The following is a 42,400-nucleotide window of genomic DNA, read 5'->3' as shown; positions in this document are numbered from 1 at the left end:
CACCTTGACGGTAAAACTTGCCAAAGACATAGCGATTGACAGCGTTACAGCGGGCAATAGCAAGTTGGATACAACTGGCTTAACAGTGGGTACTGTTGGTGATCAAACTGTGATCACCAAAGATGGCATTACCACAGACAAAGTGACGGTAGGTAATGTTGTTGTTGACAGTACGACCAACAAGATCAGTGGATTGACAGCAGGTTCATTGGCTGCTGGATCAACAGATGCGATTACTGGCGGGCAGTTACATAAAGGCCTTGAAGCTGTTAAAGACATTCTTGGTGGTAATGCAACAAACAACTCAAGTGATCCAACAGCACGCAATATAACAATGACCAACATTGGTGGTACAGGTAAGGACAATATTCATGATGCAATTCAGTCTGTATTAAGCAATGGTGTTCAATACGACAAGAATGTTGACGGTAGTACCAACTACAACAGCATTACCGCAGGTAACGGCAACGGTACAGCAGCGAATAGCACGAAAGATGCAACAACAGGTAAGATTACTACAACAGGTGGTACGAGCTTAAGCAATGTTGCAAGTGCGGGTGATTACACCAATGTTGCAAATGCATCTAAAGCGGTAAATGCAGGTGATTTGAATAATGCAGTTTCAGATGCAACCAATGCAGCGACTACCAAAGGCTTTGCATTACAAGCAGCTGATGGCAATAAAGTACAGAAAAACTTAGGTGAGGCTGTAGAAGTTGTTGGTGCAGATAGCAACATCACCACCAAAGTTAGTGGCGGTAAAGTTGCGATCGAGTTGAACAAGAACTTGAACAACTTGACAGGTATTACAGTAAACAATGGTACAGATGGTAGCACTGGTTCAACTGTAATTGGTAAAGATGGTATTTCAGTTCAAGACAACACAGGCAAAATTATTGCTGGTGTGGATAACACTGCTCTGACTGTGAAAGATAGCAGTGGTAATGCTGAAACCAGTATTAACCAAGCGATCAATACACTAAACGCAGCACAAGGAACTTTAGACAATTATGCTGTGAAGTATGATGACAAATCAGGTGCACCAAATAAAGACAGTGTAACTTTTGCAGGTACACCGTCTAGCAGCACAAAAGATGCAACAACTGGCAAGATCACCACAACAGGTGGTACGAGCTTGAGCAATGTTGCAAGTGCGGGTGATTACACCAATGTTGCAAATGCATCTAAAGCGGTGAATGCGGGAGACTTGAACAATGCTGTTGTGGATGCTACTGGAAGTATTGTTAATAAAGGCTTTGCGTTAACTGCGCAAGATGGACAAACTGTACAGAAAAAACTGGGTGAGTCTGTTGAAGTTGTTGGTGATGACAAAAACATTTCAACTGAAGTGAAGAATGGTAAGGTTGCCGTTAAACTTGCAGATAACTTGAATGTTAACTCGCTGACTACAGGTGATACTGTTATTAAGAATGGTGGCGTAACAGTTGGTTCGAATGTCACTCTAGGTAATACTGGATTGATCATTACCAATGGCCCAAGTGTAACGACAGCAGGTATTAGTGCAGGTAATAAAACCATTACCAATGTATCAAATGGTGTGAATGCAACAGATGCAGTCAATAAAGGACAGTTAGATACAGCGATCACTGATGTTCAAAACAAAGTTGATCAAGTTGCGAACAATGCTGTTCAATATGACAATGCAAATAAAGATTCAGTGACATTATCGAATAACAATGGCAATGGCACAAAATTGAATAATGTCGCAGATGGTACGGTTGCACAAGGTTCTAAAGATGCGGTGAATGGCGGTCAATTGTGGAATGTTCAACAGCAAGTTGATAAGAACACAACAGATATCACCAATATTCAACAGAATATTAATGATGGTAAAGTTGGTTTAGTACAGCAAACTGACAAATCTGCGCCAATTACTGTCGGTAAAGACACAGGTGGTACCTCAGTAAGTGTAGCGGGTACGGACGGTAATCGTGTGGTTACTGGTGTTAAAGATGGTGCGGTAAATACCACATCGAAAGATGCAGTGAATGGTAGTCAGTTGAATAAGACCAACCAAACAATTGTTGACTATCTTGGTGGTGGAGCTGGTTACGACAATATCACAGGTAGCTTCACGACTGCTCCAAGCTACAATGTGGGAGGCAGCAGCTATAACAATGTTGGTAGTGCAATTGATGCATTGAATCAAGCGGATCAAACATTAAACAGTAAAATTGATAATGTGGACAATAAGCTTGATAACGCATTCCGTGTTACCAACAACCGTATCGATGATGTTGAGAAAAAAGCCAATGCAGGTATTGCAGCTGCATTAGCAATGGAATCGGCACCTTATGTTCCTGGTAAATACACTTATGCAGCAGGTGCGGCATACCATGGTGGTGAAAACGCTGTAGGTGTGACACTACGTAAAACAGCAGATAACGGTCGTTGGTCGATCACGGGTGGTGTTGCAGCAGCATCTGAAGGTGATCCAAGCGTACGTATCGGTATCAGTGGCGTAATTGACTAATTCACTAGACAAGGAAGGTTTACGAACCTTCCTTTTTCTTCCCTAATTTTAGAGAGATAAAGAATGAAAGCATTCAACAAAAAAATTCTGTTAAGTGTAATCAGTGGTCTAGTGATGTCTTTAAGTCATGCTGCTGAGATAGAAACACAAACGGCTCAAGAAATTCACTTTCCTGAACTGAAAGACAGTTATTTAAAACAAGTGCCGCGTTATGAATATGACAATGTTGCACGATTAGATACAGGTCTGAGTAAAGATCAAATCCGCCATATTTTAGGAAATCCACAATTTTCTGAAGGCTTATTTGCAGTTAAAACTTGGAATTACGTGCTTGATATCAGAGAACCTGATTCAACGCAGTATAAGCGTTGCCAGTTACGCATAGATTTTGACAAAGACTATTTATCTAAAAACTTGTATTGGAAAGGCGAAGCGTGCCAAGGTCTAATGGCATGGGGAGTCAATAATCAATCTGATACTGAACAAAGTACAATTTCTCCTTCTACGCAATCAGCAACAGTTTTATTCTATTATGATCGTGCAGATAAAAAGGGCATTAAAAACCCAGAAGTGATTGGAAAAATTGTTGAAGAAATTAAACAAACTAATGGTAAAACGGTACAGGTTTCTGGTTATACAGATCGTTTAGGATCATTTCAATATAATCAAAATTTATCTGAAGCAAGAACCAACACTGTCACACAACTTTTAGTTCAGCAAGGTGTCAGTGTTGAGCAAATTCAATTTGAAGCAAAAAACAAAACAGATGCTTATCAACAATGTTCTGGTGTAAATAGAAAAATTCAATTAATAGAATGCCTAGCACCGAATCGCCGCGTTAATGTTTCATGGTAAAAGTGATAGAGTTAAATAGGACAGGGAATTGGATAACAGCATGAAAAAAAGCCTCGTTGTATTCAGCTTATTGATGGGTTTCGCTGGCGTAAGCAAAGCAGAAACACCCTCTGTAATTCAGGTTTTACAAAAAACACCACAATGGGGTTTAGTGCAAGCGGGTACTGCATGTATTGAAAAATATCGCTTTTTACCATCAGGTGAGGTTTTGATTGAAAGTAATCAAGAGCGAGTTTCGGGAAGCTATAGTTTTATTACCAAAGACAACCGTTTTGAATTACCTGCTGTGGTGATCGGTTTCCAAACCGATAATCAAAAACCTGATTGTACTGGTAGCCAAGAAAATCAGGTAGGATCATCTACCACGAACTTTTTAAAGCAAGAATCGGATCAAAAAATCTATTTTTGTATCGATTCTTTTGGAAAGAACTGCCCAGTTTATCTTCGTCCAGAACATTAATTTAAATACTTTGAGAAACATGAAATGAAGAAAATAGTATTCGCGGCACTTGGTTTAGGCTTGGCTATGCAAGCACAAGCTTTTGATAAATCACAGGTCAATTTAGCCAATGATTTTTGGGGAACTTGGTCGATTTATAATGCCAAGACTCAATGTACAGAAACCTATCAATTCACTAAGCCACAACAGTTTACCTATACGACCAAACAGAAAAGAATGACAGGTGATTTTTCTGTACTTAGAAGTAATGATGCCAAAGCTTTAGATATTTTGGCTATGAAAGTGAAAGTGGATAATAAAAAGGCAGGCTGTGGCGGACAACCTGTAGACTATACCAATGCTGATATTCGATTGAGTCTGCGTTGGATGTCTGCAAAAACTGCTGAGCTTTGTACAGATCGTGAAGGCAAACAATGTACAGGTTTATATTTAATTAAACAAAAGTAATTGAAATTGGATTATTTAGGCTTCTTCGGAAGCCTTTTTCATCTATGAATTTTATATAATTCATTTAAATTTATTACTTTAATTTATGTTTTTTTGAAAAATTATTCATATAAGTTTTGTATTGTATTCTTAAATATCGGTTTATATTAGTGTTGAGAATACTTGATTGACTAATCATCATTGAACTCGTGATAAATCACGATGCTATAAAAATGATCCTGCGTTTGATCATCTGTTACACAACATCTTATAGTATGATGTATATATATTTCGACTGATTATCAGTTTTATTCCGCCAAAATGAATGATTGAATTCATTTCAGCTCAAATAATGTTGGAAGTACAAATGCCTGACTATCGCTCAAAAACATCGACACATGGAAGAAATATGGCTGGCGCACGTGGCTTATGGCGTGCGACAGGAATGAAAGATGAAGATTTTGGTAAACCGATTATTGCGGTGGTCAACTCATTTACGCAATTTGTACCTGGCCATGTGCATTTAAAAGATCTAGGACAGCTGGTTGCAGAACAAATCCAAGCAGCGGGTGGTGTGGCGAAAGAGTTCAACACCATTGCTGTTGATGATGGTATTGCGATGGGGCATGATGGCATGCTTTATTCATTGCCTTCTCGTGATTTGATTGCAGACTCTGTTGAATACATGGTCAATGCACACTGCGCCGATGCGATGGTGTGTATTTCTAACTGTGACAAAATCACACCAGGAATGTTGATGGCCGCTATGCGCTTAAACATTCCTGTGGTTTTTGTGTCTGGCGGACCAATGGAGGCGGGTAAAGTAAAAATCCGTGGTAATGAGCATGCGATTGACCTTGTCGATGCCATGGTTGTTGCAGCAGATGACAGTTTTAGCGATGAAGAAGTCGCAGAATATGAGCGTTCAGCATGTCCAACCTGTGGTTCATGTTCAGGCATGTTTACAGCAAACTCAATGAATTGCTTAACTGAAGCTTTGGGTCTTTCTTTACCGGGGAATGGTTCAACTTTAGCGACACATGCCAACCGTAAAAAATTATTCGAAAAAGCAGGTCAATTGATTGTTGAGCTTGCAAAACGCCATTATGAACAAGAAGATTACAGTATTCTTCCTCGCTCAATTGCAACAAAAGCATCGTATGAAAATGCCATGACTTTAGACATCGCAATGGGTGGTTCGACCAATACGGTTCTTCACTTGTTGGCGGCTGCGCACGAAGCAGAAGTTGATTTCACTATGGATGATATTGATCGTTTATCGCGTAAAGTGCCAGTACTGTGTAAAGTTGCACCTGCAAAGCAAGACGTTCATATGGAAGATGTGCATCGTGCTGGCGGTATCATGTCAATTCTTGGTGAATTAGACCGTGCAGGTTTATTGGATACATCTGTACCCACCGTACATGAAAAAACTTTAAAAGACGCTTTAGATAAGTGGGATATTATTCGTACTGAAGACGAAGACGTATATCACTTCTTTAAATCTGCACCGGGTGGTGTACCAACGCAAACAGCATTTTCGCAAGATCGTTACTACTCGCGTTTAGATGGTGACCGTGAAAATGGTGTGATTCGTAATGCAGAACATGCATTCTCTAAAGATGGTGGTTTGGCTGTCCTTTACGGCAACATTGCACTTGAAGGTTGTATTGTTAAAACAGCAGGCGTTGATGACTCAATCTTGAAATTTAACGGTACAGCACGTGTATTTGAAAGCCAAGATGCAGCAGTAGATGCCATTCTTGGTGGAAAAATTACAGCAGGTGATGTGGTTGTGATTCGTTATGAAGGTCCACGTGGTGGTCCAGGTATGCAAGAAATGCTATACCCAACCAGCTATTTAAAATCTAAAGGCTTAGGCAAAGATTGTGCACTCTTAACAGATGGCCGTTTCTCTGGTGGTTCTTCAGGTCTTTCAATTGGTCACGTTTCTCCTGAAGCCGCTGAAGGTGGTGCGATCGCATTAGTTGAAGATGGTGACCGTATTGAAATTGATATTCCAAACCGTACCATTCACTTGGCAGTTGATGATGCAACATTGGCGCATCGTCATACAAGACAAGAAGCAAAAGGTTGGAAACCTGCGGAAGAGCGTCCGCGTAAAGTCTCTAAAGCCTTGAAAGCTTATGCAATGCATACGACAAGTGCTTCGAAAGGCGCTGTTCGAGAAATCTAAACTATCGAATTAAATATCATCATGATATTGAAAAGATTTGAAAAGCACTCACTGGTTGAGTGCTTTTTCTATGGTATTGACCTAAATGCATTCATTCATTTGAGGTTTAAGATATTGATCATTTCTAAGTGAATTGTTATAAAATTTTGAGCTATTCATTCATATTGATTTTTTTCAGCATCTGAGCAGAATGGATGATATGCTTGGACGAGTTTCAATCAAATCCTATTTATATTAAGCGCTTATTTCGAGGCCCTAGACATGTCATTGCTACGCCGTTGGTTTGATCCAATCCGATCGAGTTGGTTTTATCAAAAGCCAACCCGTCAAGAGGTGTTATCCACGGAGCATGGTCTGAGTGTTTATTTACGTTTAGATGACGTTTATAGTTACCTTGCTGTACAGCAATTGCCACAGCTTGAAGAGATACTTCGCGATGATCTCAAACCATTAAAAGTCATCATTTCCAATACTTCTGCAGAACCCCCCAATGCGATGACTATAGAAGAATGGCGCACATATACTTTAAATGATGCCAAAATTCTTGCAACGCAACATCGTTTTAGCTATGACAATGAAAAACCCGAACAACCGACACAAGAAGCATTACAACAAGCGGAAGTTATTCTAAAAAATACACCATTAACAGGTCAAAATTTTCTCTATTTACTTGAAGATGTGTTCCATATGTTATGGCAACAGCAGTATGGTAAATTACGCACTTTATTCATTATGGCGAGTAAGCATCAAAAACCGCAAAACTTTCCAGAACGTGTTTTTAACCATACCCCTGTTTTAGAAAGTTATTTTGAATTTGGTGGGCGAAAATATCATGCTGTAGATGATTTATTGCGCTTAACACGTCGCTTAAAACAGCAAAAATTATTGATTGATAATCCAATTTTTTTAATTAATCACATCGAATGGCGTGAACATTTGATGAGTGATGCAGAAGAATTAACTGAAATTCAAGCGATGCATCCTGAGTTGGATTTATACATTGCTTTAGAAGATCCGATCAGTTGGTTATTGCTGGCTTATATTAAAGAAGAACTGGCAAATTATTATAATATTCAATTGAATTTATTCCCTTTAAGTTATCATGGGCGTGACTTTTTTGATTGGAGCTTAGCGACTCGCTTATCAAAACGTACCGAAGTCAAATTCACTCCATTTTGTAGACCGACAAAGGACAGTATTCTCAATATGGCGCAACTTTATTACAGTGTGCCAGAAGAACAACGTATCGATGCGATGTATGAGATTTTACAGGCGGTTTGGACACGTGGTCAGGATTTATCGTTCCAACCACATTTTCAAAAATTACAACATGATTTAAATATTGAAAAGTTGATTGATTTCGATGTTGAAGCACTATTAGAAAACAACGATCGACAATGTGCTGAAAAGCATCAGCCTGATTTTCCTGTGTTAGAGTTAAGAATTGAAGGAAAGCGTTACGTATTTAATAGCCTATATCGTGTTTGGATGATTGAAAGTATTTTTAGTAATGTGTTAGAACAGAAGTATAAAGCAGAGAATGAGCTGGAACGTGCTCAACAAGAAGCAGAAGAACAGGATTTAGATGGATCAAATGATGAAAAAAGAGAAATGTGAATCTTTAGAGCAAGTTCGTGAAAATATTGATCAAATTGATCAGCAACTAATTGATTTAATTGCAACTCGACAATTTTATGTCGATCAAGCAGTGCGTTTTAAACGAACCAAAGAAGATGCTCAATCTCCTGAACGTGTACAACAGGTGATTGATAAAGTACGTCAAAAAGCGTTTGAGGTCGGGACAGATCCTGATTTGGTTGAAAGCATTTATAGAGAAATGATTCAGCATTTTATTCAACGAGAATTAAAAGAAATTAGACCTTAAAACCATAATTTCATACTTTTAGTGATGCGCAAAAAATCACGATCACAGCCATAGCAAATTAAGCCTCAACTTTTGATTGAGGCTGTCTTCCAAAATGAATGATTTTACCGCCGTTATTGATGTTTTAGCATTGCTTTTGAAAAATGAGGTGATGCGAAATGATCGGTTTTGTTGTTGGTGTATTTGCTATTGCGGGAATGATTAAAGGCACAATTGGACTAGGACTGCCAGCTGTTTCTATGGGCTTATTGAGCTTGGTGATTAGTCCTTTTCAAGCAGCAACATTATTGATTATTCCCTCGATGGTCACGAACTTTTGGCAGTTATTTGCAGAAGGTCATGTTTGGCGTTTGGTGTGCCGTTTTTACCCATTATTGATTGGTATTGTTGTTGGTTCAATTTGGAGTATTTTTCCAACATTGGGACATGCAAATTCAAGTTTCCATACCGAAGCGCTATTGGGCGGAATGTTGGCTTTGTATGGTCTATACGGTCTCTTTTCAAAAAGTATGCCCAATCTTGCAACACATGAAAAATGGTTATCTCCAATCGTTGGTTATTTGGGTGGTGCTTTAACGGTTGCTACTGGGGTTGTGGTGATTCCAGTGGTGCCATATTTGCAATCTTTGCAGTTAAAGCGAGATGATTTAGTACAGTCATTAGGCTTAGCTTTTACTGTTTCAACCCTTTGTTTGGCAGTATTTCTGCATTTAAATCCCGTTGAAAATACGCCAATTGACTATAAATTATCATTGATCGCTTTAATTCCTGCACTCATGGGGATGTGGATGGGCACAAAGATTCGTTATCGTATTCCAGAGCAAAAATTTCGCAAAGTGTTCTTTTGTGGATTGGTGATTTTTGGAATATACGCTGTTTTGCATCAGCTTGGAGTGATTTAAGTTTAAGCTTTTCAGTCCTCATCCAAAATCAATTTAGCTTTTTGCGAAAGTAAAAACTGGACAAAGTGTTGGTAAGTTGTTGGAAGTTCATCAAAATTCTGTGCAGCCAAAAGTAGTTGACGCTTTGCCCATTCACCTGTTAACTCAATTTGATGAAATGCATATTGTGAACTTAACCGCTGTGCTGCCCGTTTAGGCATAATTGCAATCCCTACGCCGTTGGCAACCACTTGAGCAATCGCGGTAAAATTAGGAAGTCTTAAACGGTATTGAATGGCACAATTGAGTAACTTAGCCTGAGTTTCTATAGACTGCTGTAAAGAATGATATTGCATGAGCCCCACAAAAGGATAATTCAAACTGTCGATGAGTTTGAGTTCAGTATGTATTTTTAATGGGTGATCCGTGGGGCAAATTAAAATCAATGGATCATCAAAAAAGTCCAAAGTTTGAAGCTGTTGTGAGTTAAAAAAACTGGAAATTAATCCCAATTTTGCAGAGCCTTTTTCAATTGCTTGAATAATATCATTGCTTTCAGCTTCTTTTAGATCGATGTGTACATGCGGATTTTCCACCAAATATTGTGGCAAGAGTGTAGGTAAATATTCACTTTGAGCAGATGAATTACACCATAAGCTCATTTGTGCTGTTAAGCCTTCAGCATAGGGAGACATTGCCTGTTCGAGTTGTTTTCTTTGTTGAGCTAATAGCAAAGCTTGTTCTGCAAAGGTTTGCCCTGCAATAGTCAGTTTAACTCCAGCAGCATGACGGATAAAAAGAGTGGTTGCATAGTGTTGTTCGAGTTTTTTGATACGTTCACTGGCTGCTTGCAATGAGATGGATGAACGTTCAGCACCCTTGGTGAGGCTTCCAGTGTCCACAATATTGAGGAAGAGTTGTAGATCAAAGAAATCTAAGCGCATGGGTTTGAATAGTGTAATGACTTGATCGGATTATAGCTGAGTTATTAATCGGATGATGATGTAACTAAAATGTACCAAGTTGAGGTTTAATTTTTGTAAAGCATATATCAATCAACAGTTGTTTAAAAAAAGATCGTTCAGAATAATTTTATAATATAATAAGTCTCAATTGAGATACAAAATCAGAAGGTTATATTATGACTTCACAGACATCTATGTTGCATGTGCGAATTGATGATGAAACCAAGTTGCAAGCACAACAAGCGTTAAAAGCGATGGGGTTGTCTGTTTCCGATGCTGTACGCATTTTTTTGACACGTGTTGTTGCAGAACAAGCTATTCCGTTTGATGTGCGAGTACCTAATGCTGAGACTGTTTCAGCGATGAATGAAGCCGATGATATTATTCAAGCGAAAAAAGCACGTTTTGAGACAGTAGAAGGCTTGTTTAATGACCTCGAAAAAAACGGCTAAAGATAAACGCGCTGTTTTGGCTCGATCATCGGATTATACAAAAGAGTTTTTAGCAGATTGGCAACGGCTTTCTCGTAATGGTCGTTATGACATTAAAAAAACTCAAAACAGTGATGATGTTACTCATTGCAAATGACGAACCTTTAGGAGTTGAATGGAAAGATCATGCTTTGACAGGTAATTGGATCAATTATCGGGAGTTGCATGTAGGAGGAGACTTTCTGCTTATTTATCGTATTGAAGCTTTATCTAAATTCGATATGATTATTTTTGTTCGTGCTGGTACTCATAGTGAGTTGTTTTAAAAACTGATTGATAAAAAAATTGATAAAAATGCCCAACAAAAAAGCTCCCTCAGGAGCTTTTTAAACTGATGAAATTAGATCAATTTTACACCTTGCTGACCCGCAGGGGTGACTTTAAAAATTTCAACTTCAAAAGTAATATTTTTGCCGGCCAATGGATGGTTAAAATCGACTTCAGTGATGTCATCACCAACCGTTTTAACCACACCAAATAGGCTTTGCTTGGCTTTATCTTCAAACTCGATCATATGACCTTCAACAGGACGTTGTTCAAACTTCACAGTATCAAATTTCTGTACGTTTTCAGGATTCCAAGGGCCAAAAGCATCCTCAGGAGGCAAACTCACTGTACGACGATCGCCTGCACGAAGACCAAATAAAGCTTTCTCAAAACCTGGTAACAAACTACCATCACCCATGACTAAACTCACAGGCTCTTCACGGCTACGTGTGTTATCAATCTCTACACCATTTTCAATGGCAACAGAAAAGTGCAGGTCTACTTTTGATCCATCCGCAATACGAGTTTCGTCATTCGGATTAATAATTTGTTCAATCATTTTGCGCTTCCGCATGTTGAATACGATGTTTTTCTAAAAAGAAAGTATCGATTAACAATAAAATCGTACCGAGAGTGATTGCACTATCGGCAATGTTGAATGCTGGAAAGTGGTGGTTTTGGTAAAACACATGAATAAAGTCAACAACATAGCCTAAGCTAACGCGGTCGATTAAATTACCAATTGCTCCACCTAAAATCAATGCGATTGCCATGGGTAAAATCACCGTCGTTTTTGGCATACGTAATAGCCAAAAAATAAAGATGATGGATACGATACCCGCAAGCCCAGTAAACAAATAATGTTGCCAACCGCCTGCATCGGACAAAAAGCTAAAAGCTGCGCCGTAATTATGCAGCAATGTCCAGTTTAAAAAGGGCAGTACAGGTACAGGCTCTGCATAAGTCAGATGTGTACTCGCAATATTTTTCGTCCACTGGTCAAGAATGATGGCAAGGACGGAAAGTCCAAGCCACATTAAATTATGAGGATAAAATTGGAATAAGCCCTTTTTATTTTGCGGATTAGGCATATTTTCTCTCTTCGCCTTGACCTGTAGGAAGGTTGATAATACAACGAGAACACAACCCTGGATGTGCATGATGTGTATTTACATCAGGTAGAACATGCCAACAACGTGCACATTTTTCTCCATCCGCAGCAGATACTTTGACTCGTAGTCCAGCAAGATCCGTCGCTTCACCTTGCGCTTCGTCAAATGCATTTACAACCACTTGAGATGTGATAAGTACGAAACGAAGCTCATCACCTAGCTGGTCTAATATTGCTTTGAGTTCAGCATCTGCCCAAAGTTCCACTTTTGCAGAAAGGTTTGAGCCGATCAATTTCGCATTACGCGCTGCTTCAATTTGCTTATTCACAGCAGATTTAACAGCAATAAGCGTTTGCCAATCTGCTTCAGAAATTAAGTTCGCTGTAGATGCAACAGGAATGTCATACCACTCCGCTGTAAATACATATTTCTCAGATTGTTCAGGAATCAGTGGCCAAGCTTCTTGCGCAGTAAAGCTCAAGATAGGCGCCATCCAGCGAACAAAAGCTTGTACCAAATGATACAGCGCAGTTTGTGCAGAACGACGAGCTTGAGAATCTGCTTTAGTCGTATATTGACGGTCTTTGATGATGTCTAAATAGAAACCACCCAAGTCATTGATACAGAAATTAGTCAAAGCATTGGTGACGATATGAAAGTTCATATCTTCATAAGCTTGCTGAATAGTTTTTTGTACATCCGCAGCACGTTGCAAGATATATTGATCGAGTGCAATCAATTGATCTACAGGCAATGCATCTGTTGATGGTTTGAAACCATTTAAGTTCGCCAACAAGAAACGTAAGGTATTACGAATACGACGATAACCATCCGATGCACGGCTAAAGATTTCTTTACCTGCTGTCATTTCATAACGGTAGTCAGCCGAAGCAATCCAGAAACGTAGACCATCTGCCCCCATATCTTTAATGATGTCTTGAGGTGTGATGATATTTCCGATCGATTTTGACATCTTACGGCCTTTCTCATCGACGACGAAACCATGAGTAAGCAAGCCTTTGTAAGGCGCACGTTTATTGATGGCGATTGACGTTAATAATGAAGATTGGAACCAACCACGATGTTGGTCAGAACCTTCTAAATACAAATCAGCTGGATCAGTCAAATCTTCACGTTCACGCAATACAGCATAGTGTGTTGTACCTGAGTCAAACCACACATCCAAGGTATCACGAACCGCATTGTACTGTTCAGCATCGGTGCCAATAAATTCGCTCGCATCACGGTTATACCAACCGTCAATCCCTTCTTGTTCGATGATTTTTGCAACCTCTTCGATCAGTTCAGGTGTACGCGGGTGCAACTCATGCGTATCTTTATGTACAAAGAATGGGATTGGAACGCCCCAAGTACGTTGACGAGAGATACACCAGTCTGGGCGACCTTCAATCATTGACTGAATACGGTTTTTACCCCAATCTGGAACAAAATTGATATCATTTTCAATGGCATTCAACGCATCTTGGCGTAAACCTTTTGCATCCATGCTGATAAACCATTGTGGTGTCGCACGGAAGATAATCGGTGTTTTATGACGCCAGCAATGTGGGTAGCTATGCGTAATCGCAACATGTGCCCAAAGTTTCCCAGCAGCGCATAAAGCTTCAATAATTTGCGGATTGGCTTTATAGATGTGCTCGCCTGCAAAAATTGGAGCAGTCGGTAAATACACACCATTACCGCCGACTGGATTATCAACGATTAAATTGTATTGTAAGCCAACTTTATAATCGTCCACACCATGACCAGGCGCAGTATGTACCGCACCAGTACCGCTGGTTGCAATAACATGTTCACCTAAAATTACAGGCACTTGGCGTTCTGTGATGAGTGGATGTTGTAATTGTAAATGTTCAAGTTTTGCACCGACAAAATCAGCCAAAACTTTTGGATTTTCAAGTTTATAACGCTCGCAGGCAGATCCAACTAAATCTTTAGCTAAGATTAAGTTATGCGTACCACGATCAGATTGGATTTCAACCAATTGATATTCAATTTCAGCATGAAGGGCAACGGCTTGGTTGGCTGGAAGTGTCCAAGGTGTTGTTGTCCAAATGACGATGTCGGTTGGATTGCTAACGGTGACACCGACTTTTGCAGATAAATCAGCAAGATCGACTACACCAAAACCAACATCGATTGCATCAGATTTTTTATCTTGATAATCAACTTCAGCTTCTGCAAGCGCAGAACCACAGTCTAAACACCAGTTCACTGGTTTAAGACCTGGTTCGATATGTCCTGCTTTGGCAATTTCACCCAATGAACGCACGATATCGGCTTCTTGTTTGAAATTCATGGTGAGATAAGGATTGCTCCAATCCCCAAAAACGCCCATACGTACAAAATCTTTTTTCTGTAATTCGATTTGGGTATTGGCATATTCACGACAAGCTTTACGGAACGTCGATGCATCTACTTTTACGCCAACTTTACCGACTTTTTCTTCAACTTTAAGTTCGATCGGTAGGCCATGACAGTCCCAACCTGGAACATAAGGTGCGTCAAAGCCATCCATCACACGGCTTTTGATAATAATGTCTTTGAGGACCTTATTCACAGCATGACCTAGGTGGATTTGACCATTGGCATATGGAGGGCCGTCATGAAGTACATATTTTTTCTTGCCAATACGCGATGCACGAATCTGCTGATAAATATTGTCGGCATACCACTCTTCTAACCATTTCGCTTCACGTACCGCAAGATTTGCTTTCATTGCAAATTCAGTACCTGGGAGGTTGAGTGTGGCTTTGTAATCCACAGCATTTTCAGGAGTTTGCTTATCGCTCATGCACGTTGTCATCCAATATTATCAGCACGATTGCTGACACGTTTTACAATAAAAATTTGATTAAAAAGGAAACTTGAGGGTGTTTTTGCGAAATTCAAGTAATCGCTCAACATCATCATCAATTCCTGCTTGAAGTGCTTCAAGCGATGGGTAATTTAATTCGCCGTGTAAATAGTCGAGGAAAGTCACCCGCATTAATAGACCATACAGATTAGCAGAAACATGGGGGAAATGTACTTCTAATCGCCACTCTGGATGTTCCTGTTGAATTGCTGGTCGTGTTCCGACATGCCCTGCGCCATATAAAGCATGATCTTGGTAGCCAAGAACACCTGTTTTATTTGGATTTTCAGTTTTGACCTTTTCAGTCAAAGAAGTTGTTTCACAAATAACATCAACAGCATAAATTCCGCTTAAACAAGGTCTATGCCGTCCGACACGAACATTGATGGTTGGAAAATTCAAGGTACGACCAATCTGGTCACCATATTGCACACGACCAATCATGCTATAGGGGCGACCTAATAGCTTGGCTGCAAGTGCTAAGTCGCCTGCTTGTAGTACTTGGCGAATTCGAGTTGAACTGACACGTTCACCATCAAACTCAATGGTATTGAGATTGGTGACCTGAAAGCCATATTGTTTTAAAAATTCGCTATTGCCTTGGCGGTCTTTACCAAAATGGAAATCATCACCGAGCACTAAATTTTGTGCATTCAGTTTATTTTTAAGAATATCCGCAAAGTTTTCTGCACTTAAGCTACGGAATTGATTATCAAATTTAGCAATCGCAATATAGTCCACACCCAGCTCAGTTAAATATTCTACTTTTTCTCTGAGTGAACTAATACGAGGCGGTGCTTCGTAACCTTTAAAAAACTCTAAGGGTTGTGGCTCAAAAATCATCACCAAAGTTTTTAAATTTTTTTCTTGGGCAATCTGTTTGAGCTGTGAAACCATGGCTTGATGTCCCAAATGGACACCATCAAAATTGCCAATCGTCACAGCGGTTTTGGGCAATTGAAAATTCGGTGTTAGAGCATTTAGACGTAACAGCTGCATGATTTCAAAATAAGCTTAAAATTTGAAAGGATATATATTGCCATATTCTCACAGTTTCGTCTTTGTTGTTGTGTTTTTATCCAGAAAATTTTATAAAGAATACTATTATCATCAATTTTACTGATTCATTTAATAAATATAAATCAATTTTATTTATTAATAAGTGTTTTTATAATCAATTTATCTGCTGAAATCAGGATAAAGCGATGCAAAAGCCATTTTACCAACTTGAGAAGCCTAAAGAAGTGATCCGTCAGTTCACACCAAACTGGTTCACTGTGGTCATGGGAACGGGTGTTGTCGCCTTAATTTTACCTGAATTTCCATTTGCACAGGCATTGTTATGGCAATTGGCAGTATTACTTTGGCAATTCACCAGCTTATTATTTGTGACATTTGCAACTTTGTATATTCTGCGTTGGCTGATTTATCCTCAAGAAGCAAAGCAGATCTTTTCGCATCCGAGTATGGCACTGTTTTTAGGCGCAATTCCCATGGGTTTAGCGACTGTACTTAATGGCTTTTTAAAATATGGCGTTGTAATTTATGGCGATACAGCAGTCTATATCGCACAAGTACTGTGGTATGCCGATGTTATTCTCGCTGTAGGCATTGGAATTCTTGTTCCATTTTGCATGTTCAGTAAACAAGATCATCAATTACAAAGCATGACAGCTATGTGGTTATTGCCCATTGTTGCATGTGAAGTTGCAGCGGCTTCAGGCGGTTTATTATTGGCGCATTTGGATATCGGGCAACATGCAGTTGGGATTTTGTTTGCAAGTTATATGTTGTGGGGAATGTCTGTTTTACCTGCTTTTGCTATTTTGAGCATTCTTATGTTGCGTTTAGCGTTACACCAATTGCCGAGTAAAGAGTTAGCCATTACAGGTTGGCTCGCTTTAGGGCCGATTGGTACAGGGGCTTTAGCGCTTTTGGTTTTGGGTAATCAAGCACCACAGGTTTTGGCAATCATTCAATTAGAAAGTTTAGGTCTGTTTTTTCAAAATGCAGGTATTTTAGCCAGCTTTATTTTGCTTGGTTTCGGTATTTGGTGGTTCGCAATTGCTGTGCTGACGACACTTAAACATGCCGCAACAGATTTACCATTTAATTTAGGCTGGTGGGGACTGACCTTTCCATTGGGTGTATTTACTTTGGCAATCCTGAATTTAGGTCGTCAAATTCATGTCACTTTCATTATAGATATTGGTTTAGCTTTCGCTACGATTCTGATATTACTTTGGACGATGGTGATGGCTAAAACTTTACAAGGCATGTATCAAGGTCATTTGTTCTTTTCTCCTTGCTTGAAGGTTTTATTAGAACGTGAACAACAAAGTTAAAAACGAAAGAGAGCAGAACTACCATCTATTTAGATAGAAGCTATAAAAATTCTGATTATATGTTAAGCATTTTATTTCGATCTGTACGCTGTGGCGTACATCAATTTAGGTATTTTACGGCTAGTACAGGTGCTTTGTTTTTTCTATTATAAAACCATAGAGAACAGGATGTTCTAGATAAGAATAAAAAAAGATAGCAACGGAATGAAGGTACGACAGGAGTTATACCACAGGTACAAATACGGAAAAGCCCGACAGGATGTCGGGCTTTTTTATTGGAAAAATTTTCGATTTATTCGGGGAAATAAATATAAAATAATTAAAAAAGCAGCCTTTCGGCTGTTCTAAAGTCATCTTTGTTTTTATTGTGATTTATCGCCGAAACTAAACAACCAATTGAGAATCAATGCTGCAAATGTTGCAGTACCAATACCGCCTAAATTGAAGTTGCCAAATTGCAAAGCAAAATCACCTGTTCCTAAAATAATCGTTACTGCTGCAACCATGAGGTTTTTATTTTTAGAAAAATCGACTTTATTCTCAATCCAAATTTTCGCACCAGCAATGGTAATCAAACCAAATACCACGATTGAAGCACCTGTTAAAATCGCCGTTGGAATAGTATGAATGATTGCACCGAACTTTGGTGAAAAACCTAAGAAAATTGCAAAAATACCTGCAATCACGAAAACAATTGTAGAGTAAACACGGGTAACCGCCATGACGCCAATGTTTTCACCATAAGTAGTCATCCCAGGAGCGCCCACACCACCTGAAAGTGTCGTTGCAATACCATCTGCAACAAAAGCTTTCCCGATTTGTGGATCTAAATTCTCTCCAGTCATTGCACTTACCGCTTTGATATGACCTAAGTTTTCCGCAACTAAGATCAACGCAATTGGTGCAATAATCAACATTGCATTGACATCAAAAACTGGTGAATGGAAGGTTGGAAGACCGAACCAAGCTGCTTCTTGAATCGGTGCAAAATTAATCGGTGTACCATTTCCCATCACGTTTGCAACAATAAAGTAGATGAGATAAGCCAATAATAGACCAACCAATAAGAGTAAGCGTTGTAATAGGCCTTTTGTGTAGACTGCGATGATGCCCATACAGAGTACAGTGACCAAAGCCATCCACATATTAAAGTTATTACCTGCCACACCTTTGATGGTCACTGGCGCAAGGTTTAGACCAATGATCATGACCACAGCACCAGTAACCACTGGTGGCATGAGTTTTTCAATCCATTTGGTTCCCGTTGCCATCACAAGCAAACCAAAAATTGTATACAACACGCCACAGGCCATGATGCCGCCAGCAGCATGCGCAATGTTAATATTGGGTGCGCCTGTACCTGATGCGGCATAACCTGTGGCAGCAATCACAACGCCAATAAATGCAAAACTTGAACCGAGGTAACTTGGAACTCGACCACCTGTAACGATAAAGAACAAGATGGTACAAATCCCTGACATTAAAATGGCAAGGTTTGGATCAAAGCCCATCAAAAATGGTGCTAAAACAGTTGCACCAAACATGGCAAAAGCATGCTGAATGCCAAGAACAATGCTTTGCGCAGGTGGTAGATACTCATTGGTTCCGACAGGTCGTGCATCGATGCTACCTGTATATGGACGCCATTTGGGAAACCAGTTGGACATAAATTAAGCACTTAAAAAACAAATTGCGCACATGATACTCTTTATTGTTTTAAGTTTTAAACACCTTGGTAAAACTAAAGGTTTGCATTTATTAGGAATAACAATTGTTTTATACCGTTTGGTCAAATAAATGAATTGTGTAAGTTTGTAAAATCAAAGTATTAAAAAATCTAAAACGCAGAATTGTTCATAATTAAATATTTTGCAATTGATTAATTTTTTTTATTTATTATTAATGAGAAATATAAAATTGTTGACAGGGTAGACAGTTTTGAATGATGGAGGAAATACAACGGTATTCCTCCATGATTCAAATCAACAGCTTAACCCGTATTACGCAATCCTGCGGCAATCCCTGCAATACTCACCATCAAGGCATGATCAACAGGGGTATGTTCAGCTTGGCGTTCTGCAAGATAAGCACGACGACGCTTCATCAATTCAGCTTGCAATAAGTGTAACGGTAATAAATACGGTTTACGTACTTTCATGGCTTGGTCAAGCACATCATTCGAGCTTAAAAGTTTGGATTCACCTTTCATTGCTAACAAAGTTTGTACTGCATCATGTAGACGTTGGCGTAATTCAGCACCGAGTTCTTTTAAATCTTCATCATTGGTTAAATGTGACTCATAATAAAGTGCAATGTTTGAATCAGCTTTAGACAAGACCATTTCCAACATATCAATTAATGTTTGGAAATACGGCCATTCTGCCAACATTTCATCCAAAATAGCCTTTTGACCTTGATCAATCACTTGGTTAATTGCTGCACCAGTGCCTAACCATGCTGGAAGCATTAAACGAATTTGAGTCCATGCAAATACCCATGGAATCGCACGTAGAGATTCAATTCCTCCACTAACTTTACGTTTTGCAGGGCGTGAACCCAATGGCAACATTTGTAATTCAAGCTCAGGCGTTACTGTACGTAAGTACTTCACAAAATGTGGGTTTTCACGCACAGTCTGACGATACACTTTAACAGATAAATCAGTCATGGTATGCATCAAATCACGCCATTCCTGCTTGGGTGTCGGTGGTGGCAATAGGGTTGCTTCTAATGTCGCAGCGGCGTAAATTTCCAGGTTTTGTAAAGCGATTTCTTCCAAACCAAACTTAAAGCGGATCATTTCTCCTTGTTCGGTCACACGAATGGCGCCAGAAATAGAACCCGGTGGTTGAGAGAATAAAGCTTGTTGGGTTGGCGCACCACCACGACTGATAGAACCACCACGACCGTGGAATAGGGTTAATTGTACGCCATGTTGTTTTGCAATCGCTGTCAATTCTTCCTGTGCACGATATTGTGCCCAATTGGCAGACATGAATCCTGCATCTTTTGCAGAGTCTGAATAACCAATCATGACTTCATGTTTACCTTGGATATGTTGTTTATACCAATGCATATTAAACAAAGTGGTCATGGTACTTGCAGCACCATCTAAGTCTTTCAAGGTTTCAAATAACGGTACGACACGCAGCGGATGTTCAATGCCAGCTTCTTTTTGTAATAACAATACAGCCAGCACGTCACTTGGGTATTCCGCCATAGAAATAATATAAGCCCCTAAGCTTTCTTTTGGCTGTTCTGCCAAAGTTCGCATTGTTGCAAAAACTTCTTGAACATCAGGATGCTCAATCAAGCTGCCTACAGGCTCATTTAAATGTTTTGGTAATAATGGACGTTTACTTTGTAACTCTTGTAGTAAGAAGTTTTGGCGCGCTTGTTCTGTCCAAGTTTCAAAATTACCGAGTCCTAAATATTCTGTAATGGCTGAAATGGCTTGACGATGACGACCAGATTCTTGACGGATATCCAGTTTTAGTAACTCAATGCCAAAACAATTCACACGATAAATAAAGTCGAGTAATTTACCATTGGCGATTTCAGGAAGATTACATGCCATCAATGAGCGATAGCAAAGTAGCAGTGGTTGTAATAATTCATCTTTATTGCGAATAATTAAACTGCGATCAACATCAGAGTGCAAACCACGTAATTTATCTGCCAACCATTGACGAGTGGCTTTTAAGCGTTCACGTGTAGCACGCAAGTACTCACGATAAGGTTCTGGATGTTGATAGCCTAAAGCCTGCACCAATTCATTCGAACTGGCTTCAATAGAAAGTTCCCAGCGTAGATCTTCAATATCACGAACATATAAATCTGTGGCTTTCCAGCGCGATAACCACAACACTTCTTGGGTAATGTTATGTGTTACGTTTGGATTGCCATCACGATCACCGCCCATCCAAGAGGCAAAGCGGATCGGTGAAATATCCAAAGGCAAGGTTTTATTGCAATTGTCTTGTACTAAATCATCCAATTCACGAATGAATTTGGGTACAGCATTCCATAAAGTTTGCTCAATGGTGGTAAAACCCCATTTTGCTTCATCGATAGGGGTTGGACGATGTTGGCGAATTTCATCGGTTTGCCATGCTGAACAGATCAGTTGCTTTAGATCTGTGAGGACTTCCGCACGTTGCTTTGGTGTGAGTTTTTGCTGATCAAAAGTTGAAAGACAATTGTTAATGCCATCATATTTTTGGATCAAGGTACGACGACTGACCTCAGTTGGGTGCGCCGTGAGCACTAACTCAATCTTGAGTTCACAAATTTGCTTATATAAGGTTTCTGCTGAAATTTGTTGATCTTTAAATTTTGAAAATAAATGATCGAGTACATTTGGAGAAGGTGCATTTTCATCACATTCACTTTGGCGGCGACTGCGTACCACATGATATTGCTCAGCAATATTGGCGAAGTTTAAGAAATGTGAAAATGCACGAGTCAGCGGCAAAATTTCATCATCTTTTAAATTTAAAAACAGCTGTTCGAGTTGTTTTTCTGCTTCAACTTGACCATCTCGTGCACCTTTTCCTAAAGCACGAATCTGTTCAATTTGATTAAACAAATCTTGTCCCGCATGTTCTTTTAAGGTTTCACCCAAAAGATTTCCGAGTAAGCGTACGTCTTCGCGCAACGGAGCATCAATTTGTTGAATCATTTTGCCACTCTCCAATTCTTGTTATTTCGACTATAACGTGATTCCTTCACAATCCAAGAGGCTTCCTACAAAAGTAGGTAAATAACTGTGCAAGAAGTCTACAAGACTTGATTTTAATCAAGCTATATCGAGTATGCCTCAAACAAGAAAGGGCTATTATTTAGTTTTTTAATAGTGTGGCTGAGCTTTATACTTCATCATAAATAATTCAATACTTTCTGAAATGATTTGGTGTTTCTCTTCTGGAGTCGGTGGTTGTTGTATACCCAATAGAACTTCATGGTGTCGAATACCCAGCAATAAAGATAAAATTAGATTTATTTGTTTTTCAATTTCATTGGCTTGAATAAATTTTAGCTGTGTTGCTTGCTCGAAAAAGTCTTGCCAAACATTACACATGCGTTGGTGTGAAACATTATAAAACTGCATGGCCAATGGATTTTGTTCAGCAGCCAATTCTAGTAATAAATGTTCAAGTTTAATTGCTTCAGGCAAATTGATGATATACAACGCCAATTCACACACTTGATAAAAATGTGCTTGGAAATCGCTATTTGCATTCAGCCTAATGAGGCTAGCATTGATGGTTTTCTCACATGTTGCTTCGATTGCACAACAAAATAAAGTCTCTTTGTCTTGAAAATGATTATAGACCGTGAGTTTGGTCACGCCTGCTTCTTTGGCGATTTGGTTCATACTTGAACCATGATAGCCAAGCTTAAGAAACAGCTTTTTAGCTGCTTCTAAAATATGTTTACGTTTTTCTAAGTCCTTTGGACGTCCAACAGTTGTTTGCACGATTATTTCCAAAAAAGAAAAAATAAGTCATTTACACAATAGATTGTTCTCAATTAGTGTGCCATGCAGTATATTAATTAAAAATTAGCCCAATTAATATCCCAACGCTATTTTGCCTGAAAAAGTGCATTTGAATAAGAGCTTTGCGTATGCGTATTTTAAAATCAGCTGTAATCAGCTTGCTTATTGTGTCGAGTGTTACCCTGTGGGGGTGTAGTAAACCAGCGCCTGAAACAGAACAAACACCTTTTGTGATGGTGGCTCAACCGACAACATCACTTGAAGATCAAAAAAGTTATGCGGGAGATGTACAAGCTCGACAGCAAACTGCACTTGCATTCCGTGTTGGTGGGCAAATTACTGAACGTTATGTCGATGTCGGTGATCGAGTTAAAGTGGGGCAGATTTTAGCTAAACTTGATGTTAAAGATGCGCAATTACAGTTGAATTCAGCTAGAGCTCAACTCGAAAGTGCTCAATCTGCTGCCAAAGTTGCTGCAGATGAATTCAAACGTTTTCAACAATTGCTACCAATCAATGCAGTCAGTCGTTCGCAATATGATGCAGTTAAAAATCAATACGATTCGGCAAATGCTGCATTAAAACAAGCGCAGTCTAACTATGATGTATCCTCAAACCAAACAGGTTATAACCAGTTGGTTGCCAATAAAAACGGTGTGATCACCCAACGAAATATTGAAGTTGGACAAGTGATTTCAGCAGGGCAGGCAGCCTATCAACTTGCAATTGATGGTGATCGGGAAGTGGTGATTGGTGTCCCTGAACAGGCGATTTCAGACATTAAAGTCGGACAAAGTGCATGGATCACTTTGTGGTCAAAACCACAAGATAAATTTGCAGCTTATGTCAGAGAGATTTCACCTGCGGCAGACCAGTCACGTACTTTTAGTGTCAAAGTGGCTTTAAAAGAAGGTCAATCTGCAATTCAATTGGGACAAAGTGCTCGGGTTTTCTTTAATCAAAATATTCAAAATGTATTGAGTGTGCCTTTATCCAGTGTGTCATCTACAGAAAAACAAGCCTATGTTTGGGTAGTGAATCCTGATCAAAGTATTCGTAAAGTTGCTGTAACTTTGGGTGCTTATGGTCGTGACAGCGTACCTATTTTAAGTGGTTTAAGCGCTGGGCAATGGGTCGTTGTCGGTGGTGTGCATTTGCTTCGAGAAAAGCAAAAAATTAACCCAATTGACCATGAAAATCGTGCTGTGAATGTTTCTGCTACTGCTGTTAAAGCAGGAGGTTAAGCATGAACTTTAACCTTTCAGAATGGGCATTAAAAAATAAAGGCTTGGTTCTTTATTTTATGATTTTAATGGGAATCGTGGGCGCTTATTCCTATTCAAAATTATCACAAAGTGAAGATCCACCATTTACCTTTAAAGTGATGGTGGTTCAGACTTATTGGCCGGGTGCGACAGCACAAGAAGTTTCACTACAAGTGACCGATAAAATTGAAAAAGAGCTGATGAGTACAGGCCAATACGAAAAGATTATGGCCTACTCACGTCCGGGTGAGTCGATGGTCATGTTCATGGCAAAAGACTCATTAAAATCGAGCCAGCTTCCTGATGTTTGGTATCAAGTGCGTAAAAAAATTGGAGATATCAAACAACAATTTCCTTCAGGTGTACAAGGCCCCTTTTTTAATGATGAGTTTGGCGATACCTTCGGTAATATTTATGTATTAACAGGCAATGATTTTGATTACGCCACACTTAAAGAATATGCAGACCGCTTACAGTTACAGCTACAACGCGTCAAAGATGTGAGTAAAGTCAACTTAGTTGGCTTACAAGATCAAAAAATTTGGATTGAACTGTCCAATACCAAAGCCGTACAAATGGGGGTTCCTGTTACGGCAATTCAAGAAGCGTTAGCTAAACAAAACAGTATTACCAGTGCAGGTTTCTTTGAAACAGGTACCGATCGCATCCAAGTTCGAGTGAGTGGTGCGCTACAAAATGTAGATGATTTGAAAAAAATGCCGCTATTGGTTGGTGATAAAACCATTCAATTGGGTGATGTTGCAGAGGTCTATCGCGGTTTTAGTGATCCTGCTCAGCCACGTATGCGTTTTATGGGTGAAAATGGGATTGGACTTGCTGTATCGATGCGTAAAGGTGGTGACATCATTGCGCTTGGAAAAAATTTAGAAACTGAATTCCAAAAATTACAAAAAACCTTACCTTTAGGTATGGAGCTGAAAAAGGTTTCAGATCAGCCTGTTGCAGTACAACGCAGTATTCATGAATTTGTAAAAGTTTTGGCTGAAGCGGTAATTATTGTACTACTTGTGAGCTTTTTCTCTTTAGGTTTCCGTACAGGTTTAGTGGTTGCTTTTTCTATTCCACTGGTTTTGGCCATGACCTTTGCAGGAATGAACTTATTTGATGTGGGCTTACATAAAATTTCATTAGGTGCTTTGATTCTTGCCTTAGGTTTATTGGTGGATGACGCTATTATCGCCGTTGAAATGATGGCGATAAAAATGGAGCAAGGCTATAGCCGAATGCAAGCGGCAGGTTTTGCATGGAAAACCACAGCATTTCCAATGCTGACGGGAACGCTGATTACTGCTGCAGGCTTTTTACCGATTGCGACTGCAGCGTCGAGTACAGGAGAGTATACGCGTTCAATTTTCCAAGTTGTTACGCTTGCCTTGGTTGTGTCATGGATTGCCGCCGTTGTTTTTGTGCCTTATTTGGGAGACAAATTACTGCCAGATTTTACCAAGACTGCACACAAAGCAGCGTGGTATGTCCGTTTATGGGCCAGATTACGTCAACAACCTGAACCACAAGCCGTTATTCATCATGCGGGTGAACACTTCGATCCATACCAAAGTAAGATGTATCAAAGCTTTAGAAAAATGGTCAATTGGTGTGTGACTTATCGTAAAACAGTCATCGCGATCACAGTGGGTATTTTTGTACTGTCTGTAGCAATGTTTAAATTTGTACCTCAACAGTTTTTCCCAGCGTCAAATCGTGCTGAGATTTTGGTTGATTTAAAATTAGAAGAAGGTGCTTCTTTAACAGCAACAGAGAATGCGGTTAAAAAAGTTGAGAAATTTTTATCTCAACAAAAAGGGATTGATAATTATGTGGCTTATGTGGGTACAGGTTCACCACGTTTCTATTTACCTTTAGATCAGCAAATGCCTCAAGCCAGTTTTGCACAATTTGTGGTTTTGGCTTCGTCATTGGATGATCGTGATCAAATTCGTAAATCTTTAGATACACAAATTCGTCAATTATTACCGCAAGTTCGCACACGTGTGTCATTGTTAGAAAATGGTCCACCTGTAGGTTATCCATTGCAGTATCGAGTATCTGGGGAAGATGTGAGCATTGTGCGCCAACAGGCACAGCACGTTGCAAAATTATTGAGTGAAAACCCAAATACCACCAATGTGCATTTGGATTGGGGGGAACAAAGTAAAATTATTTCACTGAATATTGATCAAGATCGTGCACGTCAAATGGGTGTGACGTCTGAAGATTTAGCGAACTTCTTGAATAGCTCTTTGACCGGGGTAATCATTAACCAATATCGTGAAAAACGTGAGTTGATTGATATCCGTATTCGCGGTGATCAAGCTGAACGTGTTGATGTGGCTTCTTTATCCAGTTTAGCCGTGCCAACCAGTAAGGGAAGTACCGTACCGCTCGCGCAAATTGCTCAAATTGAGTATAAATTTGAGGATGGCTTGATTTGGCATCGTAACCGCCTACCAACGATTACAGTACGTGGTGATATTCGAACCAAGTTACAACCTGCAACTGTAGTCAACGAAATGGCTGAAAAGATAGCGCAAATTCGTGAAACATTACCGAGTGGTTATTTGGTGGAAGTCGGAGGAACAGTTGAGGAGTCTGCCAAAGGACAAACTTCAGTTAATGCTGGTATGCCTTTATTCCTTGCAGTTGTATTTACATTATTGATGATTCAACTGAAAAGTATTTCACGTTCATTTATTGTGTTTTTGACAGCGCCATTGGGTTTAATCGGTGTGGTTTTATTCTTACTCATCTTCAATAAACCCTTTGGCTTTGTAGCAATGCTTGGAACGATTGCCTTGTCTGGAATGATTATGCGTAACTCGCTCATCTTAATTGATCAGATTGAGCAGGACATTCAAGCTGGTCATCAGCCGTGGGATGCGATTTTAGATGCGACTGTACGTCGAGCTCGTCCAATTATTCTAACGGCATTGGCTGCTGTGTTAGCTATGATTCCACTCTCACGCAGTATTTTCTTCGGGCCAATGGCTGTGGCAATTATGGGAGGATTGATTATTGCGACACTTTTAACTTTATTTTTCCTACCAGCATTGTACGCAACATGGTTTAAGGTTAAAAAAAGTGTGCATAATCTATAAAATTTTGTGAATATTAGGTGCGAAATATTAAAAATTTTAATATAGTAGCACTTAATCTTTATAGAAATAACATAGGAAATTTCATTGCATTAGAAATAAAGGGATATGCAGTGGATTTGAGGTTAGAAACACCCATGGGGCAAGACAATTTAGAAAAGCAGCGTCGTTATATAACGAGTTCTTATATATTCATGTTTCTTGCATTATTTACGGTGGTTACGGCTGTACTTGCTTACTGGTTAGCCCGAAAAGTAAGCATAGCGAATGATGTAGAAGTATGGATGCACGCTCAAGCATTATGGGTGATGCGTAATGCTGTGATTTTTTTAATGCTTGCACTTTTTGCAGCGCTTTGGTTTATTCCGCTGATCTTTTTTTATTGGGATAGTTTCATTTGGGTTAAAGCATGTACGGTTGCAGGTGTTGTGTTTAGCGCAATTGCATGGTTATTTCTATTGAATGCGTGGCTCAAAGGTTTTACTAAATACTTACAGAAAAAAGCAGTATTTTAAAAAAATCTAAAATTCAAACTTGTAAAAAGAATTAATGCCCCCAATTAAGTTTGCATAGAAATATTGTCAAATTTTGTGGAGCATCGCCAAACATGGCTAAACGTGATTATTATGAGGTTTTAGGTGTTACTAAGACCGCTAGTGATGATGAAATTAAAAAAGCCTACCGTAAGTTGGCGATGAAATATCATCCAGATCGTAACCCAGATAATTCAGAAGCTGAAGAAAAATTCAAAGAAGCTTCGGAAGCTTATGAAATTCTATCTGATGGTGAAAAACGCAGCATGTACGACCGTATGGGGCACAATGCTTTTGAAGGTGGTATGGGTGGTGGTGGCTTCGGTGGAGGATTCAGCGCCGAAGACATTTTTAGCCAGTTTGGTGATATTTTTGGTGGTGCTTTTGGTGGTGGTGGTCGAGGTCAACAACGTGCACGCCGTGGCTCTGACCTACGTTATGTGATGGAATTAAGCCTTGAAGAAGCAGTTAAAGGGGTTAAAAAGACCATTACTTTTACTGCTCCTGCACCGTGTGATGTATGTGATGGTAAAGGTTCAAAAAATCCAAATGATGTAGAAACGTGTAAGACTTGTCATGGCGCAGGTCAAGTGCGTATGCAACAAGGTTTCTTCTCTGTTCAGCAAACATGTAGTACTTGTCGTGGACAAGGCAAAATTATTAAGAACCCATGTACGAAGTGTCATGGTTCAGGTGTAACAGATCGTCAACAAACCCTTGAAGTCACTATTCCTGCTGGTGTGGACAATGGTGATCGCGTTCGTTTAACAGGTAAAGGTGAAGCGATTCGTGATGGTCAATCAGGCGACTTATATGTAGAAGTGGTTGTTCGTGAACACGAAATTTTCCAACGTGATGGCGCTGATTTGTATATGGATGTCCCTGTAAGTATTGCAGATGCTGCTTTGGGTAAAGAACTTGAGATTCCGACTTTAGATGGTCGTGTGAATTTAAAAGTACCTGAAGGGACTCAAACAGGCAAAATGTTCCGTCTGCGTGGTAAAGGTGTGAAACCTGTGCGTAGCAGTATGCAAGGTGATTTACTTTGCCGTATCGTAGTAGAAACGCCAGTACATTTAACTGCACGTCAACGTGAATTATTGAAAGAACTTCAAGTCACGATGGATGGAGAAGACAGTAAGTCGTCACCTAAGAAAAAATCATTCTTTGATCGTTTATTTGACTAAGTAATTGATTGTATAAATTAAAGGGAGATATGTTTCATATCTCCCTTTTTTATTGGTTTATTTATTTTCAACGTTTTCCGCATCTATCAAATCGGTATTGTCTGGAGCAGCATCAATTTCGTCATCATCTTGTGGTGTGGGCTGTGGTATGGTTGCCTTTGTATCTGTTGATGATTTTACTTGCGTATCTTCAGCCCATGAATGATTGAGGTGAATGGCTAGAATAAAACCCAAAGTCATTTTAATTAAACGCATTTAATATCAACCTACAAAAATTAAAGAAAGAATGTAATGATAAAAGCATGTATTGCCCCACATTACATTGAAAAACTTAGATGAATTTGTGTAGGCAATGTTTAACTTTTAATGGATGAGAGATATATCTCCTAAGAGTTACAAAAATCCTTGGTTGGGCGAGAAGTACGTCCTATACCTCCGCGTCGCCTAACGCGATTACAACATTGAATTATATTTGCTTGATAAAAAAAGTAGAAAGTAATTTCATTATATTCAGTTAATTTCAAAAATTGGTGTAGTTTCTTATTTGATATTATTTTTTGAATAAGTATGAGTTTTAATATCTAGGATTTATTTTAATTTTAACTTTATAAAAGAATTAAAGAGATAGCTTAAATATCTCTTTAATTTGTACATGAACTATCGATTATTCCAAAATAGGTGCATCAATATCTTCAATTTTCACTTCTACGGGTGGTTCTGTTGAAGTGTTTGAATCTGTTTGTAGGGTAGTTTTTTCTTCAGTTGGCGCTGGTGTCATTACTGGTGCTGAGTCAGCGGCCCAAGCCTGTGAAAATGCCATTGCTATGCCCATCACTATTACGAAAGCCATTTTATTCGAATGCATATTGATCTCCTTATAATCACTGTTATTTTCATTCGTGGCAGTAGTCTGCTGTGTATTTTTTGCACTTTGATGAAAAAGTGACAAGGTGATGAATTATTATTTCAAAATTTTACCGATGTATTTCAATAAATTAATCTATTTCACCATTCAGCTCAAAATGGCTAAATCATAAGCTATGGTTTTTATTGAAATAAAAAAACTTCATGCGATTTTTAAACATGAAACCTAGTCTTAAAACTGAGTTTTGTTATAGTAGTGGCAATTCTCAAATTTAGTTTTAGGAAAATCTTATGTCAGTCGCTCCACGTATTGGTATTGTAGGCGCAGGTGGTCGTATGGGTCGCACATTGATCCAAGCGGTACAGCAAGCGGGTTATCAACTAGCCGCAGCTGTTGAACGTCCAGAAAGCTCACTCATTGGTGCTGACGCGGGTGAGCTTGCAGGTATTGGTGCTGTTGGTGTTAAAGTTGTTGGACATTTAGAAGACGTATTAAAAGATGTCGATGTGGTAATTGATTTTACTGCGCCTGCAGCGACTGAGAACAATCTAAAATTATGTCGTGCTGCTGGTGTGGCAATGGTGATTGGTACAACAGGCTTTTCAGATGAGCAAAAAGATGTATTAAATCAATCTGCGACTCAAACACCTGTGGTATATGCTGCAAACTATTCAGTGGGTGTAAATGTATCGATTAAACTTTTAGAACTGGCTGCAAAAGTATTTAATGACACGGTGGATATCGAAATTATTGAAGCACATCATCGTCATAAAGTAGATGCACCATCAGGCACTGCATTGATGATGGGTGAGGCAATTGCTGATACTTTGGGTCGCGATTTAAAGAAAGTTGCGGTTTATGGTCGTGAAGGTCATACAGGTCCGCGTGAACGTGAAACCATTGGTTTTGAAACGATTCGTGGTGGTGATATCGTCGGTGAACATACGGTAATGTTTATTGGTGAGGGTGAGCGTGTTGAAGTCACTCATAAAGCGACCAGTCGTATGAATTTTGCTGCGGGTGCAGTTCGTGCAGCAGCTTGGGTTGTGGGCAAAGATGCCAAAAAGTACGATATGAAGGATGTTTTAGGCTTAAATGACATTTAAGTGTAAAGCGTATTTCTATAAAATCAGAATAATGACTCAATTTTTTGAAAATTAAAAAATGAAAAAAATAATGATGTTACTTACTTGTGCAGTTAGTGCTTTGAGCCTAACTGCACAAGCAGCTTTGCCAAGCAATGCTAAATTAAGTCTTAATAAAAATAATATTAAGGTTTGGACATATAAAGATGCCAATAACTCAGTTTTATCGTATAGGGCTGAAACAGTATTTGATGTGCCTATTGAAAAAGCTGTGACTTTAATTTTGGATGTGAATAACACACCCAAATGGGTACCGAATGTTGCCAAGGCTGAAATTTTATCTCGTGATGATAGAAAAGGGGAATTTACGATTTATATGGTGTTAGATTTTCCATTTCCTTTAAAAGACCGAGATATGGTGGTGAAGGGGAAAATGTCTAAAGACGCCAATGGCACCATTAGCATTAAAAATACGGCAATTCAGCAGGGTAAACCACTTAATCCCAATTATATTCGTTTAAAAGATTACTTTGGTGATTGGACCTTTCAAAAGTTAGGTGCGAATCAGGTGAAAGTGTCGACCACTGGGCATGCCAATCCAGAAGGGTCTATTCCAGCCAGTGTGACCAATCTTTTGGTCGAACAACAACCCTATCAAATGTTGCAGCGGATGAAAGTAGAGTTGGCAAAAAAGACGAAAGCACCTGTTTTACCAGATATTTTAAAATAAAATTTAAAAACCCATCTTGGTCAACAAGATGGGTTGGAGAGTAGCGCTTTATATTGGCTATTAATGTGTGATTTCTACAGACTTAACAGTAGTGACAGAGGCTGTAGTGGCTTGAGTCATCTTCATTTGAATTAACACTAAAACCAAACCTAATGCCGTGAGTAGTGAACCTGTGATTGAAACAGCAGCGTAGCTCATGCCCATACTCAATACAGCACCACCTGCTGCTGCACCTACAGCATTACCTAAATTAAATGCACCAATATTGACAGAAGATGCCAATCCAGGCGCTTCATGTGCCACAGACATGACGCGCATTTGAAGCGGTGGAACAACGGCAAAGGCTGCTGCACCCCAAACCAGCAATGCCAAAGCTGCGCCGATTTGAGTTTTTGCTAAAATTGGGAATAGCAGCATCATCACCATTAACAGCACTAAGAATGTTGTGAGTGTTTTGGTGAGTGATAAGTCTGCAAATTTTCCGCCTAAATGATTACCTATAGAGAAACCAATACCAATCAAAACCAACATGAGCGTGATAAATGTCGGGCTTGCATGGGTAATGTTTTGCAAACTTGGAGCAATGTAAGTGTATAGCGTAAACATTGCACCTGCACTCATGACTGTAGTCAACAATGCTAAAACCACGGGCATGCGAGTCAGTACTTTTAACTCGGCTTTTACGTTAGGACGTTGTCCTACAGTACCCTCAGGGAGTGCTTTCCATAGGAATAGCATGGTGATTACACCCAATATCGCAATTGCAGCAAAAGACATACGCCATCCAATGTTTTGTCCAACCCATGTGGCTAAAGGTACGCCTCCAATATTGGCAATAGTTAAGCCCATAAACATCATCGCTACAGCACTGGCTTGTTTGTCTTTGGGTACAACACTGGTTGCAACAATAGAACCGATCCCAAAGAACACGCCATGATTGAGACTGGTAATCATACGCGCGCCCATTAGCCCCCAATAATTGGGTGCAATTGCTGCAAGGATATTACCAATTGTAAAAATACCCATGGCAAGAATCAGTGCTTTACGGCGTGGAAAATGCCCAAACCATAACGTCATAATAGGTGCGCCAATCATGACACCTAAAGCATAGGCAGTAATGAGCATACCTGCTGTAGGAATCGAAATATTTAAGTTTTCAGCAATTTGTGGCAAGAAACCCATCGGTGAAAATTCTGTGGTTCCTATGGCAAACGCACCGATGGCTAAAGCCAATAAAGGAAAGTTAATTTTCATTTTGATTCATCCCAAACAGGCGCTAAGTTTTCAGGATCAACTTCACGTCCATTTCTGTCTAGTTGAGCAATCATCTGCATTTCTTCAGTAGACAGTTGAATGTCTTGAGCTTTGAGATTGGCAATTAGATTTTCACGTTTTGTTGAAGAAGGGATCACTGAAAAACCTTGTTGCAATGCCCATGCCAAAGCAATTTGTGCGGTAGATGCCTGATGATGCTTGGCAATTTCAAACAAAATAGGATCATTTAGTACTTTGCCATAAGCCAAGGTCATATATGAGGTGATATCAATCTGTTGTGATTGTAAGAAATCTACTAACTTAGGGCTTTGCAAATAAGGACTTAATTCAATTTGATTGGTTGCAATATTGTCTAAGCCCACCGCTGCAATAGCTTGTTGGGTTAAATCAATATTGAAATTCGAAATACCAATATGTTCAGTTAAGCCTTGCTGTTTTGCTTCAAGCAGGTTGTGCATCATTTCAGCAACAGAAATTCCAAGTTGTGGTGCTGGCCAATGAATCAAAGTCAGATTCACAGCATCTGTACCGAGTTTTTGTAAGCTATCTTTTAAACTTGGAATCAATTTGTCGGCTTTGTAGTGGTCTGTCCAAATTTTCGTGGTAATGAATAAGTCTTGGCGAGCAACCTTACTTTGTGTAATTGCTTGACCAACCTCTGCTTCATTGCCATAAATTTGAGCAGTGTCCACAGCACGATAACCAACCTCTAAAGCATTTTTAACAGAATCAATGACCGTTTGACCTGTTAAACGGAATGTACCGACACCGAATTGAGGAACAATTTTAGACATGAGTTGTGCTTCATTTTTAAGATTGGGTGTATTTTGCAGGGTTTATTGTTGCTTAAAAATATTGAAATATGCAAAATATTGTTGCGTCTTGGTCAAGAATCAAAAGTGATTAATTCAAATGAAATCAACATTAGAAGAATTACAGGCTTTTATTAGTATTGTGGATAGTGGTTCGATTGTTGCTGCTGCGGAGCATTTGGAGCAGACCACATCTGGGGTAAGTCGAGCTTTGCAACGCCTTGAAACCAAACTCAATGTGACGTTATTAGAACGAACGACACGTAAGTTAAAATTGACGCAAGAAGGGCAATTATTTTTAGAAAAAGCCCGAAAAATTGTCAATGATCTGAATGAAGCAGAAGATGCTTTGCTTAAATCGGACAGTGATACATCAGGTTTAATTCGGGTCGATTCAGCCACACCTTTTGTTCTACATGTGATTACGCCATTGATGATCGAGTTTGTTGAACGCTATCCAAATATTGAAATTGAGCTGAATAGTAATGATCAAATTATTGATTTATTAGAACATAAAACAGATGTTGCGATTCGATTTGGGGAGTTGAATGACTCCAGCTTGCATGCGCGACTGCTCTGCAAAAGTCGTTTATATATTGTGGCAAGTCCAGAGTATTTGGAAAAATATGGCTATCCAAAAACACCGCAAGATATTCTCAATCATTCACAAATTGGTTTTAGTAAGGTGGCACATTTAAATACATGGCCTGTCTATGTGAATGGCGTAAAACTAACAGTCAAACCGAAAATTAAAGCATCGAATGGTGAAACTGTACGTAAGATGGCTTTAGATGGATTGGGTATAACCTGCCTCTCTGCATTCCTTGTGCATCAAGACATTAAACAAAAGCGTTTGGTGGCATTGTTTGAGGAGCAAATTGAAATCTATGAGCAGCGCATCCATGCGGTCTATTATCAACAAGAGCATTTGCCGAAACGTGTCCGTTTATTTATTGAGTTTTTAGCTGAAAAGCTGTCAAAGTATCGATAGTTTTCTGTGATGGCAAGTCTAAACTCAGCAAGATCTGTTTGCTATTTTGCTGTGGATTAACCAATTTAATTTCATAGTGTTGTGCTGAGTTCTGCAGACATTCAAACTGTAGGTTTTGTTGTGCTGGGATGTTCACTTTCATGGTTATGTCACGACTTGCACGATAACTGTATGCTCTTACTGAAGCAGTTTGGTGCAAAGTGGGTTGTAAGTGATCCAGCTGGTATTCACCTAAACGTTGGGTTTTTAAGAAGCCTTCAATCAATGATTTGCAGATAAAATGTTGTTGTTGTGCAGCTCGATTGATTTGTTGTGGCTGACATGCGCTTACACCCAAAACAGCGCTGAGCAAGATGATTGTTCTCATTTATTTTCTCCTTTCAAATCAAATATATTTAAAAAATTGGCTGTGAAAGAAGCATAAATCTGTTAAGTTTGTGGATACAGATACAACAAATATTAAAAAGTGGGTACAGATATGGCTTTTCAATATCAAACACTTGCACAGCAAATTGCGCAAAAGATTTATTGTGGTGAGTTGGTGGTGGGACAACGTTTAAGTTCATTGCGTCAATTTGCAGAACAGCAGAAGATTAGTTTGAATACTGCAAAAAGTTGTTATGAATTGCTGGAGGCACAAGGGCTGATTTATGTTAAGGATAAATCAGGTTATTTTGTGCAATCGCAACAGAAGGTTCAGCAAATCGCTGTACCTGATCACCCCGATTTTAAGTCTAGACCACGTGAAGTATCCAATTTAGAGTTGCAAATCCAAATCCATGAAGCCGCGATCAATAATCGATTGATTCATTTGGGTTCTATTCAATTGTCACCCAACTTAGTGCCTGTGGAAGCTTTGCGCCGTTCGATACAACGTGCTTTAAAGCATTGTAAGCCTGAAGATTTTTTATATAGTGATCGGCAGGGTCATCCACAATTACGAGAAGCACTTTCAGCACATTGGGCCGAAGACGGTTTTTATATTGCCAAAGAAGATATTTACATCAGTAATGGTTGTATGCCTGCTTTATCTGTGGTGATTCAAAGTTTTACCCAAGTCGGAGATAGCATCATTATCCCGACACCAAACTACAACGGTCAGTTGCAGCTTTTGGCATTGCTTAAACGGAAAATCATTGAAATTCCTGCCAATACAGAAGGGTTCGATATTGATCGTTTAGAACAAGTGATGCGGGATTCAGGTGCAAAAGCGTGTTTACTGACTGCAAATTTTCAGAATCCGTTGGGATTTTGTTTAAGTAATCCAGATAAAGAAAAAATTGCACAATTGGCAGCCAAGTATCAGTGTTATGTGATTGAAGATGATATCTATGCCGAATGTAGTTTTAATGCGAAACGCCCTTTACCTATTAAATACTGGGATCAAGCGGGTTATGTGATTTATTGTGGTTCTATTTCTAAATCTTTATCAACATCTTATCGAGTAGGGTGGTTCTGTATTCCTCAACGCTTACAGCACTTACATGCTCAATTGATGACTCAAAATGTGTCAGTGAATACGCCTTTACAATTGGGTCTAGCTGATTTGATTTTTAGTCGAGCGTATAGACAACATTTAACTGAATTACGTCCCCAGTTGATGGCGCAAGTGGAGCAATACCGTCAGTTTATTTACCAAAGCTTTCAAGGGGTAGAGATTCGTTTGAATCAACCACAGGGCAGTTATGCATTGTGGTTACAGTTACCTCAGCAGATTGATAGTTTGGCGATGTATTATTATGCACAGCAACACAGTATTAACATCGTACCCGGCTTAATTTTTGGTGAGGATAAACGCTATAACAATTGTATTCGTTTGAATGCAGGGCATGAATTGTCAGAAGAGATTCGAGACGCGATTGTATTGTTGGGCGATTGGGTTAAAAATCAGCTTCATTTTGCTGATACGACTAAAAACGCTCTTAGGTCTGATCTGACACAAGAGCGTTTATTTGAAGCAAGTTAATTAATCTTGAGCGTCGATACTTTGACCGTTCATATCCAAGCTGTCATCACCCATCAGGTAAAGATAAGCAGGCATGATGGCTTCAGGAGTCGGTAATGTTTTTGGGTCTTCATCAGGATAAGCTTTTGCACGCATTGCCGTACGTGTACCGCCTGGATTGATGCAGTTAAAACGAATATTTGGATAGGTTTTTTCTTTGGCAAAGATTTGGCTGACTGCTTCTATGGCAATTTTAGATACAGAATAAGCACCCCATTCTGCACGTGCTTCACGCCCTACGCCAGAACTCGCAAAAACGACAGATGCATTTTCAGATTTTTGTAATAAAGGAAGCAATTCTTGAGTTAAAACAAAGGGCGCACGTAAATTTACTGCCATTACATCATCCCAAACATCTTCAGGATACTGTGCCAATTCAACGCGTTCACCGAGAATACCCGCATTATGCAAAATGCCATCCAAATGCCCAAATTGCTGCTCTAGCGTATCGTAGAGCAACTCATAGTCTCGAGATGATGCCGTTGACAGCTGTAGTGGAAGAATAGCAGGCTGTGGCGCACCCAGTGACTCAATTTCATCATAAATCACTTCAAGTTTATTCAATGTGCGACCATGTAAAACCACAGTCGCACCATGTAATGCATAGCTCAGTGCAGCCGCACGTCCTATACCGTCTCCCGCACCTGTAATCAGGATAATCTTCCCTTTTAATAAGTCTGGGCGAGGTTGATATTCTGAATATTTCATGGGAGACCTCCTATCATTGTTATTGAGTTATTTATACAAATTGCTTATTAAATTAAGCGGTAATTCGTTTGATATCCACCAGTTTATTGATGATTTGATGTAACTCAGTCACATTATTCACAATACAATCCGCTTGCCATGCATCTAAATTGTCTTTGTGCTCTAAAGGTAAATAGCCATAAGCTGCAAGTATGGTATACATACTGGCATTTCGTCCTGCATCAATATCACGTGGATGATCACCTACATAAATAATCTGTTTTGGATCAATCTGCAAGTGACTTGCTGCAAGATACATCGGTTCAGGGTCTGGTTTGGTATGCGTCACATCTTCAGGGCAAACCAATACTGCACAACGTTCGCTTAAGTTCAATGCTTGCAACAAAGACTCGCTCAGACCACGAGGTTTATTGGTGACGATTCCCCATAGGATATTATGACTTTCTAAATCTTCGATTAAAGGATACATACCTTGAAATAAGTCTGTATCCACAGCAATATCTTCACCGTATAAATCTAAGAAACGCTGACGATGAGCGAGGAAAATAGGATCATCCACAGCCAATTCAGGATAAACCAGCTTGACCATGGCCCGAGCGCCTTCTGACACTTGTGTGCGAATTAAATCGGCATCAACCACCGCATGACCTTCTTCACGGCACATGTGTTGAATAATACGAATAAAATCCGCTGCGGTATCAATCAATGTTCCATCTAAATCAAACAGTACTGCTTGCATTACACACCTTCATTTACCGTATAGACCATATAGTTCACATCCACATTTGGAGCAAGCCAATAATGTTTGGTTAATGGGTTGTAATGTAAGCCTGTCATATCTTTGAGCTTTAGACCTGAATTGCGAATATCATCCGCAAGTTCAGATGGCTTAATGAATTTATGATAATCGTGTGTGCCTTTTTTCAATAAACGTAATACATATTCAGCCCCGATAATGGCGAATAAATACGATTTAGGATTACGGTTAATGGTTGAAAAAAACACATGACCATTCGGTTTAACCAATTTTTGGCAGGCTTGAATGATCGATGCTGGATCTGGAACATGTTCGAGCATTTCCATACAGGTCACAATGTCATATTGTCCAGCTTGCTCTTCTGCAAGTTGCTCAACAGGAACTTGACGATATTCAATATTGTGAACATTTTCCTGTTCTGCATGTAGACGTGCAACATTAAGCGGCGCGAGACCCATATCAATACCCAGAACATCAGCACCACGACGTGCCATGCTTTCTGCCAAGATACCGCCACCACAACCCACATCTAAAATCTTTTTGCCTGCTAAACCACCTGAATGCTCATCGATCCAGTTTAAGCGTAGTGGATTAATTTGATGTAAGGGTCTGAACTCAGAGTGTTGATCCCACCATAAAGCAGCGAGTGCTTCAAATTTTGCAATTTCTTGTGGATCAACATTAAGTTGCGACATGACAGTCACCTCTGAGTAAATTGTTTTAATCAAAAATTAATTCAAGCTATGCTAAGGTTTGTTGGTATTTCATAGAAGAATTATCAACAGACCCTAGTGTAACGTTAATTCTGAAAAAAGCGATGAATCGTGTAAAAAACTTCACAGAAGGAAAACGATTTTCCCATATTTGTTTTATAGTTAGTGCATAAGCTATACAAAACGACTTCGAGGACAATAAAGTCAATGAAAAAATTTATTCTTGGTGGCATGACTGCAATGGTTATGGCATTTTCTGCAAATACCATGGCTGCTGATTTCGTTGCAGGTAAAGACTATACCGTTGTGCAAAATCCTGGAAAGGTCAGTGTTCCAGGTAAGATTGAAGTACGTGAATTTTTTTGGTATGGATGCCCGCACTGTTTTAAATTAGAACCGCATATGCAAACATGGTTGAAGAAAATTCCAAAAGATGTGAATTTTATTCGTACCCCTGCAGCAATGAACCCGCTTTGGGAACAGGGCGCACGTGCTTATTATGTATCTGAAGCCCTCGGTGTGCGTAAGCGTACGCATTTGCCATTATTCCATGCCAATGGAACTGGTCAGCAAATCCTAGATAAAGATGCTTTTGCGAAATTCTATACACGTTATGGCGTGCCTGAGGCCAAATTTAACAGCATGTATAGTTCATTTGCGATCACTGCAAAAGTAGCAGAATCGAACCAATTGGCTGCACAATACCAATTATCAGGTGTTCCAGCCGTGGTTGTGAATGGTAAATATGTGGTACAAGGTGAAGACGGCAAAGTGACTCAAGTCGTTGATTACTTAATCAATAAAGAACGTAAAAGCAAATAAGTCTTTCAGTTGCAAAAACCCGCAAATAATTGCGGGTTTTTTTATTGCTTATCGAGTTTCTATTTTTCGATGAAAGCAATTTGTTCGCGTCTTTTTTACAATGATTGAATTTATTATGATTCAGTTTTTTGAATATCCCAATTTTCAATCCCTTTAAAAATCAGACGAATTTGAGTGACGGCTTGTTTTTGCAGAACCATTTTTTGTAGTTCTAGTTCGATCCCTGTGTAGAGTCGTTGCAAGCTGATCCATGACATTGCCCAAGTAAAAGATAAATTAATCAAGATATTGGTAATCACTTTTAGATCATTTTCATCATGAAAGTTTTGTACGATTTCAAACTTTTTTAGACTATTTGCAAGATCATCATTTAAAAAAACGATCTCACGCGCGATGGCTTTACGTATCGCTTCAGAACCTCCCCAACGCTCAGAAATCATAAAGATCCATTGTTGTGGGTTTTTATCTACCGCTTCAAAAAACAATTGCATACTGGTTTTCGTTCTTGCTTCAGGATGAGCAAAGCCTTTGCCCAACTGATTTAAAACATTTTTTAGATATAAAGCAACTTGATCGACCAGTTCCTGACCAAGCTCATCCATGTCTTGAAAATGTCGATAAAAAGCCGTCGGAACTAAGCCAACCTCTCGTGCCACTTCACGCAAGCTAATGCTCGAAAATGAACGACCTGATGTGCTCAAAGTTAAAGCAGCATCGAGTAAAGCCTGTCGACTTTGCTGTTTACGTTCATCCCGTATCGACATTCTGGTATCCAAAGTTTTTTGTTGTGATGAGTTTATCAAAAAAATAAACAAATTAAACGACGAATGTCAGTGAACAGGTGTTGACTGATTCTAAAAAACAGATATAGTGTACATATGTTCACTAAAAGAACATTTGTTCACTCAATAAATAGCAAGCACAAAGAGGAACTTAATATGAGTAGCTATATGCAGTATCAAACAGCCATGAATCAACAGGATGACTATCGACCAGAAATCATTCGAGAGGATTTTGTCGACTTTATCGCTGAAAAAATTAATCCTGTTTGGGCTTGGAAAAAAGTGAAAGCAACAGTGGTTAAGACACGTGCTTTAAGTCCTGATTTTTATCAAATTCAATTACGTCCGAATCGTAATTTTAAGCATCAACAATTTAAAGCAGGGCAAAGTATTCTTGTCACTGTAGAAATTGCAGGTGTACGCCAACAACGTAGTTATTCTGTGGTGAAATTTCTAGCCAATGGCGACATCATCATCGCGGTCAAACAACAAGGTAAAGTGTCCAACGTGCTGACTCAGCTGACTTTTGGCAATATTGTTGAACTTTCTCAACCGCAGGGCGATTTTGTTCTTAATCAAGATGTTGCACCTATATTATTGATTGCATCGGGTAGTGGAATTACCGCAATTTATTCGCTTTTACTTGAAGCCTTAAAAGTATCAAATCGTTCTATTGATTTAATTTATTTTAGTCGTGATGACGCATTTCATACAGATTTGGAGCAACTTGATCAGCAAAATGCTCAGTTTAAATATCATGCAATTAATACAACGCAAAACAAACAACATGTGACTATAGAACTGTTGGAAGAGTTGGTTCCTGATTTTCAAATACGTCAAAGTTATGCATGTGGTGCATCAGCAATGATGCAAAGTTTGAATCAGATTTTTCAAAATTTAAATATTGAGCAGCAACTGAAACAAGAGTATTTCCAAATTGCAGTTGATGAAAGCTTAGTGGCGCAGCCAGTCGTGTTCTTACGTTCACAACAAGCGTTTGAGGCGAGATCAAGTCTTCTAGAAAGTGCTGAACAAGCAGGTTTGAAGCCTACACATGGTTGTCGTATGGGGATTTGTAATACCTGTACTTGTACTAAAGTGAGTGGCTCAACCAAAAATATGCTGACAGGTGAAATTGACCATGCTTCCAATACTCAAATTAAGTTGTGTATTAGTCAAGCGATTAGTCCTGTGACAATTAACTTGTAATTTCAAGCCCTTATTTTCATTCAAATTTAAAAATTAAAAACTCAGAGTTTTAAGTTTAAAGCTCAGGGGAACGTATATCCAAAATTTAAGGCACAGTTCATAAAAAATGAATGGTGTGGGAGTAAAGTCATGAATATGTCAGTGAGTTTTCCAAACAGTAAGTCAAAACATTTAAGCCCAGAACAAACAGCTGAATTTGGTCGCCGTGTCGATGAAATTCGTCGTGAAGTGATGGATAGCTTAGGCGAACAAGACGCTAAGTACATTTATAAAATCCGAAATTTTGTACGTTATAGCGAAATTGTTTCACGTGGAGCGTTAATGTTTGGTGGTTGGATCCCACCTGTTTGGGTATTCGGTACAGCATTGTTGGGTATTTCCAAAATTGTTGAAAATATGGAATTGGGTCATAACGTGATGCATGGGCAGTTTGACTGGTTGAATGATCCAAGTCTAAATGGTGCAAACTATGACTGGGATACCATGTCTACAGGTGATGATTGGAAATATACCCATAATTATATACACCATACCTATACCAATATTGTCGGTAAAGACCATGATGTCGGTTATGGTTTATTACGTGTGAGTGAATCACAAAAGTGGGAGCCTCGTTTTCTTTTGAATATTCCGCTGGCGATTCAATTAATGGTATTTTTTGAATGGTATGTCGGTGTGCAAAACTTACATTTGGAAGATGCTTTGGTTTATAAAACCAAGACTTGGAAGCAAGTATGGGCGGATGCAACAAAGTTCCGTAAAAAAGCACGCCGTCAGATCTTAAAAGATTAT

40 protein-coding genes are annotated in these 42,400 nt (G+C 39.2%); 23 read left to right on the top strand and 17 right to left on the bottom strand.

Translation table 11 applies throughout. From position 1 onward, the window contains the following. The 8 genes from D7V20_RS12205 to D7V20_RS12170 form a co-directional block, all read left to right on the top strand. A partial coding sequence (locus D7V20_RS12205; RefSeq protein ID WP_235831638.1) for a YadA-like family protein occupies window positions 1–2,494 on the top strand: 2,494 nt, incomplete at its 5' end. 63 nt (window positions 2,495–2,557) lie between these two features. Continuing rightward, a complete protein-coding gene (tpgA, locus tag D7V20_RS12200; protein WP_120384529.1) occupies window positions 2,558–3,349 on the top strand; it encodes a trimeric autotransporter adhesin/peptidogylcan-associated protein TpgA in 792 nt (263 codons plus the stop codon). Between the two features lie 40 nt (window positions 3,350–3,389). After that, entirely contained in the window at window positions 3,390–3,809 is a 420-nt protein-coding gene (locus D7V20_RS12195; protein WP_120384528.1) for a hypothetical protein, read from the top strand. Window positions 3,810–3,833: 24 nt separating this feature from the next. Then, a complete protein-coding gene (locus tag D7V20_RS12190) occupies window positions 3,834–4,256 on the top strand; it encodes a hypothetical protein (protein WP_120384527.1) in 423 nt (140 codons plus the stop codon). Window positions 4,257–4,602: 346 nt separating this feature from the next. Next, window positions 4,603–6,432, top strand: a complete 1,830-nt coding sequence (gene ilvD, locus D7V20_RS12185) for a dihydroxy-acid dehydratase (protein ID WP_120384526.1) — start codon at window positions 4,603–4,605, stop codon at window positions 6,430–6,432. A 261-nt stretch (window positions 6,433–6,693) separates the two neighbouring features. Continuing rightward, window positions 6,694–8,049, top strand: coding sequence for a hypothetical protein (locus tag D7V20_RS12180; protein ID WP_120384525.1), 1,356 nt, complete (start codon window positions 6,694–6,696; stop codon window positions 8,047–8,049). Next, a complete protein-coding gene (locus D7V20_RS12175; protein WP_120384531.1) occupies window positions 8,027–8,317 on the top strand; it encodes a chorismate mutase in 291 nt (96 codons plus the stop codon). Before D7V20_RS12180 ends, D7V20_RS12175 begins: the two co-directional genes overlap by 23 nt. A gap of 158 nt (window positions 8,318–8,475) precedes the next feature. Further along, complete coding sequence (locus D7V20_RS12170) at window positions 8,476–9,219, top strand: sulfite exporter TauE/SafE family protein (protein WP_120384524.1); 744 nt, start codon at window positions 8,476–8,478, stop codon at window positions 9,217–9,219. Between the two features lie 11 nt (window positions 9,220–9,230). On the opposite strand, the gene D7V20_RS12165 is transcribed toward D7V20_RS12170, so the two are convergent. After that, window positions 9,231–10,142 carry a LysR family transcriptional regulator gene (locus D7V20_RS12165; protein WP_120384523.1) on the bottom strand — a complete coding sequence of 304 codons (912 nt, stop codon included), beginning with the start codon at window positions 10,140–10,142 and terminating at the stop codon, window positions 9,231–9,233. 197 nt (window positions 10,143–10,339) lie between these two features. On the opposite strand from D7V20_RS12165, the gene D7V20_RS12160 reads away from it, so the two are divergent. The 3 genes from D7V20_RS12160 to D7V20_RS20135 are packed head-to-tail and all read left to right on the top strand — an operon-like array spanning window position 10,340 to window position 10,920. Then, window positions 10,340–10,615: a type II toxin-antitoxin system RelB/DinJ family antitoxin gene (locus D7V20_RS12160; protein ID WP_120384522.1), complete on the top strand. Its 276-nt coding sequence runs from the start codon at window positions 10,340–10,342 to the stop codon at window positions 10,613–10,615. Continuing rightward, window positions 10,593–10,751 (top strand): hypothetical protein, encoded by a 159-nt coding sequence (locus D7V20_RS20140; RefSeq protein WP_235831637.1) that lies wholly within the window; start codon window positions 10,593–10,595, stop codon window positions 10,749–10,751. The genes D7V20_RS12160 and D7V20_RS20140 overlap by 23 nt, the downstream gene beginning before the upstream one ends. Next, complete coding sequence (locus D7V20_RS20135; protein ID WP_235831636.1) at window positions 10,732–10,920, top strand: type II toxin-antitoxin system YafQ family toxin; 189 nt, start codon at window positions 10,732–10,734, stop codon at window positions 10,918–10,920. Before D7V20_RS20140 ends, D7V20_RS20135 begins: the two co-directional genes overlap by 20 nt. A gap of 74 nt (window positions 10,921–10,994) precedes the next feature. Here D7V20_RS20135 and D7V20_RS12150 read toward each other — a convergent pair whose 3' ends face one another. The 4 genes from D7V20_RS12150 to ribF are packed head-to-tail and all read right to left on the bottom strand — an operon-like array spanning window position 10,995 to window position 15,910. After that, entirely contained in the window at window positions 10,995–11,477 is a 483-nt protein-coding gene (locus tag D7V20_RS12150; RefSeq protein WP_120384530.1) for an FKBP-type peptidyl-prolyl cis-trans isomerase, read from the bottom strand. Next, window positions 11,473–12,012 (bottom strand): signal peptidase II, encoded by a 540-nt coding sequence (lspA, locus tag D7V20_RS12145; protein ID WP_120384521.1) that lies wholly within the window; start codon window positions 12,010–12,012, stop codon window positions 11,473–11,475. Before lspA ends, D7V20_RS12150 begins: the two co-directional genes overlap by 5 nt. Further along, window positions 12,005–14,848 (bottom strand): isoleucine--tRNA ligase, encoded by a 2,844-nt coding sequence (gene ileS, locus D7V20_RS12140; protein ID WP_120384520.1) that lies wholly within the window; start codon window positions 14,846–14,848, stop codon window positions 12,005–12,007. Before ileS ends, lspA begins: the two co-directional genes overlap by 8 nt. 60 nt (window positions 14,849–14,908) lie before the next feature. Beyond that, window positions 14,909–15,910, bottom strand: a complete 1,002-nt coding sequence (ribF, locus tag D7V20_RS12135) for a riboflavin biosynthesis protein RibF (protein WP_120384519.1) — start codon at window positions 15,908–15,910, stop codon at window positions 14,909–14,911. A gap of 206 nt (window positions 15,911–16,116) precedes the next feature. Here ribF and D7V20_RS12130 point away from each other — a divergent pair, with 206 nt between their 5' ends. Then, complete coding sequence (locus tag D7V20_RS12130) at window positions 16,117–17,256, top strand: TDT family transporter (protein WP_120384518.1); 1,140 nt, start codon at window positions 16,117–16,119, stop codon at window positions 17,254–17,256. A gap of 362 nt (window positions 17,257–17,618) precedes the next feature. On the opposite strand, the gene D7V20_RS12125 is transcribed toward D7V20_RS12130, so the two are convergent. From D7V20_RS12125 to D7V20_RS12115, 3 genes are all read right to left on the bottom strand, one after another. Continuing rightward, window positions 17,619–18,923, bottom strand: a complete 1,305-nt coding sequence (locus tag D7V20_RS12125) for a solute carrier family 23 protein (RefSeq protein WP_120384517.1) — start codon at window positions 18,921–18,923, stop codon at window positions 17,619–17,621. Window positions 18,924–19,246: 323 nt separating this feature from the next. Further along, complete coding sequence (gene ppc / locus D7V20_RS12120; RefSeq protein WP_120384516.1) at window positions 19,247–21,937, bottom strand: phosphoenolpyruvate carboxylase; 2,691 nt, start codon at window positions 21,935–21,937, stop codon at window positions 19,247–19,249. A gap of 168 nt (window positions 21,938–22,105) precedes the next feature. Then, window positions 22,106–22,735, bottom strand: a complete 630-nt coding sequence (locus D7V20_RS12115; RefSeq protein ID WP_120384515.1) for a TetR/AcrR family transcriptional regulator — start codon at window positions 22,733–22,735, stop codon at window positions 22,106–22,108. A 149-nt stretch (window positions 22,736–22,884) separates the two neighbouring features. Here D7V20_RS12115 and D7V20_RS12110 point away from each other — a divergent pair, with 149 nt between their 5' ends. The 4 genes from D7V20_RS12110 (at window position 22,885) to dnaJ (ending at window position 28,854) form a co-directional block, all read left to right on the top strand. Then, window positions 22,885–24,000 carry an efflux RND transporter periplasmic adaptor subunit gene (locus tag D7V20_RS12110; RefSeq protein WP_120384514.1) on the top strand — a complete coding sequence of 372 codons (1,116 nt, stop codon included), beginning with the start codon at window positions 22,885–22,887 and terminating at the stop codon, window positions 23,998–24,000. Window positions 24,001–24,002: 2 nt separating this feature from the next. After that, complete coding sequence (locus D7V20_RS12105) at window positions 24,003–27,137, top strand: efflux RND transporter permease subunit (RefSeq protein ID WP_120384513.1); 3,135 nt, start codon at window positions 24,003–24,005, stop codon at window positions 27,135–27,137. A gap of 134 nt (window positions 27,138–27,271) precedes the next feature. Then, window positions 27,272–27,649: a hypothetical protein gene (locus D7V20_RS12100; RefSeq protein ID WP_120384512.1), complete on the top strand. Its 378-nt coding sequence runs from the start codon at window positions 27,272–27,274 to the stop codon at window positions 27,647–27,649. Between the two features lie 92 nt (window positions 27,650–27,741). Next, the gene (gene dnaJ / locus D7V20_RS12095; RefSeq protein WP_120384511.1) at window positions 27,742–28,854 is read left to right on the top strand and encodes a molecular chaperone DnaJ; all 1,113 of its coding nucleotides are present in this window, start codon (window positions 27,742–27,744) and stop codon (window positions 28,852–28,854) included. A 57-nt stretch (window positions 28,855–28,911) separates the two neighbouring features. On the opposite strand, the gene D7V20_RS12090 is transcribed toward dnaJ, so the two are convergent. Both D7V20_RS12090 and D7V20_RS12085 read right to left on the bottom strand, forming a co-directional pair. Beyond that, window positions 28,912–29,109 carry a hypothetical protein gene (locus D7V20_RS12090; RefSeq protein WP_120384510.1) on the bottom strand — a complete coding sequence of 66 codons (198 nt, stop codon included), beginning with the start codon at window positions 29,107–29,109 and terminating at the stop codon, window positions 28,912–28,914. A 409-nt stretch (window positions 29,110–29,518) separates the two neighbouring features. Next, window positions 29,519–29,719: a hypothetical protein gene (locus D7V20_RS12085; RefSeq protein WP_120384509.1), complete on the bottom strand. Its 201-nt coding sequence runs from the start codon at window positions 29,717–29,719 to the stop codon at window positions 29,519–29,521. 290 nt (window positions 29,720–30,009) lie between these two features. Here D7V20_RS12085 and dapB point away from each other — a divergent pair, with 290 nt between their 5' ends. Then, window positions 30,010–30,825 carry a 4-hydroxy-tetrahydrodipicolinate reductase gene (gene dapB / locus D7V20_RS12080; RefSeq protein WP_120384508.1) on the top strand — a complete coding sequence of 272 codons (816 nt, stop codon included), beginning with the start codon at window positions 30,010–30,012 and terminating at the stop codon, window positions 30,823–30,825. A 58-nt stretch (window positions 30,826–30,883) separates the two neighbouring features. Beyond that, entirely contained in the window at window positions 30,884–31,534 is a 651-nt protein-coding gene (locus D7V20_RS12075; RefSeq protein ID WP_120384507.1) for an START domain-containing protein, read from the top strand. 60 nt (window positions 31,535–31,594) lie between these two features. On the opposite strand, the gene D7V20_RS12070 is transcribed toward D7V20_RS12075, so the two are convergent. Next, entirely contained in the window at window positions 31,595–32,788 is a 1,194-nt protein-coding gene (locus tag D7V20_RS12070; RefSeq protein ID WP_120384506.1) for an MFS transporter, read from the bottom strand. Then, window positions 32,785–33,603 (bottom strand): 2,5-didehydrogluconate reductase DkgB, encoded by an 819-nt coding sequence (gene dkgB, locus D7V20_RS12065; RefSeq protein ID WP_120384505.1) that lies wholly within the window; start codon window positions 33,601–33,603, stop codon window positions 32,785–32,787. The genes D7V20_RS12070 and dkgB overlap by 4 nt, the downstream gene beginning before the upstream one ends. A 118-nt stretch (window positions 33,604–33,721) precedes the next feature. On the opposite strand from dkgB, the gene D7V20_RS12060 reads away from it, so the two are divergent. Beyond that, window positions 33,722–34,612, top strand: a complete 891-nt coding sequence (locus D7V20_RS12060; RefSeq protein WP_120384504.1) for a LysR family transcriptional regulator — start codon at window positions 33,722–33,724, stop codon at window positions 34,610–34,612. Here the strand turns inward: D7V20_RS12060 and D7V20_RS12055 are convergent. Further along, a complete protein-coding gene (locus tag D7V20_RS12055) occupies window positions 34,572–34,979 on the bottom strand; it encodes a hypothetical protein (protein ID WP_120384503.1) in 408 nt (135 codons plus the stop codon). The two genes, D7V20_RS12060 and D7V20_RS12055, sit on opposite strands and share 41 nt — an antisense overlap. A 111-nt stretch (window positions 34,980–35,090) precedes the next feature. On the opposite strand from D7V20_RS12055, the gene D7V20_RS12050 reads away from it, so the two are divergent. Beyond that, a complete protein-coding gene (locus D7V20_RS12050; protein WP_120384502.1) occupies window positions 35,091–36,578 on the top strand; it encodes an aminotransferase-like domain-containing protein in 1,488 nt (495 codons plus the stop codon). Here D7V20_RS12050 and D7V20_RS12045 read toward each other — a convergent pair whose 3' ends face one another. Genes D7V20_RS12045 through ubiG form a run of 3 tightly spaced genes read right to left on the bottom strand, consistent with a single transcriptional unit; the run spans window position 36,579 to window position 38,777 of the window. Further along, window positions 36,579–37,325, bottom strand: coding sequence for a YciK family oxidoreductase (locus tag D7V20_RS12045; RefSeq protein ID WP_120384501.1), 747 nt, complete (start codon window positions 37,323–37,325; stop codon window positions 36,579–36,581). It lies immediately after the preceding gene. 52 nt (window positions 37,326–37,377) lie between these two features. After that, window positions 37,378–38,064, bottom strand: coding sequence for an HAD family hydrolase (locus tag D7V20_RS12040; RefSeq protein ID WP_120384500.1), 687 nt, complete (start codon window positions 38,062–38,064; stop codon window positions 37,378–37,380). Beyond that, complete coding sequence (gene ubiG / locus D7V20_RS12035; protein ID WP_120384499.1) at window positions 38,064–38,777, bottom strand: bifunctional 2-polyprenyl-6-hydroxyphenol methylase/3-demethylubiquinol 3-O-methyltransferase UbiG; 714 nt, start codon at window positions 38,775–38,777, stop codon at window positions 38,064–38,066. The genes D7V20_RS12040 and ubiG overlap by 1 nt, the downstream gene beginning before the upstream one ends. Before the next feature lie 225 nt (window positions 38,778–39,002). Here ubiG and D7V20_RS12030 point away from each other — a divergent pair, with 225 nt between their 5' ends. After that, window positions 39,003–39,617, top strand: a complete 615-nt coding sequence (locus D7V20_RS12030) for a thiol:disulfide interchange protein DsbA/DsbL (protein WP_120384498.1) — start codon at window positions 39,003–39,005, stop codon at window positions 39,615–39,617. A gap of 113 nt (window positions 39,618–39,730) precedes the next feature. Here D7V20_RS12030 and D7V20_RS12025 read toward each other — a convergent pair whose 3' ends face one another. Next, window positions 39,731–40,381, bottom strand: a complete 651-nt coding sequence (locus D7V20_RS12025; protein ID WP_120384497.1) for a TetR family transcriptional regulator — start codon at window positions 40,379–40,381, stop codon at window positions 39,731–39,733. Between the two features lie 174 nt (window positions 40,382–40,555). Between D7V20_RS12025 and D7V20_RS12020 the strand changes: the two genes are divergently transcribed. Both D7V20_RS12020 and D7V20_RS12015 read left to right on the top strand, forming a co-directional pair. Beyond that, window positions 40,556–41,608 carry a flavin reductase family protein gene (locus D7V20_RS12020; RefSeq protein WP_120384496.1) on the top strand — a complete coding sequence of 351 codons (1,053 nt, stop codon included), beginning with the start codon at window positions 40,556–40,558 and terminating at the stop codon, window positions 41,606–41,608. A 129-nt stretch (window positions 41,609–41,737) separates the two neighbouring features. Further along, window positions 41,738–42,400 (top strand): fatty acid desaturase family protein (locus tag D7V20_RS12015; protein ID WP_407923952.1); only part of this gene is annotated, 663 nt, incomplete at its 3' end.

The organism is Acinetobacter rongchengensis, assembly GCF_003611475.1.
GTDB lineage: Bacteria > Pseudomonadota > Gammaproteobacteria > Pseudomonadales > Moraxellaceae > Acinetobacter > Acinetobacter rongchengensis.
The sequence above is the reverse complement of the archived record's forward strand: the minus strand, read 5'-3'. Positions and strand labels throughout refer to the sequence as shown.

Bases quoted from the DNA above. Each gene is read 5' to 3' on its own strand.
- tpgA (WP_120384529.1), top strand. From the start codon at position 2,558: ATGAAAGCATTCAACAAAAAAATTCTGTTAAGTGTAATCAGTGGTCTA.
- D7V20_RS12195 (WP_120384528.1), top strand. From the start codon at position 3,390: ATGAAAAAAAGCCTCGTTGTATTCAGCTTATTGATGGGTTTCGCTGGC.
- D7V20_RS12190 (WP_120384527.1), top strand. From the start codon at position 3,834: ATGAAGAAAATAGTATTCGCGGCACTTGGTTTAGGCTTGGCTATGCAA.
- ilvD (WP_120384526.1), top strand. From the start codon at position 4,603: ATGCCTGACTATCGCTCAAAAACATCGACACATGGAAGAAATATGGCT.
- D7V20_RS12180 (WP_120384525.1), top strand. From the start codon at position 6,694: ATGTCATTGCTACGCCGTTGGTTTGATCCAATCCGATCGAGTTGGTTT.
- D7V20_RS12175 (WP_120384531.1), top strand. From the start codon at position 8,027: ATGATGAAAAAAGAGAAATGTGAATCTTTAGAGCAAGTTCGTGAAAAT.
- D7V20_RS12170 (WP_120384524.1), top strand. From the start codon at position 8,476: ATGATCGGTTTTGTTGTTGGTGTATTTGCTATTGCGGGAATGATTAAA.
- D7V20_RS12165 (WP_120384523.1), bottom strand. From the start codon at position 10,142: ATGCGCTTAGATTTCTTTGATCTACAACTCTTCCTCAATATTGTGGAC.
- D7V20_RS12160 (WP_120384522.1), top strand. From the start codon at position 10,340: ATGACTTCACAGACATCTATGTTGCATGTGCGAATTGATGATGAAACC.
- D7V20_RS20140 (WP_235831637.1), top strand. From the start codon at position 10,593: ATGACCTCGAAAAAAACGGCTAAAGATAAACGCGCTGTTTTGGCTCGA.
- D7V20_RS20135 (WP_235831636.1), top strand. From the start codon at position 10,732: ATGTTACTCATTGCAAATGACGAACCTTTAGGAGTTGAATGGAAAGAT.
- lspA (WP_120384521.1), bottom strand. From the start codon at position 12,012: ATGCCTAATCCGCAAAATAAAAAGGGCTTATTCCAATTTTATCCTCAT.
- ileS (WP_120384520.1), bottom strand. From the start codon at position 14,848: ATGAGCGATAAGCAAACTCCTGAAAATGCTGTGGATTACAAAGCCACA.
- ribF (WP_120384519.1), bottom strand. From the start codon at position 15,910: ATGCAGCTGTTACGTCTAAATGCTCTAACACCGAATTTTCAATTGCCC.
- D7V20_RS12130 (WP_120384518.1), top strand. From the start codon at position 16,117: ATGCAAAAGCCATTTTACCAACTTGAGAAGCCTAAAGAAGTGATCCGT.
- D7V20_RS12125 (WP_120384517.1), bottom strand. From the start codon at position 18,923: ATGTCCAACTGGTTTCCCAAATGGCGTCCATATACAGGTAGCATCGAT.
- ppc (WP_120384516.1), bottom strand. From the start codon at position 21,937: ATGATTCAACAAATTGATGCTCCGTTGCGCGAAGACGTACGCTTACTC.
- D7V20_RS12110 (WP_120384514.1), top strand. From the start codon at position 22,885: ATGCGTATTTTAAAATCAGCTGTAATCAGCTTGCTTATTGTGTCGAGT.
- D7V20_RS12105 (WP_120384513.1), top strand. From the start codon at position 24,003: ATGAACTTTAACCTTTCAGAATGGGCATTAAAAAATAAAGGCTTGGTT.
- D7V20_RS12100 (WP_120384512.1), top strand. From the start codon at position 27,272: ATGGGGCAAGACAATTTAGAAAAGCAGCGTCGTTATATAACGAGTTCT.
- dnaJ (WP_120384511.1), top strand. From the start codon at position 27,742: ATGGCTAAACGTGATTATTATGAGGTTTTAGGTGTTACTAAGACCGCT.
- D7V20_RS12090 (WP_120384510.1), bottom strand. From the start codon at position 29,109: ATGCGTTTAATTAAAATGACTTTGGGTTTTATTCTAGCCATTCACCTC.
- D7V20_RS12085 (WP_120384509.1), bottom strand. From the start codon at position 29,719: ATGCATTCGAATAAAATGGCTTTCGTAATAGTGATGGGCATAGCAATG.
- dapB (WP_120384508.1), top strand. From the start codon at position 30,010: ATGTCAGTCGCTCCACGTATTGGTATTGTAGGCGCAGGTGGTCGTATG.
- D7V20_RS12075 (WP_120384507.1), top strand. From the start codon at position 30,884: ATGAAAAAAATAATGATGTTACTTACTTGTGCAGTTAGTGCTTTGAGC.
- D7V20_RS12070 (WP_120384506.1), bottom strand. From the start codon at position 32,788: ATGAAAATTAACTTTCCTTTATTGGCTTTAGCCATCGGTGCGTTTGCC.
- dkgB (WP_120384505.1), bottom strand. From the start codon at position 33,603: ATGTCTAAAATTGTTCCTCAATTCGGTGTCGGTACATTCCGTTTAACA.
- D7V20_RS12060 (WP_120384504.1), top strand. From the start codon at position 33,722: ATGAAATCAACATTAGAAGAATTACAGGCTTTTATTAGTATTGTGGAT.
- D7V20_RS12055 (WP_120384503.1), bottom strand. From the start codon at position 34,979: ATGAGAACAATCATCTTGCTCAGCGCTGTTTTGGGTGTAAGCGCATGT.
- D7V20_RS12050 (WP_120384502.1), top strand. From the start codon at position 35,091: ATGGCTTTTCAATATCAAACACTTGCACAGCAAATTGCGCAAAAGATT.
- D7V20_RS12045 (WP_120384501.1), bottom strand. From the start codon at position 37,325: ATGAAATATTCAGAATATCAACCTCGCCCAGACTTATTAAAAGGGAAG.
- D7V20_RS12040 (WP_120384500.1), bottom strand. From the start codon at position 38,064: ATGCAAGCAGTACTGTTTGATTTAGATGGAACATTGATTGATACCGCA.
- ubiG (WP_120384499.1), bottom strand. From the start codon at position 38,777: ATGTCGCAACTTAATGTTGATCCACAAGAAATTGCAAAATTTGAAGCA.
- D7V20_RS12030 (WP_120384498.1), top strand. From the start codon at position 39,003: ATGAAAAAATTTATTCTTGGTGGCATGACTGCAATGGTTATGGCATTT.
- D7V20_RS12025 (WP_120384497.1), bottom strand. From the start codon at position 40,381: ATGTCGATACGGGATGAACGTAAACAGCAAAGTCGACAGGCTTTACTC.
- D7V20_RS12020 (WP_120384496.1), top strand. From the start codon at position 40,556: ATGAGTAGCTATATGCAGTATCAAACAGCCATGAATCAACAGGATGAC.